Source organism: Aeromonas sp. 604176, assembly GCF_049170755.1.
In the GTDB taxonomy this organism is placed as follows: Bacteria; Pseudomonadota; Gammaproteobacteria; order Enterobacterales; family Aeromonadaceae; genus Aeromonas; species Aeromonas veronii_A.
The window spans coordinates 1-57,671 of the sequence record NZ_JAAKNE010000001.1; the positions used below are offsets into that span (position 1 = coordinate 1).

Here is a 57,671-nt window from a genome sequence, read left to right on the forward strand (position 1 = left end):
GCCCATCATGTGGAGCCACGGCACCGGCTCAGAGGTGATGCAGCGCATCGCCGCCCCCATGATCGGCGGCATGGTGAGCGCACTGGTGCTGACCCTCTTGGTGCTGCCCGCCGCCTACTACCTGTGGCGCAGCCGGCACCTGAGCACGACCGAGCACCACCCCGCCGGCTAACCCGGTGACAGCACCCTTTTTGACAACCAAGAATCTGAATCAACGACGAGGAAACACCATGAACTACAAGACGCTGACCCTGACCCTGCTGCTTGGCCTTGCCACCCACACCGGCCTGCAGGCCGAGGAGATGATGAACCATGCCGGCCACGACATGGGCCAGATGAGCCAGATGGAAGGCATGAACGAGATGGCGATGACCCAGGGGGTCATCAGCCGCATCGACGCGGCCAACGGCAAGGTTGGTATCAAGCACGAGGCGATCGACAACCTCAAGATGCCGGCGATGACCATGGTCTTTCGGGTGGCCGATCCGGCCCTGCTCCAGGATCTGAAGGTGGGGGATGCTGTGCGCTTTCACGCCGAGAACCCGGCCGGCAAGCTCACCGTGACCGCCATCCAGAAACAGTAAGCAGAGTCATTTCAATAAAAGACGGCGGGATCATCCCGCCGTTTTCTTTTACTGCGCTATCTACTGCACCATCCGCTACTGCACTATTCGCTACTGCACTATCCGCCGAGCGGCGTCCTCAGCCGTTCGGATAAGCCTGAGCGATATTCGCCTGAGCTATCCCGAGCAACTGAACAGACATGTCCTGCAATACATAGAGGTCGCGGCGACGGGTCCAGGGTTGATCGGATTGCTCGTCATACCAGACGGGCAGTTCGATCCCCTCCGGGGCATGGCTCGCCACCTTGCGGGTACGGCAGGTGATGATGCAGCGTTTGACGTGGTCGCGGTGACCGATGACGGCCGCCGTGCCGAGGGCGGCGGCCTCTCCCCCTGCATAATCCCTGACGATGGCCTCCACCACCCCGTCCGTGCTGAGGTAGACCAGCTTGCCCTCATCATCCCAGTAAGGCTCGATGGAGATGACATCCCGGGCCGGGATGTCGGGATAGCGGGCCGAGTCGAGGAAGCGGGCGATCTCCCACTGCACGTACATGGGCACCGGCTTTTGCCGATAGAGAGCAGCGCAGCAGGCGGCCAGCGCCTCGTTCATGGGGCCGGGCTCGGCCAGTTCATCCGGGTTGCCCGAGGCGTTGGGGCGGTTGCCGAAGGCAAAGGCGATGACGCAGTGGGCCTGGTCGATGGCGACCCGGGACGGGGTCATGTTGAAGCAGGCCTCCTCGATGAAGGGGGCCAGCTGGCGGGCCGTCTGCTCGTCGTGCAGCTCGGCGCTCAGCCGGTCGGTCAGGGTGGTGCGAAAATCCGCCGCACTCCCCTGGCTGTCATTGCTGCTGTTGCAGCCGGTGAGGGTGGCGACCAGGGGGGTACTCAACAGCCCCAGGGTGACTCTACGTCGACTCTCGTTCATTTAGATTCCTCTTTGGTAGCAAGCACTTAACGGGAACAAGCAGCAATTAACCCTTGACCCAATAAACGCTCATACCATACGGAAAAACGGGGGCGACAAAAGCCATACCGCGAGGCTCGTACCCAGAACGTGCAGCAATTCACACATTAATCAATAAACGAAAGCACTCTTTTGCGAATGAGCCAATAAAAGAAATTAACATCCACATTAATGAACCACTGATAGATACTCTATCTGTGGTTCATTCGCACAGATTTCATCCCTCAGATAACGCGCTCGTTCAGCTGCGGGTTGCCAGCAACTGCTCCACATCCTCGATCACCTTAAGGGCCGCCTGCGGGCCGCCGCTGGAGGTCCAGAGCGACCCGTCAACGGCGCCAAAGCGCTTGGCCTTGATCACCGGCAGTTGCTGGAACGCCGGGGTCTGCTCCGCCTGTCGCATGGCATCCACCGCATCACCGCTGGCGCTCAGAGTGCCGACCACCAGCCAGTCAGCATCCAGCAGGTTGAGGGACTCCAGACTGAGCGCCGGTGAGTGGGGTGCGCCAGTCCCCTGCTGCTTGCTTGGGCGTACCAGCCCCATCGACTCCACTACGCTGCTGGCAAAGGTGCCCTGATACATAAAGCTCGGCCCCTTGGGGTTCCAGCGCACTATGCTGATGCTCTCCCCCTGATGCTTGGCCAGCTTGCTGCGGGCCTGAGTCAACCGCTCGGCATACTGCAGCAAGAAAGTATCCCCTTGCTGGTCGCGGTTGAGGGTGTGAGCGGTGCGGCGAAAGCTATCCTGCCACGGTTCACCCCACTTGCTGGTCACCACGGTCGGCGCGATCTCCCCCAGCAAGGTCAGCAGCTCGGGACGGGTCTGGCCGGTCAGGATAAGGTCGGGCTCCAGCGCAATCAGCGACTCCAGATTGGGGCTGTCGAGATCGCCGATCACCTGGATACCCATGCCCGCCTCGTTCAGCAAATAGCGGGGCAAGGTGGGTTGACCACGGCCATTGACGGCGCCGATGGGGGTCAGCCCCAGGGTCAGGGTGCTGTCGAGTTCGAGCTCGCTCAGCACCACCACCCGCATTGGCTGGGCTGGCACCTGCACCTTCTGGCCAAACGCATCGGTCACTTCACGCATCTCCTGCGCCTGAACCTGCGGCGCGGCCAGCATCAGGATGGCTGCTGCCAGGGCGGCAAAACGCTTCATCATTTCACTCCTTCTCGTTACACGGCCCGGATAATCGGCCGCGTGAATACACTCGGTGGGCCCACAGAGCAGGCCCATATGACTCAACTCGCCGAACGCAGGGCACGGCCATGTTCGTGGCGACGGGGCACGATAATGGGCGCCCCGTCGCCGGGGGCATGCAGAATGTCGACGCTGGTCTGGTAGAGCCGGTCGATCAAGGACTTGGTCACCACCTCCCGGGCCGGGCCCATGGCGGCAATGGTCCCCTCGCCGATGGCGATCAGCTCGTCACAGTAGCGGGCCGCCATCGCCAGATCGTGGATCACCAGCAGCACGGTTTTGCCCTCGGCGGTGATGCGATGGATCGCCTCCATCACCTCGGTCTGGTGACCGATATCGAGGGCGCTGGTGGGCTCGTCGAGCAGCACCATGTCGCTGTCCTGCGCCAGGATCATCGCCAGCCACGCCCGCTGTGCCTGCCCGCCGGAGAGGGACGCAGCGCTCTGCTGCCAGATCCCCTCAAGCTGCATTCGCTCGCAGGCAATACGCACCATGCGGGCATCCTCCTCACCCCACTGATTGAACCAGCCCTGATGAGGGTGACGGCCATACTGCACCAGCTGCTCCACCAGAATGCCGGCAGGCAGGGTGGGCCGCTGGGGCAGATAGGCGAGCTCCCGCGCCAGCCCCTTCATGGGGTAGCTGGCAAGCGGCTTGCCTTTGAGCAGGATCTCGCCGCGTTGGGCTTTCATCTGGCCAGATAGCAGCTTGAGCAGGGTCGATTTGCCGCAGCCGTTGGGGCCGACGATCCCCACCAGCTTGCCCCTCGGCACGCTGAAGGAGATGTCCCGCAGGATGGGAGTCTGCTGATAGGCGAAGTGGAGGCGATTTACGGTGAGCGTCATCAGTCAGCCCTCTGGCGATCGTTAACGAGAAGAAACAGCAGCAACAGGCCACCGAGAATGCGGGTCATGATACCGGTCGCCACCTCGTGGGGGCTGGCCAGCCCCCGAACCAGGGTATCACTGGCAAGCAGCAGCAGGGCGCCGCTGAGTGCCGCCAGCCAGAGCGGCACCACCCGGTCTTTTACCAGCCAGGAGGCAAGAATGGGGGCTGCCATGGCGATAAAGACCACGGGGCCGCCGATGGCGGTGCCGAGCGCCGCCACCAGAATGGCCTGGGCCAGAATGCCCAATTGCACCCGATCGCCGTTGACGCCAAGCCCTCTGGCCATCTCGGGGCCAAAGCGCAGCACCGCCAGCGAGCGGGAGAGATAGACGATCCACGGGCAGAGCAGCAGCAACAGGATGGCGATGGGGGTGATGGTGCTGTAACCCACGGCGATAAAGCTGCCCATATTCCACAAATAGAGGGAGCTCAGGTGCAGCAGGGCCTGAGTGGACATCACGAACTGGCCGAGCGCCTCGAACAGCTCGGAGAGGCCGATACCGATCACCACGAACAGATAGCCCTGCTCACCCGGTTTGCGGCAGAGGGCATAGAGCACCAGCGCCGCGAAGATGGCGCCGATGGGGGCCGCCCACCAGGGCCAGCTGCCCACGGTCAGATAGAGGGAGAAGATGATGATGGCCAGAGAGGCGCCGTTGTTGACCCCCACCATGTCGGGTGTGGCCAGCCGGTTGCGCACCAGCGTCTGCACCAGACAGCCTGAGAGCCCCATTGCGGCCCCCGCCACCACCACCCCAAGGATGCGCGGCAGCCGGATCTTGAACAGGGTGAGCTGCTCAAGCCGCGTCCCCTCCCCCATCAGGGTGTTGACCACCCCGGCAAAGCCGAGCTTGCCGCCGCCAACGCTCAGGGCCAGCAGAGCCAGGGCCAGCAACGCCACGGCCAGCAGAGCCAGCCCGCGCCAGCTTGGCAGATGGAGCAGCAAAGAGCGGTTGCCGGCCCGCAGGCAGAGCATATCGGTAGGTGTACGCATCAACCCCTCACTTGACGGTCAGCAGGGTACGAAAGCCCCCGCGATGAACAATGGCGATCAGCACAGGTGCGCCAATCAGGGCCAGAATAACCCCGTTGGGCAGCTCGAACGGCTGGATCAGCCAGCGCGCCAGAATGTCTGCCAACAGCAGAAACAGCATGCCGAACAGGGCGGAGAAACAGACCTGCACCGACAGCTTCACCGGCTCCACCAATCGGCCACAGTAGGCGGCCAGAAAGCCGACAAAGCCGATAGGGCCGGCGATGGCGATGGCACTGGCGGTAAACAGGGTGGCGGCCAGCAGCACGCCAATCCGCACCCGGTTGGGGCGGATCCCCAGCGCCTGGGCCTGACTGTCCCCCATCTGCATCAGGGTTAGCTGGCGACAGAGCAGCAGGGTGATGACAAACGCCGCCAACACGAAGGGCAGCACGGCAATGATGGCATCGAGATTGGCCGCCGACAGGGAGCCGAGGTTCCAGAAGCGGTACTGTTCCAGCACCATCTTGTTGGAGAGCAGCAGAAAGCTGGAGAGACCGCCGAAGGTGGCGGAGAGCGCCACCCCGACCAGAATGAGCTTCAGCGGGTTGGAGCGGCCAATCATCATGCCAAGCCCCAGCACAATCACGTTGCCGAGCAGCGCACCGAGTCCGGCCCAGAGCAGATAGCCGTAGGCGGACTCCACCCCGAACCAGGTGAGCCCCACCACCAGCGCAAAGACGGCCCCGGCGTTGACGCCGAGCAGGCCGGGCTCCGCCAGCGGATTGCGGGTCGCGCTCTGCAACAAGGAGGCAGCCAGAGATAAAGAGGCGCCGACCACCATGGCACAGAGGGTGCGCGGCAGTCGCAAGGTATTGAGCACCATGGCGAGCTTCTGGTCGCCAGCCCAGCGGGCATCCCCCATCAGGTAGCCGAGCACCTCGCGAGCACCATAGACACCCGCACCGGTGGCGAGCGAAAGAGAAAGCAGTACGAACAGGAGGAACAATCCCAGCCAGAACAGCGAGGTCTGGTCTCTAAACACCCTTTAACTCCTTATGATTGCAATGCCATCTTGTTGACACAAAAGCCGTCATCCGAGGTGATACCGTGGCAACAACGGAAGCCCGCCAGTGCGGGCTCCCGCTCAGCCATTACAGCTTGTAGGCCACACCGGCATAGACAGTGCGCCCGTCGAGGATCTGATCGGCCTCGGTGGCAACCCAGTCACGCTTGGTATTGGTCAGGTTGTTGAGCCCGAACTTCAGATCCAGTGCCCGAGTGGCGTTCCAGACTGCCCCGATATCCAGGGTGTGGAATCCGGCGGTGGTCTCATAGGTGGTGCCGCTCATGCGCGGAACCGGCAGGATCTGGCTGCCGGTGTAGTTCCAGCCGAGCTGGGTACTCAGGCTCTCGATGACCTGCCACTCCAGCTTGGCGTTGACGGTATGCTCCGGCGTCCGATAGAGATCCTTGCCGCTGGTCTTGTCCTCCCCGTCGATCAGGGTGACGTTGCTGGAGAGGGTCAGGGCATCGGTGATATCAAACCAGCCGCTCAGCTCCACCCCCTTGATGCGGGCCTTGCTGACGTTCTGATAGGTCATCACCGCCGGACGCCAGGTGGAGGTCCATGCCTCGCTCTGGATCTTGTCCTTGATATCGTTGTGGAAGGCGGTAACCCCGGCGCCCCAGAACGACCCATCATAGGCGGTGCCCAGCTCGTAGCTGACGGCGGTTTCCGGCTTCAGATCCGGGTTGCCCACCACAGCGCAGCGACCGCGACAGGCGGCTACGGCATAATCCGGGTTGGACTGGGCAATGGTCGGCGCCTTGAACGCCTTGCCAATGCCGCCCTTGACCACCCAGTTGTCCGTCAGGCTGTAGAGGGCATAACCGCGGGGGCTGAACTCGGTGCCATAGGTCTCGTGGTGATCGACCCGGCCACTCAGGGTCAACGCCAGATCGCCAAAGCCAAACTCATCCTGCAGATAGAGCGCGCTCTGATTGACGCTGACATCGTCCCCCTTGAGGTTGACGTTATGCTTGAGTTCGGTGATGCGGTACTCGGCACCACTCGTCAGCAGGTGGCTGCCCAGATTACCGCTCACCTGCCCATCGAAGGTGTGGTTGGTCTGGCTCACATCGCCGCTGCTCTTGCTCAGCGCCGTCATCAGCTCGGAGTCGTCAAACAGGTCAACCTGCTCGAACGCATAGCCGACCCGGCTGTCGAACTGCTCCCAACGGCCGACGTGAGTGGCATTGAGCCCCAGTCGCTCCATCTGCTGGATATTGCGCGGCGTCTGGCCGTAGTTGTTCCAGTGGGCCTCGCGATCGTCTTTGGCGTAGTTCATCCCTACATCCAGATCCTGACGATCATCGATCAACCATTTGACGTTGGAGAGGATCCCCAGCTTTTCACGCTGCTCGATGGCATCGGCCTTGGGGTTGATGCTCTGCTCGCTCAGCCAGGCGTCCCTGTGGTTCCCTTCCACCACCAGGTTGGCCAGCAGCTTGTTGTCGATCAGCGTCCCGCCCACATAGGCGCTCGCCTTGTTGATATCCCCGCCGTGACCGTCGGTGGGGTCGCTGAAGGTATAGGTGGCCGCCGCTTCGGTCTTCTCCCCGGGTTGGCGCAAGATGACATTGACCACCCCACCCAGCGCATCGGCACCGTAGAGGGAGGAGATAGGGCCACGGATCACTTCGATACGCTCGATGGCCGCCATGGGGATAGCGGAGAGATCGAAATCATTGCCATAACCGGAGGTAAGAGCATCGCGGGAGCTGATACGCCGGCCATTGACCAGCAACAGGGTGTAATCCCCCTCCAGCCCGCGCAACTTGATCTCGCTGCGGCCGTAGCTGGTAGCAGGGCTGATATTGACCCCCGGCAACTGTTTCAGAGCGCCGGTGAGGTCATTGACATTGAGTTTGTCGAGCTCGGCCCGAGTCACCACAGAGACGCTGGCCGGGGCGGTCAGCTCGCTGTGCCGGGTTTTACTCGCAGTCACCACCATGGTTTCATGAGCGGTGACAGGTGCAGTCCCTTGGGCCAGAACTGGCAGGGCAAAAAGGGACAACACCAGAGGATGCACTGCAAATCGTCGGGATGATGTACGCATCATCAACACTCCACATAAAACAACCAGGGCCAACACCACCGACATCCCTGTCTGACCTCGCCAGACCCGGTGCAAAGTGATGGAGTTCATTGGCATGAACAGTCGTCCATGCCCCATCACCCCGAACATCAGTGCATTACGGCAGGCCCTGCTTTGTGCTTTGCCACTCGCAGCCATCAAAAACAAAAGCGCCATACCGACTGACATCGGGACGGCGAAATACTAAATGCAAATCATTTTTATTTGCAAGAGTGAATCAGGTATTCTTTCGCATCCGCTTAATTATCCATCACATCGTGACGGGTCTGGTGATAGGCCTCTTCACTCTTGCCCCGGCGCCAGTACGGCACGGCGTAGAGCGACTGACGATCCACCTCGAGCACGGAACGAAAATGGCGGCGCAGCGGCAGCACCAGCGCCTCTTCCCCACCCAGCCAGAAGAAGCCGCCATCACGCACCAGCGGCAGAGCAATCACATGCTCCAGCAGGCCGCTAGACTCGGGCTCGCCGACAAACCAGTGACAGCTTACCCCGACCGGTAGCGTCAACGGCTGAGCATCGGCCTGATCCGGCACCAGAATCGCAATTTCCCCTCTGGCATCTGCAGGCATCACCTCACACATCGCCATGATGGCGGGCAAGGCGGTGAGATCCCCTACCAGGCAGTAGTGATCGGCCGGTTGCAGCATGGGGTTGGGACCACCCGGCCCGGAGAGGATCACCTTCTCTCCCGGCTTGGCATGGGTAGCAAAGGCGCTGGCGGGGCCACCGTCACCGTGCAGCACGAAGTCGATATCAATTTCCTGCTCATCACGGCGAAACGCGCGGATGGTGTAGGTGCGGATCACCGGCTTGTCAGCCGGGTCACTCCAGCGCGGGCCGCTCGGGGTCATTGCAGGCAGCACCGGCTCTACCTGATGGGGCTGGGCCAGCATCACCTTGATATGGGCCCCACCGCAGGTGAAGGGATAGTCAGCCAGTTCGCTGCCACCAAAGGTGATACGACGCAAATGGGGGGTGATCTGGGTAATGGCTTTGACAGTCAGCAGACGGGGACGATTGGGAGGCAGAGATGGGGACACAATGAGGCTCCTCGTTGAGTGTGTTGCCTATGCTACACACAAATGGGAATCACTATCAAATGCGATTATTTCTCGTCTACCCGGCTCAAACATCACTAATCACTACCATCAGCCCCCGAACAGAGAAACGGGCTTATGCACGCTAGTCCCATGATTGGACGAAGAAAGCAGCCGGACAACAACACTGTCACGCAGGGTTCCATTTGCCTATTTCGACCATAGTTTTTCGAGATCAAATTTTATTTCTCAATAAGTTTCCTATCCTTAGTGAAGCAGTTAATGTAAGCACAGGATGCCAAACAGGATTGTATGATGGATGACCAGATCCTGATTATTGATGATGACGAGCTCTCCCTCCCCGACGCGCAGCAAGCAGGCTGGAGGGTGATGATTGTTGACGATGAACCGGAAGTGCATCGCATCACCAAGATCACTTTAAACAAATTCGAGTTTGACAATCGTCCCATCGAGTTTCTGCATGCCTATTCGGCAGCAGAGGCAAAAAAATTGCTGGCCACCACCCCGGATGTTGCACTGCTGCTGCTGGACGTGGTGATGGAGGTCGATCACGCCGGTCTTGATGTCGTCAAATATGTCCGTGAAGAGCTGCAAAACAAGATGGTACGAATCGTGCTGCGTACCGGCCAACCCGGCCAAGCGCCGGAAGATGACGTGGTGACCAACTACGACATCAACGACTACAAGGATAAAACCGAGCTCACCTCCCAGAAGCTGCGCACCCTGCTGCGTGCCAGCCTGCGCTCCTATCGGGATATCCGCACCCTGGAAAGCAACCGGCAAGGGCTGGAAAAAGTCATCGAAGCCTCCAAGGGGATCTTTGAGAAACGGGCCCTGCGTCAGTTTGTCGAAGGCGCCCAAGAGCAGCTGAGCGCCCTGCTCCATCTGGGAGAGACCCAGATTTACGATGTAAAACAATATGCCTACGAAGTGAAGGATCAACTGCTGGAGCCCCTGCTGCCAGGTCATCCCCCGGTGCGGTTGACAGAGGCACCCGAGATACTGCGTCAGGCCATGACCCGGGGCTGCAATATCTACAACACCAACCAGATGGTGCTCTACTGCCAAAACCCGCGCCACCACCTGTTGTTTCATATCGAGACCACTCGCCAGCTCAGTCAGATCGATACCAGCCTGCTGACCCTGTTTACCGAAAACATCATAGTGGCGCTGGAAAATATCCGGCTCAACGAGGTGATCGCCGACAACCAGCGGGAGATCATCTATCGCATCGGCGAACTGGTCGAAACTCGCTCCAAGGAGTCAGGGTTACACGTCAAACGGGTCGCGCTCTACACCGAGCTTTTCTGCCATCTGCTGGGGATGAGCGAAGAGCAGAGCGAGCTGGTTAAACGGGCCTCACCACTGCACGACATTGGCAAGGTGGGTATTCCCGATGCCATTTTGCACAAACCGGGCAAGCTGACCCCGGAAGAGTGGGAGATCATGAAAACTCATGCCCAACTCGGTCAGGATATGCTCTCCGGCAGCGATCTGGCGTTGTTCCAGATTGGCGCCACCATAGCAGGCAATCACCATGAGAAGTGGAATGGCAGCGGTTATCCCCGCGGTTTGAAGGGGGCCGATATCCCACTGGAAGGACGGATCGTGGCACTGGCCGATGTGTTCGATGCCTTGGGTTCGGATCGCTGCTACAAGAAAGCGTGGCCGCTGGACAAGGTGCTGGCCCTGATTGAAGAGGAGAAGGGGCAGCATTTCGACCCCCAGCTGGTCGAGCTGATGATGGCCAATCTGGACAAGTTCCTCGAAATCCGCGAGCAGAACAAGGATGTCTATATCGGCGATCACTGATTGCTGCCAATCCCTTATCCTAAGGGTTCGAGCTAAAAAACCGCCCTGCTTATCGAGGGCGGTTTCTTCTCTCTGGTGTATCGTTTTTCCCGAGTCTGGGCTACTGCTCTGGCAAATTGAGATCCAGCTTGGCTGCCGGTTGGCCGTTTTGTTGATTTTCAGCCTGAGCTGCTGCTAGCGCACGTTTAAAAGCACGCCGTTTTTGCATCACCACAAAACCTGCGCCTCCCAGCAACACCAGTAGTACCCCACCCCCAACCAGAACCCAAAGTAGCCACCCCATTCCCTCTTCAGGCTGCTCTTCGGTAGACTCGGCGCTGGAGGCCTGAGCGGCTGCTGATGCCACCTCTGCGGGAGGCGGAGGGGGCGGAGGGGGCGGAAAGATATTGAAGGTTTTCACCGGCAACTCGATCTTCAGCTCGCGCCCCAGACGAGTGGTGCCATAAAGGGTCGCTTTCACCTCATGCTGACCGACCTCCTTGATGGCAGAGAGATCGATATCAAGCTTGGGCTCACTGGCCGTCTCGCTAAACTCGTAGAGGCCACCCACATTGCTGGTGACACTCCCCTTGATCGCGACAGAGGCCGGATCCAGTTCATCACGATCGATCAGCAGCGACAATTTGGCGCCCAGCTCTTCCGAAGGGGGTGTCAGGTTATAGCTGAACGGATAAGGATAGAGCAGCACATCCTGATAGCGGGCTCGGACAAACACCTGATTACCTGTGCTGAACATGGCGCGGTATTTGCCGGCGGGAATATCCTGTAGTGTCACTTCCGCCGTCATGATGCCGTCACCCGGCACTTCGTCCAGCCCCTTGCCATCATCGCGATAGTGGCCAAGTACTTGATCCAGCACGACCTCTTTCTTATCGGCATCGCTGAACGATTGCAGCTTGACGGTCATGCCAAGATCAGAGAGATAGTATTTATCTTTCGGCGGCTGACCATTGATCAGCAACCACGCCTTGAGCTTGACCACCTCCCCCTGATAGAGCTGCATCGGCAGGGCGGCGATATCGAGCCGGATATCGGAGAGAATGCGCACCCGGTTGTCGGGATCCACCTCGCCAATCGCCTGCCAGGGGCCCGGCATGGGATTGCGCAGGGTAATGAGATCATGCTCCGGCAGCGCCAGCCAACCCACATCTGCGGGTTTGACCTTGCCCACGTAAAGCTTGCTGCCATCGGGGCGAACCAGGATCACGGACGGGGTGCCCGGCTTGCGCTTGATAATGAAGGTGATCTCCTTCACGCCGTAATCGATGCGAAAGCGGTTATCAAGCAGCGGAATATCGGAAGGGGCAAATACCTCGGTCGCCGTCGCCCCCAGCGAGAGCAACAACAGCAGACCTGCACACCACTTGCTCATTGCCGCCACAAACAACTTCCTCCCTTCTTCTGTACCAGATCCAGTCTCGCTTCGTGCAGGGCCTGAACCTCGGCACTGGCACGCACCACCTTGAGGGCGGGTCGGTTGCTCTCCAACCGGCGAATGCTGGTGTCCTGATTGCTCTCGTTTTCGTTGCTCTCGGTAGCCAGATTGAGTTTGGTCTGGCCGCCGGTCATCAGCAGGTAGACGTCCGCCAGGATCTCCGCATCGAGCAAAGCCCCGTGCAGGGTACGGTGGGAGTTGTCGATACCGTAACGATCGCACAGCACATCCAGGTTGTTGCGCTTGCCGGGGAAGAGATCCCGCGCCATCGCCAGGGTATCTGTGATGGTGCAGATATCCGCCGTCTTGAAGTTGAGTCCGAGCTTGCTGAACTCATAGTCCATGAAGCTCACGTCAAACGGCGCGTTGTGGGCGATCAGTTCGGCGCCGCGGATGAACTCAAGGAATTCGTCGGCAATCTGGCTGAACGACGGTTTGTCACGCAGAAACTCGTCGGTGATACCGTGCACCTGGATCGCTTCCGGGTCGACCAGACGATCAGGCTTGATATAGACGTGATAGTGGTTACCGGTCAGCTTGCGGTTGATCACCTCCACACAGCCGATTTCGATAATGCGGTGCCCCAGATAGACAGGGCCGCCCGCCGTATTCATACCTGTGGTTTCGGTATCCAGAATGATCTGGCGATTCAGTTGGGGTGTGTTCATGATCCAATCTATGTCAAACTTCGGCTTTACTTACTCGCTAGTTTACCCCAAGCCTCATGTTAAAACAGATTGATTGCTCATGTTAAAACAGATTGATGTCTATACCGACGGCTCCTGCCTCGGCAATCCGGGCCCGGGTGGTTACGGGGCCGTCATGGTCTACGGCAAGCACCGCAAAGAGATTTCCGCCGGATTCAAGTTGACCACCAATAACCGGATGGAGCTGATGGCCGCCATCATGGGGCTGCGCACCCTCAACGAACCGTGCAAGGTACGCCTCACCACCGACAGCCAGTATGTCCGCCAGGGGATCACCCAGTGGATCATCGGCTGGAAGAAGAAAGGGTGGATGACCGCCAACCGGCAACCGGTCAAGAACGTCGATCTCTGGAAGGAGCTGGATGCGGAAGTGGGTCGCCACCAGATTGAGTGGCTCTGGGTGAAGGGTCACTCCGGCCATCCGGAGAACGAACGGTGCGACGAGCTGGCCAGAGATGCCGCCTGTGGCAAGGATCTGGCCGAAGATACCGGCTACCAGCCCTGACGGGCCATTCCCGGTGTGGCGAGGGACTTTGGCAGTTGCCAGCGCCGCCGCACCGGGATCAATGGAAAGCGCCGTTTACGGGCCGCAATCACGTATACCGACGCAAATGCCCTGCAATAATCCCGCCCGATACTCTCCCGCCACCAGCTGTGCCAGCTCTGTTTACCCATAAACGAGTAACCGAAACGCTCGTCAAACATCACTTCACACCCCAATAGATGCAGCCAGTCCGTCACCCGCCCAGGGGTAAACATCCGAGCAGACCAGGGCAACTTGCGCCGTAAAAAAGGGATACAGTGGCCAACTCCCACCAGACTCACCGGATTGTAACCACTGATGATGAGCCAGCCATCATCGGTCAGCACCCTTTCGGCTTCACGCAATACCTGATGGGGATCGGCGGAGAAATCGAGGCAGTGAGCCAGCAGACAGGCATCGACGCTGCCGGTTCGCACCGGCAGCTCGAGGGGATCGCCATAGATGTCCAGCAGTCGTCCCTCAGGCGCGACACCCACCTGATGACGAATGGATGAACATTTGCAGGAGAGCTCGGCGCTCAGGGCTCCGACCTTGAGCAAGTGATACCCGAACAAGTTGGGGCACCAGCTGTCGAGCCGCTCCTGGATCTCGGCCGCCACCCAGTCACCCATAGGCAGCGCTGACCAGCTGGTCGGGATCTCGATTTGTTGTTCGGTACGTGCCACCTGCATAATAGGGTTCAACTCGCGGTTTCGAACGCCATCCTGTTATATAAGATACCCTCCCTAAAGAGAAGCAGACTCATGTATCCAGTGATCACAGTTCCAGCCTTTAATGACAATTACATCTGGTTGATTAGACACGAAAATCACTGTCTGGTTGTCGATCCGGGCGATGCCGCCCCCGTGCTGGAGCGGCTCTCGGCACTGGATCTCGTGCTTGATGCCATCTTGCTCACCCACCACCATCATGACCATGTGGGAGGCGTCAGCACATTGCTCGAGCACTTCCCCCACGCGAGACTGTATGGCCCCAAACTTGACCCCATGCCGGATCATCATGGCCAGTGGCTCGAAGATGGTGATCAGATCAACTGGCACGGCCTCGCCCTCGAGGTAATCCATGTGCCCGGGCACACCCGTGGCCATATCGCTTACTATGGTAACGGCATGCTCTTTTGTGGCGATACCCTCTTCTCGGCCGGTTGTGGCCGCCTGTTTGAAGGGACGCCGGAGCAGATGTACCACTCGCTGCAACGACTCGCCGCCCTGCCCGATGAGACCCTCATTTATTGTGCCCACGAGTACACCCTCTCCAACCTGCGCTTTGCCTATGCAGTTGAACCGGACAATCCGGCGATCCGTGATCAGATCGGACTGATCAGCAAACTGCGGCAACAAGGGCTGCCAAGCCTGCCCACCCGGCTGGAGGATGAACGCAAGTTTAATGTTTTTCTGCGCTGCGAGCTCGATTCAGTGAAATTTTCTGCTGAAAAGCACGGGCTAAAATGCGTGGAAAATCCGGTAGATACCTTCACCATCTTGCGTCAGTGGAAGGACGTTTTTTGAACAAACCTTGATCAGGGGGCCATTGCCCCTTATGATGCGGGCTGTTTTTCCCAAAAATGACCGGAACGAGATGAAGGTACGAACGGCCTTATTGGCAGCGCTGTTGCTCAGCGGCTGCCAAAACCTGAGCCATCAGGATGACCGGGCGCTAACGGCAATCGAGCCGATCAAGTCCCACCAGGTCAAGAAAAAAGCGCATAAAAAACACTCTTCCCATTTCCTGTTTGGCGATGAACAACTGGATGAAATGGAAGAGACGGACAATCTGTGGGTGCGTATCAGCGATGATATGCAACTGGAAACTCCGGACAACCCGCGCATCCGCCAGCAACGTGAGTGGCTGTTGCGCAATGATAAGCATCTGGCGACCATTGCCAGCCGGGCTGAACCCTACCTCTATCTGATGGTAGAGGAGATTGAACGGCGTGAGCTGCCAATGGAGCTTATTACTGTCCCGATGATCGAGAGCATGTTTGATCCTCATGCCCGATCCCGCAGCAATGCCGTCGGACTCTGGCAGTTTGTGCCAGCGACAGGCAGAAACTTCGGTCTGCGCCACGACAACTGGTATGATGGACGGCGCGATGTGCTGGCCTCCACCAATGCGGCGCTCGACTATCTGGAGTACCTGAACCGCTTCTTTGACGGTGACTGGCTGCAAACGCTGGCCGCCTACAATGCCGGTGAAGGCCGGGTGCGCAACGCCATCCAGCGTAATCAGCGCGCAGGCAAGCCGACCGACTACTGGTCGCTCGATCTGCCGCGCGAAACCCGGATGTATGTGCCCAAGATCCTCGCCATGGCTGACATGATCAGCAATGCGGACAAGTACAATATCCAGTTGCCGGTGCTCGCCAACGAGCCGAAGCTGCGTGTGGTTGAGACTGGCAGCCAGATCGATCTGAATGTGGCCGCCCAACTGGCCGGTCTGCGCACGTCACAGCTCAAGGAGGTCAATCCGGCCCTGAGCCGTGGCGTGATGTCGCCCCGTGGCCCTTACCGCCTGCTGGTACCGGTGGAGTATGCCGATACCCTGGAGCTGGCACTGGCCGATCTGCCCAAGAGCGAGCGTATTCGTACCCGCTCCTATCAGGTCACCAGTGGCGATACTCTGTCGCGCATCGCCCAGAATCACGGCGTCAGCGTGAGCGAGCTGAAACTGGCCAACAATCTGCGCAGCAACAACCTGCGTCGCGGTCAACAACTGGTGATCCCGACCCATGGTCAGGTCAGCAGCAAGGCCAGCTCCGCCAGCAAACCGCAGCAGCTGGCAAGCCGTGGCAGCAGCCAGAAGGCCAAGGTCAGTTACAAGGTGCGCTCGGGTGACAACCTGTGGAGCATCAGCCAGGCGCACGGCGTCTCCCACGAAGAGCTCGCCAAGTGGAACGGTCTGAATGCCAAGTCGGCGCTCAAGCCAGGCATGAAGCTGGTGGTCTATCCCAAGCAAGGGAAGAAGAGCGACAAATCGATGGTGTATCAGGTTCGCCGTGGCGACTCCATCTCCTCCATCGCGGCTCGCTTCCAGGTGGCTATCAACGATGTGATGCGTTGGAACCAGCTGGATAAAGGGGATTACCTCAAACCCGGTCAGGAGCTGACCCTGTTTGTGAAGAACAACAGCTAAGCCTCACCGCGTGAACCCGATAAAAAACGGGGCCAGTCATCTGACTGGCCCCGTTTTTTATTACTGCGGCTAACCGCTGCTGTGTCTAAGCCGCCGACTAAAACAATGGCTTGGCGCCGCCTGCGGATGCATCACCGCTCTGCAGGCAAAACTATCACAGCTATTCCCAGAGCCTTGTCGGCACCACCATCAGCACGGTGCGCTGACCGATCGCCACATTGGCATTGGGGAAGACCACCGCCTCACGCGGCTTCTCGACCGTGTAGCGCAGCTCGCCATCCTCGGCCAGCACGAACCCTTGGGGGAATTCGGTGAAGTTGTCGACATCGCTGGCGAACAGGAAGCGAAAGTCCGCCGATTTTTTGGTGATCACCCGATCGATGGCAAACAGGGTGAAATCATCCGCCCGCCACGGCTCCAGTGCCACCTCATCCTGAGTGACCAGCTCCTGCAGCGCCTGCCGGGTTTCGATAAAGCGGGTCATGTCGTTCTCGCCAAACGGGCGCACCTTGCCCAGCTCCACCGTAAAGGCGTGGGCACCATGCTGGCGGGAGCTGTAGTAGCTGAAGGTCGTGGTCGGGCTGGCGGAGAGCAGAATAGTGCGCACCCCGCAGGCGCCGAGGAACTGCACCTGCTCGCGGCAGTGAGGCCGCTCGTGGGGGAAGGGGTAGACGGCAAACTTCTCGTGGCGCGAACCGCGAATGGCGGTGTGCAGATCGTAGTGGTAACGGGGACGAGCCGGATCGGCAAAGAAGCGGCTCACATACTGCTCGAGACGCATGGCACGGATCCGCTCCCGATTGCAGAGCCCCTCCCCCTTGCTGTGAGCACCGGAGAAGAGCCGGTTCATGTTCTCCTCCACCTCCCGCAGCCCCAGATTCATCGCCGCCGGATTGCCAAACAGGAACAGCACCCGATGGCGGGCGCTCAGCTCGCCAGAGAGCAGACGACTCAGCAGCTGGTTGCAGATCTCGATGGGAGCGGTCTCGTTGCCGTGAATACCGCAGGAGAGGACGATATCCTTGCGTCCTCCCGGCTGATCGCCCGCGCCACGGGCAGGCTCCAGACAGAGCACGCCCGTATCCCAGACGCTGACCCGCGCACCATCGGGCAGGGCAAATTCAAAGGGCTCAAGCTGCCACTCATGGCTGCGGGTCAAGGCCAAAAAATCGTGCTGGGGAATCATCCGTCTCACCCTCTCGCTCTGGAATACTATGGCCGGATTATACGCAAGGCATCGTGGCTTAAAATCATTTTTTAAACAAATTCAAACATTAACGATACAAGTGTGATAACAATCGAACGATGACAGCAATGACAGTAGCGATGTGGAATAAAGAGGAGAGGAAAAAGGATCAACAAATAACAGGGGGAAAACGGGGGGAGATAAAACAGACAATAACAGACCTGGCAGTTGGTCCCCACAGGGGCAGAACAGCAAACGACTCAGCAGAAAAACAAGGCATCCATGCCCGGTAGATCAACCACGCCAGAACGGCTTGGTGGTCTCTTGATAACGGTCAGCTTCGTTCAGGCCGATGTCTTTGAGCAGGTACTCGGGCAGCTCGGAGAGCTGGCGACGGCTGCGGCTGCGTTCCAGCCAGGTCAGAACGGTCATTTTAACGCGAGCAACCAGATTCAATTGGCTGGAATGCTGGTAACCGGTTTCGGTATAAGCCATGTTGGCCATGATGTGGCTCCTCTGAATATTTGTTTACGCACTGGGCTTTATTTGATGCGCAAAGCTTAGTCAGGGAACAGGGCCGACTCAATTGACGAATTTTGATACGTTACATTAGTAAATCTAATGTCTAAAAACGGCAGGATTTAATTTTAACGCTTTGATTTTAAACAAATAATTATTTTAACAGTTGGCCAGCAGAGTCGCACAGCATATTGTGCTGCATGGCACCCATCTATATATGCATTTTACTGCTTTACATATGCAGGGATGGACAAGGTGTGAACAGCTGGCAACAGCGGAGCTACACGTGATTGTTAATTTAATGATCTTGTGGTGATCTTTATTTAACACTCTGAAACATAAATAAAACCATTACCACATCCCCATTCAGAGGCGCACATTGCCCCCTCCTCAAAGTGCCTCTTGGCACTCCAACCGCATGCTGGTATGTTTATTTATACAGTAGTTTTGCTACCCGCAGCAATGTCATACCTGATGTCGTCAACAGCGGGTCAGACCACAGGATCATCGATGGATACCTTTACCCCTACCGCCGCCCTGCGTCAACAGATGGCCGCCATTGAAACCTCTCTCAACCAGCTGGCCGATCTGCTTGGCCAGCTCGAGCTGCAGGAGGCTCATGTCTATCCCCTCCCCCCGGTTGCACAGGGGGAAGAGCACGACCCGATCGAGCAAATTGAGGTGGGCTATCTCAACGGTGAAGCCGCGCTGGCGGCCACCCTCGCCGCCTATCGGGACCACAGCGCCCGCCCCGGCTGCTCCACCAAGGCGACTCATCGGCTGCCCGGCTGGTTGCGCTTTCCTGCCGCCGCCGCTCCGCTGATCCAGCCTCTGGTTGAGGAGATCAATCAGCGCAAGCTCGATTTCAAGGGGCTGGTGCAACAGGCGGGGGGACGGGACGAGAAGTTCGAGCTGGTACATACCGCCCTGCCCGGCGTGATCACTCTGCAGGTCTACCGCAAACTGACCCTGTTGGCGGGGGAGCTGCAATCCCTTGGCTTTACCTGGGCTGACAAGCAGACCATCAATCGCCTCAGTCGCGAGCAGGTGCTTGAGATGCTGGAGCGCAGCCGCCGCTACATACCGGCCCTCTCCAACAACGAGGAGTGGAGCAAGATGGTGGATCAGGAGGTGTACGACATTCGCCGTCTGCCCGCCGATGCCGAGCTGCGGATCCGCCGCCCGGTCAAGACTCACCCGATGATCAACCTGCTCTGGCTGGAGCGCACCCCGCGCAAGCAGCAGATCAAGGCGAGCCTGCCTCTGCTGCTCTGCTCCGATACCCCGCCTGCAGTCACCCATCTGGGCAACTATCCTCCCAAGAGCCGGCAGGCGCGGCGAGATCGCAAAATTGGCGGCGAGCCCATCATCGAGCGGCTGCACCTCTATCTCTATCAGGGGTGACTGGATCTGGGATAGCTGGATCTGGGATAACCGGGCCGCCTTTCCGCGATAAACGAGTATCCAGCATCTGTATCCCAAATAAGAAAAGGGAGAACATCTCTGGATGTTCTCCCTTTTCTGTATCGATAGGAGGTATGAAAGGTGGCGTCGCCAATCAGCCCATCAGCAGGGCCCGCAGGCTCTCCACATCCAGCCCGCGCACCTCGGACTGGCCGCTCAGCAACCCATCGGCCAGCGCCCGTTTCTCGTCGTGCAGGGCGACAATCTTCTCCTCCACCGTCTGCTCGCACACCAGCCGGTACACGGTCACCGGCTGGGTCTGCCCCATCCGGTGCGCCCGATCGCTCGCCTGATCTTCCACTGCCGGGTTCCACCAGGGATCGAGGTGCAGCACGGTATCGGCCTGGGTGAGGTTGAGACCCGTGCCCCCCGCCTTGAGGCTGATGAGGAACAGCGGCACCTCCTCGTGGCGAAAACGCAGGATGGAGTCCTGCCGCGCCTTGGCCGAACAGCCCCCATCCAGATAGCAGTAATCCCAGGATTTCTGCTCGATGCGGGCCCGCAACAGACTCAGCAGATCGACGAACTGGCTGAACACCAGCACCCGATGACCACCATCGATCGCCTCCTCCAGCAGGGCCATCGCCTCATCAAGCTTGCTGCTGGTTTGCGACCACTCGGGCATCACCAGCTCCGGTGAGCAGCAGAGACGGCGCAGCCGGGTCAGGCCACTCAGCACGTGCATCAGGGCGCGACCATCTGCGCTTTGCACCTGCTGCACCACTTCCCGCCGGGTCGCCTCGTAGAGCTGACGCTCTTCGGGGGAGAGGCTGATGTGGTGGATGATCTCGGTCTTGTCCGGCAGCTCGGTCAGCACCTGCTGCTTGAGACGGCGCAGGATAAAGGGGCTGATCACCGCCCGCAGCAAGGCCATGTGCTGGGGATCCTTGACCGCCTTGCCAAAGCGACGCTTGAACTCACCAAGGCTGCCGAGCAGCCCCGGGTTGATAAAGGTGAAGAGGCTCCACAGCTCCCCCAGATGGTTCTCGATGGGGGTGCCGGAGAGGGCGAGGCGAAAATCGCCGTCGAGCTGGAACAACAGCTTGGCGCGCTGGGTACCGGCGTTTTTGATCTGCTGCGCCTCATCGAGCACCATGGAGGACCAGCGGCGCGCCTTGAGCGCCTCCGCCAGGCTGCCGAGCATGCCGTAGTTGATGAGGATCACCTGCCCCGCTTTGGCCTCACGAATGATCCCCTCCCGCTCGGCCGGGTTCTCGAACACCACCACATCCAGCTCGGGGGCGAAACGGACCACCTCCTCCTGCCAGTTGGTGACCACTGACTTGGGCACCACCACCAGCGCAGGGCCAAGGTGCTGGCGCATCCGCAGCACGATAAGCGCCTGCAGCGTCTTGCCCAGACCCATGTCATCGGCCAGACAGGCACCAAAACCGTGATGGGCAAGGGTCGCCATCCAGCGAACCCCCTCCTTCTGGTAATCCCGCAGCGCGGTGAGCAGCTCCGGCGGGCAGGATACCTCCTGCTGCCACTCCTGCTGCAGGGATTGCCATGCCGCATCCCCCTCGGTGGTGATGACCGAGAGCAGACGGGTCAGCGGGTAAGCCAGCTTGTGGTTGATCCGCTGCTCGTCGTCGAGCATGGCCCCCAGCATGGAGAGCCGCTCCACCAGCTTGTCGCTCAGCATCAGGCTGGTCTTCTCGTCGAGCTGGACGGTGCGCTGACCCGGGGTCAGCTGACGCAGGATCAGGCGCAAATCGAGGATCTGATGCTCATCGAGGGCCAGCGCCCCTTCGACCTGGAACCAGTCCTGCCGCCGCTCGATGCGCAGGCTCAGTGCCGCTTCATCCAGGCTCTTGAGGCGGGCGCTGTCCTGATGCCAGTGAATGACCACACCGGCATCCACCAGCTCGGGCAGGGCATTGACCAATGCCAGTGCCTGCTCTCCTTCAAGGCGCCACTCGCTGCCGGGCAGATCGATGGGAAGCTGATTGCGCAGTAGCTGGGCCTGCACCTTCTCGGCCCCGAGATCCCGCTGCCAATAGTGGTTACCCTTGATCCCTTGACGGATGATGCTCTCCCCCTTGCCCAGAGGCTGGGGAGGCAACTCGTCAAAACGGGTCACCAGCTTGACCGCCAGCTGGCCATCCTGCCAATCGAGCTGCACCGAAGGAATGCCCGGCCAGGGGGCCAGTTCGGCATTGCCGTGCAATCCCTCAACCTGGCTGTGCCAAGGCAGATCGGCGATCCCGTCCAGAGTGCGCTGCAACTCGCTCATCCCCTCGGCGGGCAGCAGCGGGATGGATTCGAGCGCTGGCAAGCGGTCGAGCAGCGGCTGCGGGGTGAGGATCAGCTGCCACAGATCCTGCGCCAGCGGCATGATATGGGCCCCGCGGGCGGCTGCATCTGGGATCAGCAAGGCACTCATCCCCTCTTCGGTCGCGATAATCTGCAGCAGCGGCGCCGTGATGGCGAGCTGCAGCTTCTGTCCCTTGGCGTTGAACAGGCGGGGGTGATCGGCCAGCGGCGCCCAAACATCCCGGGGCAAGCGTCCCATCACCCGCGGCAGGGTGCGCACCACTGCCCAGTCGTGCTCATCGAGCAGCGCCGCATACTGGGTGGAGAGCAGGGTGGGATCGACCCGGCGGCCCGCCGTCCACTCCCCCTTGGTGCTGAGTTTCTGGATCTTGCACTCCAGCTCGGGGCCATCGGCGTGAAGCAGCCACACCAGCCGCTCCTGTGGCTTGCGCACACCGCTGGCACGTCCCAGCCCCTGCAGCCAGTTGAGCCAGCTGGCGGAGGCAGCCCCCTTCTCCTCGCCGCCTTCCTCTTCTGGCTCTTCGTCTTCGGCCTCGCTGTTACGCAGCTGGCAGAGTGGCGCCCCTTTGGCCCCCTCTCCCAGCAGCAGGCGCAGCAGATCCTGACAAAACGCCATCAGGCGATGATGGGGTTCGGCATCGAGCAGGTGGGAGAGATCCCACTTGTGCAACATGGCCACCTGCGGGCTCTGGGCACCGTGACGGGCCAGCGCGCAGAGATCGAGCCAGAGATAGCCCCAGTGGAGCTCCTCCACCGGCAACTGCAGGGTATCGAACAGGCCGACCGCCTGACCGTGGCGATCGCCCGCCCACTGGCTGAGCAGATCGGCCAGCAGCGGAAATTGTCCGCCAAGGCTGCGCTGCCACTTCTTGCGCTGCTCGCTGGCAATGACGGGGTCTGCCTGCTGCAACCAGCCGAGCCAGAGCAAAGCACTGAAGGCACGCGGCCACTGCCCCTCATGACCCTCGGCCTGCCACTGGCCCAGAGCCGTGAGCAACCGCTCACCCAGAGGGCCACACTCCCCCTGCGAGGCAACCGCCTGCAGGGCAGGCCACAACAGGCTGGAATCGGTGCTTTCGCCATCCCCACAGAGCCAGCGCCACTCCGCCTCAAACGCCTTTCCTTGCGCCTGCACCTCGGGGGCACAGCGGGTCAGCGCATTCGCCAGTGGCCAGCGCTCTTCATAAGGGGCATCGAGCAGCAGCTGCAGCGAGAAGTGCTCCAACAGCAGTTGCTGCCAGGCGGGGCTGGAACCCGCCAGCAGCAGATGCGCATCTGCGGTATCGAGCAGTGTGAGCAGATCACCGGGAGAGAAGAAAGCCGGGATCTCGCCCGCCTTGCCCCTGCAAAGCTCGCGCACCAGCCCGTGAACCAGATCCTGGCCGGTCACCGAGGAGACCCGGCCCCAGTCAGGGGCAGCACAAAGCCCAGCCCGCACCCCCAGGATCAGCGCCAGCGTCCCCTCTGCAGTCAGGCTCCACTGCTGCTCCCCGCGCAATCTGACAAGGCCGGCGTCATGGAGCCGGGTCAGGTGGCTGGCGAGCTCATGGCCCGCCCCCAGCGTATCTTGTAACAGACGGGTACTGGCGACACGCTGCAGTTGCAAGGCACTGAGCAGCAGATAACTATCCGAAGAGAGGGTGGACGCAGACATCAAGACTCACGGGCAAGTGCAAAAGCGGAATTTTAACGGTAAAGCGCCAGCGGCTCGACCCTTTACCGTGAAATAACTCAAAAAAAAACGGCCATCCATGATGACCGTCGAAAGTAACGAAGGAAATAGCCGGATCATCCGGTTACCTCCCACAGCGGGAAAATCGGGAGCGCTAGCCCCTAATTCGTGGAGCCAATGCTAGAGGTTGGCGCCCGAAAAAGCTTTGAAGCGGATCACAGTTGAAAAGGATTTCTGAAAACGGTTTCAATTTTTGACGACCTAAAGAGATGATCTTGCACCAAATGAACCATCTCCAACCCGGCCTTCCTCGTCGCGGCATGGATCCCATATACCCATTTCCATTCAGGGCTCGAGGGGGCTGTTGGCCCTGACCGCCGGAATGCGCGGGGCATTATCGGCGATTGGCAGCTGAACGACTCCCCCCTTGTCCGGAGCATTGGCAGACTGATCTGGCCAGCACGCTCGGTACTCGGCCAGCTACGAGGGCAAACGTGGCGACTCACCGGTTGCAAGAAACGGGGCTTCATCCGACCGGCTTGCCCGGGCTGTCATTGATCGATAGGATGTGCCCCATTCCAAGAGGGCAGGAGCAACATGATTTTGCGACAACGCGTGGCGACAAGACTCCTGCTGCTGGTCTGCATTCTGCTGCTCAATTGTGCACTCCAGCCGCTGACCAGGCTGGCTCAGCTGGAGATAGCCGCTGGCTGCCATATGCTGACCGTCCCATCCTCCGCCATCGATGTCGATGTCGATGTCGATGAGGATGGCCGCGCAGCAACGCCGCAACCCGGCAGTTGCCCGCTCAACGGCAAGTGGCTCAGTGCCGCCAGCGTGCAATGCGCCGAACAGCTCTTCTTTGCCATCGCATTCCTGATCGCCCTGCTGGCACCACTGTCCCGTTGCTCGCCCCCCCTCCCCCCACCCAGAAATATCTCTCCGCCAGAACGGCGGCTTCATCTCACCCTTTGTGTCTGGCGAGAATGAGTCAGTCGCGGCTTAAACCACCCTGACTTTCATTTTCAAGAGACAACACCATGTCAAACATCTTCAAGACTGCCCTCTTGCTGGGCAGCCTGCTGTGGCAATCCATCGGATTGGCCAGCGATACCGGCTGGCTCACCAGCCCCCGCAACGATCACGCACAAATCCGGCTGCAAGCAGATAGCCGGGATCCGGCACAGCCCCGGGTGCTGCTCAGTCTGACACTCGAGTCCGGCTGGAAAACCTATTGGCAAAACCCGGGTGAAGGGGGAATTGCCCCTGAAATTCTCTGGGATGACCCCAAACTCACTCAACAATGGCACTGGCCAGTGCCAGAGCGATTCGCGGTCAGCGGCATGTCGACCCAGGGGTATCAGCAGGCCGTAACCTTTCCCATAAGCCTTGGCCATGGCAACCGCAAGGCGCTGACCGGCACGTTACGCCTTTCAACCTGCAGTAACGTCTGCATCCTGACCGACTACCCTTTTGCCCTTGCTCTGGATGGTACGGCACCGGACGGATTCGACCTTGCCTATGCACAGGCGATGAGCAAGCTGCCTCAAGCCATGCCCAAGAGCGTCAACCTCCAGGCCGGCTACCAGCAAAACCGGCTACAGCTGAGCGCTAAGCAGCAAGAGGGGTGGCGGGCTCCGCAGATTTTCCTCCAGCAGCTGGAGGGGGTCGAGTTTGGCGAGCCCAGCCTGGAGGTGCAGGGCAATACCCTGATTGCCCGCATTCCGGTCAGCGATGGCTGGCAAGGGGATGCACCGGATATCCGTCATCAGCAACTGGGCGTGGTACTGGTCAACGGTGACGAAGCCTGGCAGAGCCAGGTCACCATAGGTGATCCCCTGCCACTACCCGCTGGTGGCCACTCGCTGCGCTGGATCCTGGGGGCAGCACTGCTTGGGGGGCTTATTCTCAACCTGATGCCCTGTGTGTTGCCGGTGCTGGCCCTCAAGCTGGGATCAGTACTGCAGCTGGAGACCCGTGAGCGTCGCCCGGTTCGCTTGCAGTTCCTGGCGGCAAGCGCTGGTATCCTGGTCTCCTTTTGGGCGCTGGCACTGATGAGCACCCTACTGCGCGCCACCCAGGGGGCCGTCGGCTGGGGTATCCAGTTCCAGAGCGTCTGGTTTATCGGCTTCATGGTCGTGGTGACCTTGCTGTTCTGTGCCAACCTGCTGGGGCAGTTCGAGATCAGGTTATCGAGCAATGTCAACACCCGCCTGGCAACCGCGGGTGGCAACGGCATGGCCGGTCACTTTCTGCAGGGCTGCTTTGCCACTCTGCTGGCAACACCCTGCTCCGCCCCTTTCCTTGGCACCGCAGTCGCCTTTGCGCTCGGGGCACCATCCGGTCAACTCTGGCTTGTCTTTACCGCACTGGGGATTGGCATGAGCCTGCCATGGCTGCTCATCGCCGCCCTGCCCCGTCTCGCGCTTTGGCTGCCAAAACCGGGACGCTGGATGGGGCGCCTGCGCATCCTGCTCGGCCTGATGATGCTGGGCTCCAGCCTCTGGCTGCTCAGCCTGCTTGGCAACCATATCGGCCATAACAGGGTTGTGATCCTGATGGCACTGATACTGGCAGCCCTGCTGCTGGCGGTCGTATGGCGCCACGGTATTCGCGGTGTAACCCTGGGGCTGGCGCTGGGCTGCTTGCTGGTCGCCGCCCTGCTGCTCGGCGGCGCCTTCACCATGGAGGACAAACCACAACAGGATACCGTCCACTGGCAGCCACTCTCGGAGCAGGCCATCCAGGACGCCCTGGCACAACACAAGCGGGTCTTCGTCGATGTGACCGCCGACTGGTGCATCACCTGCAAAGCCAACAAATTCAACGTGCTGCTGCGCGATGATGTGCAACGAGCCCTGAGTGCCCCCGATGTGGTGGCCTTGCGCGGGGATTGGAGCCGCCCCTCAGACAGCATCGCCGGCTTCTTGCGCCAACGCGGCAGTGTGGCCATTCCTTTCAACCAAATCTATGGCCCCGGGCTACCGGGTGGCGAGATCCTCTCTCCCCTGCTGGATCGTGCAACTCTGCTGGCCACTCTGGAGCACGCTGCGAACGCCCCTGTTCAAGGAGAAACAAGATGAGATATATCCTGCTCATACAGACCCTGCCGGGAGAGCGGGGCATACCCGCAGCGCAAGGGGGAAATTATCGGCAATCGGCTGATCTCCCTCATATAGCGCTCGGGGGCAACGTCAAAAACGCACTGGTCATCAAGGGGCAATCATGACAGCAACATCATCCCGGCTCCTCCGTCTGCGCCGCTGGAGCAAGGAGGCCCTCTGGCTGCTGCTGTTGGCGGTGATTATTTCGACGGCGCTGGACCTCTGGCGCAGTCCGGCGCTGCCAGAGGGAAGCCCGCTGCCTCAACTGCTGTTGCAAGATGGCACTCTGGCCGACCTGCAGACAATGAGTCGGGACAGACCACTGCTGATCTATTACTGGGCCAGCTGGTGCGCAGTCTGCCGTGTTACCACACCGACAGTGGAGCAGCTATGGCGAGACGGCGAAAACGTGCTGACAGTGGCGCTGCGCTCCGGCGACCAAGCCAGGTTGCAGCAGGGGATGGCCAGGAAGGGGTTGACCTTCCCGACCCACAATGATGAGCATGGCAACCTTGCCGCCCGCTGGCAGGTGAGCGTCACCCCCAGCTTCCTCATCATCAAGCAGGGTAAATTGGTGAGCTCCACCACTGGCTGGAGCTCGGGCCCGGGACTGAAACTGCGGTTGGCCTGGGCCAGCCTCGGCTAACTCGGCCCGCCAGGGAGCACTATTGCGGCCCCTCTTCCCGCTGAAGAGGGGCTTATCGCCAGCCATCCGATGCCTATTTATCAGTGATGGGTGGCCCCCTCGCGGGTTAATGGCTCAAATCGGAAGTGGTAATCCATCGGCGATCGCGTGGGCGGTGAACCGTGATGGATACCATTCATGGGTTGACGCTGAACAAGGCAAAGCCCAGCAAGCGGGAGATAATATGTCCAAAACCAGATAGGGAGCCCGGTCATAGAAGATCAGCAACCGAGTTTAATGTTCCCGACAACGCTTGGGCTTCACGGCGTTCACTACGCATAAAAAGCGCGGGGGGCCTGATGGCCCCCCGCAAACACACCGGATGAGAAAATGCCTTACTTGGCGGCGCTATCCTTCACGCACTTCTGGACAAAGCTGTTCTTGGCCGCGCCAGCCAGCTTCTTGTCGGCCGCCGCCTTCTCGCACTTGGCCGCCGGATCCATCGCCACGCCCGTCTTCACGCACTTCTGGATAAAGCTGTTCTTGGCCGCACCGGCCAGCTTCTTGTCGGCCGCCGCCTTCTCGCACTCGCCGGTCGCAGCACCCGCGGCATCTTTCACGCACTTGCCGACAAAGCTGGTCTTGGCGGCGCCGTTAAGCTTTTTGGCCGCTGCCTGCGCCTCGCACTGCAACTGGGCTGTGTCGTTGGCAAAGACCGGATTGGCCAGCAGCACGCTGCCGCAGAGCAGGCCGAACAGGATGGTACGCTTCATGGGTGATCTCCTCTCTATCTGGTGATGTGTTTGCATGGTCATATTTGCATGACGATGTGTTGCAAATGGCTGTGATTGCAACAGCTGATTGTTGCCGCAGATCCCCCGCCTCGCCAGCTTGGGAGCGGATCACAGAGCAACCATCGCCCGCACTATAGCGCCGATTGGCAGAGCGGGATTGTCCCCAGCCAATCCTTCCTCAGCGGCAAGCCTACCTCCTACTTTCCCGCCACGCCCGCCAACCCCAATAAAATCAAGGGCCATGGGAATCCAGTTCCCGGTCAGGGCGATTTGTTGAGCCAGCGCAAAAAATCAGTCATTACTGACACTTACGTCACTTTTTGACTGGTGCGGCCAGATTCGATCGGCTTAACATAGCCACACGGTGCCTATTAATCAGTGATAGGCTGCGGCCCTCGCTGGTTAATAGAGCATATTGGAAGCTGTAATCCACGGGCGGTAGCGTGGGCTTTGAACAGTGATTGATGCATTTCGTAGGTTGGCGCTGAGCGTAGCGGAGTCCAATAAATGAGAGAAACGATTTTCAAAAATTCGATAGGAATCGTGGCAAGAAAAAATCAGAAACCGAATTCAGCTTTCTCGGCAACGTTTGGATTCCCTTTTTCATCACTAACCTAAAGTTAGCCAGAAATACGATACCGACATATAATAATTACATTTTGAGGATGTTATGAAAGCTATTTTACACATATCGGATTTGCATTTATCAAACAACCCTAAATATGGGCTTAGCATTAATGATTGCAGAACTGTATCAACAGCCCTAATTGCCGATATAAAATACCTGCAAGACCAGAATAATTTTACAGTAGACTCTATTTTTTTACTGGTGACTTAGTCTTTTCTGGTCAACAAACCGAGTTTGAGGCTCTTGAAGCAGAATTTCTATCAGTAATTAAGAAAGAGCTATCGATAAGTTCTGAGCAAGTTTATATTGCGCCTGGAAATCATGATATAGATAGGAGCAAAATAAGTATTCTTGAGAAAAATATAGCATCTTATTCAGACAAAGATCTTAGTGAGTTATTCAAGATAATAGGTTCTGGAAATCAAGATTGGCCCAGACTTGATGCCTATAATAATTTTATAGCGAAATATTATCATTCTGATGATAGCTTGTTGGATCACAAGCTTATAAAAATTCATAAAATCTCACAGAAATTATATATAGTTTGCCTAAACACAAGCTGGATGGCCATGGATGATGCTGACAAGCATCGACTAAGAGTGACTGGGGAACAAATCCACACCATTCAGAAACACACACGAGAACAAGATGTTAAAATAATCTTACTATGCCACCACCCAATTGACTGGCTCAACAGTGAAGATAGCAAATCCTTATCAACATTCATTGAGAAAAAAGTATCAATGATGTGCTACGGCCATATGCATGAGTTTAAACACCTAAGAGAATCATCTTTTACAGAAGGCATCTCAATAATGCTACAAGCCGGCACACTAGACATTAAAGAGAATAATTCAGGATATTCAATAATACTTTTAAATAATAAAAACAACATTGATGATGGTAGAATATTATACAGAAAGTTTGATAAAGCTAAACAACAATACACTCCTTGGCTAGAGCGTGGAAATAATGGAGAGTTCGACTTCTCTACGAACTCAATGATTACTTTTGACTCAGCAAAGTTCTCTGATTTATCTGGCACAATAGCTGAAGAATTAGATAAGCAACTTTTAATTAACACCGGATTACCTGATCATCAGAAAAAACGGTTAAGCCACTTATTTTCAGAACCCAATTTGCAAGAGATAGATGCTCTAGGTTGTAACAAAAGAGTAATTGAAAACACATCTGACATAGCGTCAGGAAATGACAACTGGGTAATATTTGGCTCAAGCGACACAGGAAAAACTGCCATACTAAAATATATGTTAATTAATGATTTAAATAGACAAAAAAACAGAGGTTACAATAATATATCATTCTACGTATCTGCTGGTGACATCAAGCTAAACTCCCATAACTCAATACTGAAGCACTTATGCCAATTTTATTTCTCACCTGATACAGGCACATCTTTTGAGGAAAAGATAAAGCGTTCTTTAGAGTTAGGGCAATGTACTATTTACATTGATAACATACACTTATGCTCACTTAAAGAGAGCAAGCACCTGTTTGATTTTATAAAAAAATTCAAATCTTGCAAATATATTTTTTCATGCTCTATCGATACTCTTAATGCAATCAGCCACTTTAGTAACGGGTTTACTGAGCATGATTTTTACTCAATATCTATCGGTGGGTTAAGGCGAGCCAACATTCGTCAGATGGTATCTAAATGGGAAAGTCTTAAAGAAACCAAAAGAGAACTAGATGTATATAATAATATTACAAAAACAATATTCAACTCCCAATTACCACACAATTATTTTATATACTCAACTCTTCTAGCTATTTACGATGTAGACAATACAACTCATGGCATATTAACGGAGTCAGATGTAATTGAAAATTTTATAGAAATCCTCCTTAGAAAGCACTTTATGATACCAACCAACAACAAGCCTCAATATAAAGAGTTATTACATTTCCTTGGTTATATTAGCAGTAAGTTTTTTGAACTTAACTCTGTTGCATTACCTTACAATGACATATTATATTTTGCATTAGAGTTCAATAAGAAAACATTATATAGTTACAATGCCATTGATTATATTGATCCTCTAACCGGCTGTGGCATTTTAATAAAATGTAGAGAAAATCATGACTATATACGATTTTCACAGCCGAGTTTTCTTCATTTTTCATTGTCATACTTTATGAAACACGATGAAAGCATTAAAAACAAAATATTATCTGAAACCTATTATTTAGACCACAACAAAGTTGTCGAGTATTTTGCAGCGCAAACATCATCAAATGCAGATATATTATTACTAATAAAATCTAGGGTCGATGAAATAAAACGCCAAGTATCTATAGAAATAAAAAACCAGCATAATATCGATATCAATAGCAAAGACATAGATAAAGAAAACAGCTTGTCAATTCTAGATTTAGCTACTTCATTAGATGACTTTGAACAAAGGGTGCTAATGTTAAAAGCTGATCAGGTAGAAAATGATAAGGAACTGGACTCTATGAGTCCATTAAAAATAGAGAATGAATTTGATCGTAGTACTTATCTAAGAAAGGAAGAGGAAAAAAAACCTTTAGATAATTCTGTATTGCCTCAAGTTCTTTCTTTATATTCTCGTGTTTTTAGAAACATTGAATTGAATATGAATAGAGAACAGACTCTTGAGTTATTTAAAGATATCCTGAATGGATATATGTTCTATTTACGAGTATTCACTATAAAGCTTGATGACTCATATGTCATTCCGATTGCAATCCCTGCGATAGAAAAACATATAAATGAAAATAAACTTTCAGAAAATGAGCGTAATGAAATTCTGACCATATTTAAGATGATTTTATCCTTAATAAGATCCACTACGCCTAATATTATTCAGAAAATGATGAGTGATAACATATCATCTAAAAAACCTAGGCTTGAAAATATTATTAAGGAGGTAAAGCAGTCGATAGATGACCCATTATCAAAAGCGTTGTTATGTTATTTGCTAATGGATATAAAATCATCAAACATAAAGCCATGCTCGATTGAACTATTAAAGGAAAATAATTCAAATGTTGTTGATTCATTATTTTTTAAGCTACATGAACAACTTTGTTTCAATTATGAGCTCAATGCTGAAACTCAGCGATACATTAAAGATACATTAGTTCAGGTAGGAACAGAACGAAAGCTAATGAAACTACAAAAAATAAAACCATTCTTTAATGGTTCTGTAACTATTGAATCAGACACAAAATAAATTAACTACATATATATTGAAATATATCTAATTGCCCTCCCTTAACTTAGACTGAAAATCCCCCGTCACCGGGGGATTTTTTATTTCTATCGGTTATCTCAGCTCAGCGGCTTAGCCCACCAAAAACGCTCTTAACCGGGCAAACTCCGCTGGCAAATTAACGGAGAGCAGCGGCAGCTCAGCGTGTTTGGCGAGCGGGCCGGGCAGCGGCACATCGAGATTCAGGATCTCGTCCACCGACTCCTTGAACTTGGCGGGATGGGCGGTGCAAAGGAACACCCCCACTTCGTCCTCGGCCAGCAGTTCCCCCAGCAGATCCCAGGCGATGGCGCCGTGGGGTTCGCACAGATAATCCAGCTGATGCAGCCGTTTAAGGGCGTCGCGGGTCTGGGCGTCGTCACGCATGCCGGAGCCCAGAGTCTCCAGCGCCCAGCCCTTGCGACGGCAGAGCTCTTCTACCCGCGGCCAGTTGTTGGGGCGGCTGACATCCATGGCGTTCGACAGGGTTGCAACCGTCTGGTGCGGCTCCCACTGACCGGTTTTGAGGTAGCGCGGCACGGTATCGTTGGCGTTGGTGGCAGCGATAAAGCGCTTCACCGGCAGCCCCAGCGCCTTGGCGATCAAGCCCGCAGTGAGGTTGCCAAAGTTGCCGGACGGCACGCTGATCACCGCCTTGGCACGGTCGGCTTTGGGCAACTGGGCCACCGCTTCGAAGTAGTAGCAAACCTGCGCCAGCAGACGGCTGATATTGATGGAGTTGGCGGAGTTGAGGCCAATGGCCTTTTTCAGCGCCTCGTCGTCAAAGGCCTGTTTTACCAGCGCCTGACAGGCGTCGAAGTCGCCGTCGATGGCGATGGTGCGGATATTGCCGCCGAGGGTGCAGAAGAGCTTCTCCTGCAAGGGGCTGATCTTGCCCTTGGGATAGAGGATCACCACCTCGATCCCCTCCAGCCCGAAGAAGGCGTGGGCCACGGCGGCGCCGGTGTCGCCGGAGGTGGCGGTGAGGATAGTAATCTTGTCGTTGGTTCTAAAGGCCGCGAGGCACTGGGCCATAAAGCGGCCGCCGAAATCCTTGAACGCCAGGGTCGGGCCGTGGAACAGCTCAAGGGCATAAGTGCCATCTTTCAATTTCACTAGCGGCGCCGGGAAGGTGAAGGCGGCGTTGACAAGCTCGCTTACCTTGGCGGCGGGTACTTCGTCCCCCAGCAGGTGGCTCAGGATTCGGGCAGAGCGTTCGGCCAGCGGCAGCTCCAGCAGGGCATCCACATCGGCGAGCGGTTCGAGTTGTTCGGGGAAGAAGAGCCCCTGTTCGCGACCCAAGCCCTGACGCACCGCCTGCGCGAAGCTCACCTGTTCGCTGTTGTCCTTGATGTTGTAGAGATTCATAGCTCGCTTCCTGTTACCCGTGCCCCGGCCATGTCCAGTTTGCAGACCCGGGCAAATCCATCTTCGTTCTGCACAAAATGTGCTTCCATCCAATCCTTCATCCGCTCGGCCTGCGCCAGCTCTTTCATCACCACAAACACGGTGGGGCCGGAGCCGGAGATGCCGGTGGCCAACGCCCCGTTCTGGGCCGCCTGTGCCCGCACCTCGGCAAAGCCTTCGATCAGCGCCGCGCGGTAGGGCTCGGCAATCACGTCTTTCAAGACGCTCGCGGCCAGCCCCTCCTGCCCGGTGTAGCTGGCGTGAACAAAGGCAGCCAGGCGGCGGCCATAGGTGAGGCAATCCTGACGGCGATATTGGGCCGGCAGAATGGCGCGGGCGGCTGCGGTGGAGACCACAGTGCCCGGGTAACAGACCACCCAGTACCACTGATCGAACACCGGAATGCCCTGACTGATAACGCCGTGCTCTTCCAGCACCAGCTGCATGCCGCCGAGATAGCAGGGGGCCACGTTGTCGTAGTGAACGGAGCCAGAGATGCGCCCCTCCATCTCACCCATCAGCAGCAGCATGTCGTGCTCGTTGAGCGGCGCGCCGTGAAAAGCGTTGAGCCCTTCCAGCGCCGCCACCACGCTACATGCGCTGGAACCCAGACCCGAGCCCACCGGCAGGTTCTTCTCCAGCACCATTTCAAGCGGCTTGAGACCAAGGCCGCGCTTCTCCAGCGCCTCGCCATAGGCAACCCAGCAATAAAACAGGATATTCTTTTTCGGATCGTCCGGCAGCTTGTGGGCGTAGCGGCCCACGGCGGAGAGGGCGAACGGCACGTCAGCCGCTTTTACCTGCACCCGATCGCCGAGCAGAGAGCCATCCACGGGGGCAAGCGCCGCCCCCAGTACATCGAATCCCACGCTCAGGTTGGCGCTGGAGGCGGGCGCATAGGCGACCACGCTACTGCTCTGGTACATGTCTGAACTCATGCTTACAACTCCTGCTTCCAGTTCTGGGTGCGCAGCACGTCGGCAAAGACGCCAGCGGCAGTCACTTCGGTACCGGCGCCATAGCCACGCAGCACCAGCGGGATTGGCTGGTAGTAGGTAGAGAAGAAGGCGAGCGCGTTCTCCCCGTCTTTGACCTTGAACAGCGGCTCGTCGCCACCGACCGCCTTGATGGCCACCTTGCACTTGCCACCCTCGATAGAGCCCACATAGCGCAGCACCTTGCCTTCACGCTGGGCCGCGGCGAACTGGTCGCGGAACCAGCCGTCCGCTTCGGGCAGACGGGCTATAAAGGCTTCTACATCGCCGCTCACATCAAAGCCGGGTGGCAGCGCCTGCTCGACTTCCACATCGGAGAGCTCCAGCGCCATGCCAGCCTCACGAGCCAGAATGAGCAGCTTGCGCGCCACATCCATGCCGTTGAGATCGTCGCGGGGATCCGGCTCGGTAAAGCCGTTGCTGCGAGCAATCTTGGTGGCTTCAGAGAAGGCCATCCCCTCGTCCAGCTTGCCGAAGATAAAGGAGAGGGAGCCGGACAGAATGCCGTCGAAGGCACGCAGCTTGTCACCGGCCTTGATGAGGTTCTGCAGGTTCTCGATAACCGGCAGACCAGCCCCCACGTTGGTTTCATAGAGGAACTTGCGGCGAGTCTGGCGGGCGGTGCGGCGCAGCGCCTTGTAGTAATCGAGCGAACCGGTGTTGGCCTTCTTGTTCGGGGTGACCACATGGAAACCGGCGGCGAGGAAGTCGGCATACTGGACGGCTACTGCCTCGGAGGAGGTGCAGTCAACGATCACCGGGTTGATGATGTGGCTATCTTCCACCAGCTTTTTCACCCCTTCCAGCGAGAAGCTGTCGCGGGCTTCCACCAGCTGTTCACGCCAGTTGGCGAGGTTCAGACCATCCTTGTTGACCGCCATCTGGCGGCTGTTGGCGATGCCGACCACGCGAAGGCCAGTGCCCTGCTCGGCCAGTACCGGCTGCTGGCGGGCAATCTGATCCACCAGCGCGGCGCCGACGCCACCGACCCCGACCACAAAGAGATCGATAAACTGCTGACTGCCAAAGAAGTTCTGGTGACACGCCTTGATGGCTTCCGCCACCTTGCGATCCCGCACCACCGCCGAGATGGAGCGCTCGCTCGACCCCTGTGCAATGGCGACGATGTTGATGGAGGCTTGCGCCAGCGAGGTGAAGAAGCGGGCTGCCATCCCCTTGCTGGTGCGCATGCCGTCACCAATGAGGGAGATGATCGCCAGATCGCTGATGATATCCAGCGGCTCCAGCAGCTGGTTTTTGAATTCCAGCTCGAACTCGCGCTCCAGCACCTTGCGGGTCTTCTCACTGTCGTAGCTGTGGATACAGAAGCTGACGCTGTACTCGGAAGAGGACTGGGTGATCAGCACGATACTGACCCCGGCGCGGGAGACGGCGGAGAAGATGCGACCGGCCATGCCGACCATCCCCTTCATGCCGGGGCCGGAGACGTTGAACATGCACATGCCGGAGAGATCCGAGATGGCCTTCACTTTCAGGTCATCGTCACCGCTCTCGGGGCCGATCAGGGTACCCGGCCCTTGCGGGTTGAAGCTGTTCTTGATGAGGCAGGGAATATGGAACTGGGCCACCGGCGCGATGGTTTTCGGGTGCAGCACCTTGGCGCCGAAGTAGGAGAGCTCCATCGCCTCCTTGTAGGAGAGGGTTTTCAGCAGATAGGCATCCGGCACCAGACGGGGATCGCAGCTGTAGCAACCTTCGACGTCAGTCCAGATCTCGCAGCACTCGGCATCGACGCAGGCAGCCAGCACGGCGGCGCTGTAGTCGGACCCGTTACGGCCCAGCAGCACGGTCTCGCCCTTGTCGCTGCCACCGGTAAAGCCCGGCATCAGATAGAGACATGACTCTTTACCAGAGGGGCCCTGCCCCTCTACAACCGAGCGCAGCCCCTTGGCGGCAAAGCGCAGGCGGGAGGCTTCGATATCGACGTGGGCTTCCAGATAACCGCCGTCGGTGACCAGCAGCTCTTCCGGCACGATCAGCTCCAGATCCAGACCGCGCACCCGCAGCAGCTCGTGCATAAAGGCGATGGAGAGGTTCTCGCCACGACTCAGAATGCGCGCCTGCACGTTGTCCGGGCAGAGGCCCAGCAGACGGATGCCCTGCATCAGGCGCTCCACCTGATCCAGTTCGCTGGTGAGACGGGCCAGCAGCGCCTTGTCATCGAGCGCCGGATAGGCCGCCTTCAACCCGGCCAGCAGGCGGGAGAAGATGCCATTGACTTCAAACAGGGTGGAACTGGCATCCATGCCGCGGCTGGTCTGCTCCACCAGCGCCACCAGATGATTGGTCACCTTGGCAGGAGCAGAGAGCACCAGGGCTACCTGAGATTGGCCGTGGGTGTTGACCGCGATATCGGCCACCCGTAAAAAACGTTCTGCATCGGCCAGTGAAGACCCGCCAAATTTCAACACTCTCATCGCTTTCTCTCCCTGTAAATCTATGAAATTCAATCTAAAAACCAATCCAACAAAAAGGCCCGTACTGGGTGGGTACGGGCCTTTTTTGATTTCTGTGCTTGTTCGTCAGCGCATCAACCGGCCCCAGTGCCACCTGTGGTGGTACCGGTAATAATGGTGGTGGTGATGACGTTGGTGAATAACTGCATGACGAACACTCGTTGACGAAGCTGGCTTTTAGCAATACCGCGGCGGGCGATGGGCTGTCAACTTAAACCTCTTCGCTACTCACGCCCAAAGCGGCGCGCAAGGTCTTTGCAGAGCAGGTGGAGCATGTTCAAATCCCGCTGCGGCAGCATGGGAACCCGGTCCATCACCCATTGATGCAGTTTTTCATCCTGCGAAACTCCGAGTTCACCCAGCAATTCTGCTGTTTTGCTTTTCAGCACCCGAACCTGCCCGGCGTTATCAAAATTTTCTGCTACCGCAGTGGCGCCTTCGGCGTTCAGCTCATCCATCAGCTGACTCATCTCGTAGGCGTAGAGCATGATCGCCTGCCCCAGATTGAGAGAGGGGTAGCTCACCTTGAGGGGCAGATAGCTGATGAGATCGACCTCGGCCAGCTGCTCGTTGGAGAGCCCCGACTCCTCGCAGCCAAAGACGATGGCGACCTTGCCGAGTGAAGGCTTGCTGCGGATCTGCTCGCGGATCTCCCCCGGCGTGAGGTAGTGCTGGTAACGACCGCGCTCACGGGCAGTGGTGGCGATCACCAGATCCATGTCCGCCAGCGCCTCGGGCAGGGTGTCGAACGCTTCGGCCTGAGTCAGGATCTCCTGGGCACCGTGGGCCACCCAGCTCGCCTCCTCCTCTTCGTGTACCCGGCTCGCCACCAGTCGCATGGCATCGAATCCCATGGTTTTCATGGCGCGGGCAGCCGCCCCCACGTTCGCAGGTCGGGCAGGTGCCACCAGGACAAAATAGAGCTTCATCGGGTTTCCTCACAGGCCGGACGGCCTCTCAAACAGACAGCAAACAGTCGCTAAACCATCACCAAAACAGGGGCGCAATCTACCGTTTATCCCCGAAAATTGCCACTTGAACAGACGTTTGAATGTTGCGATAGTGGCCAGACGTGTGAACAAATTACACCCAATCCTTCGCGCTATCGGCCCGACAGATCACAAGGAAGAGAGAGATGCAGCAGCCATTGGAACAGGCCGTCGCCGAGACTATCTTGCAACGCTTCGAGTCGTTTTACAGCCGGTTTCTCGAGATAACCCAGGGCAGCAAGAGCCGCTTCGAGAACAGTGACTGGCTGGGGGTGCAGCTCGCCGGGCGCGAGCGTATTCGCCTCTATGACCACCATGTGGGGGCCACCGCCAGCTCCATCCGCCAGATGATGGGGGAGCACCACGCCACCCAGGAGCTGCTCAAGCGGGTCAAAAGCGCTTTCAGCGATCTGCTGCCCCGTTGTGACAACTTCGAGGTGGCGGAGTCCTTCTTCAACTCCGTCTATCGGCGGATCTTTCGCCATCGCAATATCCGCGACGAGAACCTCTATATCCACCCCTTTGTCAGCCGTGGCGAAAAACCGGACCTGAGCGCCCTGCTGCGGGTCTATCGCACCGATCTCGCCCACCTGCCGCAGACCTTGAGCCAGCTTTTGGGGGATTACAGCTTCACCCTCCCCTACGAGGACAAGCAGCGGGATATTGTCGACATCCACCGCCATCTTGCGGAGAACGGCCCGCAAATCATCCATGACGAGCCCTTTGCCATCGAGCTGCTCAAAGAGGTGTTCTACCGCAACAAGGGGGCCTATCTGGTGGGGCTGATCCGGGCCCGGGATCAGGTGTTCCCCTTTATCCTGCCCCTGCTCAGCACCGGCCACAGCATCTATGTGGACACGGTGATCTTCGAGCCGGATCTCGCCTCCATCGTGTTTGGCTTCGCCCGCGCCTACTTTATGGTCTATGCCCGCGAACCGGCGCTGTTCGTCGCCTTCCTGCGCCAGATCATGCCCCACAAGCCCGATTACGAGATCTACAACGCCATCGGCTGCCAGAAGCACGGCAAGACCGAGCTCTATCGCCACTACCGCCACCATCTGGCCCAGAGTCGGGATCAGTTCATCATCGCGCCGGGCATCAAGGGGATGGTGATGAGCGTGTTTACCCTCCCCTCCTACGATGTGGTGTTCAAGGTGATAAAAGACGAGTTCACTCCCCCGAAGGATGTGAGCCACGAGCAGGTGAAGGCAAAGTACCGGCTGGTTAAACAGCACGACCGGGTTGGCCGCATGGCCGATACCCAGGAGTTCACCAACTTCGAGTTTCCGCTGGATCGCATCTCGCCGGAGCTCCTTGCCGAGCTCAAGACGGTGGCACCCTCGGCCCTCACCATCAGCGACGACAAGCTGGTGATCAAGCACCTCTATACCGAGCGCAAGATGATCCCCCTCAACCTCTATCTGGACAAGGCGGACGAGCAGCAGACCCGCCTCGCGCTGGAGGAGTACGGCAACGCCATCAAGCAGCTGGCGGCGGCCAACATCTTCCCGGGGGACATGCTGTTCAAGAACTTCGGCGTCACCCGCCACGGCCGGGTGGTTTTCTACGACTACGACGAGATCTGCTACATGACGGAGTGCAACTTCCGCCAGATCCCGCCGCCGCGCTACCCCGAGGATGAGTGGAGCGCCGAACCCTGGTACTCGGTGGCCCCCAACGACATCTTCCCCGAGGAGTTCGCCACCTTCCTGCTGCAAAAGCCGCAGGTGCGGGAGATCATGCTGCAGCTGCACAAGGAGATGTTCGACGCCAACTACTGGAAGATGCTGCAGAGCAACATCAAGGTGGGGGTGTTCGAAGATGTCTACCCCTACCGGCGCAAGAAACGCTTCAAGTACCAGCGCGGCGGCTGATCCCGCAGAGCCCGCGCACATCGCAGCAACGAAAACGGGGTGGCCAAGCCACCCCATTTTGCTATCCGCTTTGCGCCTTAACTGCCGCGACGGCGGATCACCCCCTCCTGCATGGTGCTCGCCACAAGCACCCCGTCGCGGGTGAAGAACTGGCCGCGCACCAGACCGCGACCGCTGCTGGCGCTCGGGCTGTCTACCACGTAGAGCAGCCAGTCGTCGAAGCGGAAATCCCGGTGGAACCACATGGAGTGATCGATGGTGGCCACCTGCATATCCGGCTCCCAGTACGACACCCCGTGGGGCTGCAGCGAGGTGAGCAGGAAGTTGAAGTCGGAGGCGTAGGCCAGCAGGTATTTGTGCACCCGCAGATCGTCCGGCATCTGGCCGTTGGCCTTGAACCAGACGTGGCGCACCGGATCCTGCACCGTCGGCCGAATAGGGTCGACCAGGGTCACCGGACGCATCTCGATGGGCTGCTCACAGAGGATCTTGTCCCGCAGGGAGGCCGGGATCAGGTTCTCGTAGGGGCGCACCAGCTCCAGCTCGCTCTTGAGCTCCTCCGGCGGAGTGATGCCGGTCGGCATCTGCGCCTGATGCTCGAAGCCATCGGCCGGCACTTGAAACGAGGCGTTGAGATAGAAGATGGGCTTGCCGCCCTGAATCGCCTTGACCCGGCGGGTGGAGACGGTCTGGCCGTCACGGATATTCTCCACGTCATAGACGATGGGACGGGTCACATCCCCCGGACGCAGGAAGTAGGAGTGAAAACTGTGAACCTGACGGCCGGTCTCGACCGTCTGCTTGGCGGCTGACAAGGCCTGCCCCATTACCTGTCCGCCAAACACGGCCCGCAGACCGAGATCCTGGCTCTGGCCCCGAAACAGGCCCTCCTCGATTTTTTCCAGCGCCAGCAACGCCAGCAGCTCATCAAGTACCTTGCTCATCGTTCACTCCTCTATCAGAGCCGCACAGGCTAACAAGAGCTGATCCGGGGCGCAATCTTTTGGCTGGCAATCAAGGATTTCCGGATAGAAGAAAGGAGGCTCGATAGCCTCCTGTCTTCTATTCAACCAGACACGATAATTGTCAGTTATTTGAGAAAAAGGCCTTGGTTATACCCATTTCTAATCCCCTCACTTCAGCCAGCCCTTTAAGACGACCAATACATGAGTATCCTGGATTTGTTTTCTTCTTCAGGTCATCAATCATCTGATGACCATGATCTGGCCGCATGGGGATAAGTCTATTATCACCATCTTTCAGTCGCCGTTGCTCTTCACGTACAATTTCCAATACCACATTATACATGTCGACATCACCATCAAGGTGAGCCGCTTCGTGGAATGTCTTCGGATTATCTTCCCGCTTGGTTGAACGCAAATGGGTGAAGTAAATACGATTCCCATAACGCTTGATCATATCAACCAGATCATTATCCCCACGCACACCATAAGAGCCGGTACACATGGTAATACCATTGGCCTGACTGGGAATTCGGTTAACCAGCCATGCGATATCCTCAATGGTAGAGACGATACGCGGCAACCCCAGGATCGGGCGGGGAGGATCATCCGGATGGACAGCCAAACGGACGCCTGACTCTTCACACACAGGTACGATTTCATCGAGAAAATAGGCCATGTGCTCCCGCAAACGGTCTTTGTCGATATCCTTGTATTTATCCAACTGCGCCTGAAATGCCTCCAGGGTATAACCCTCTTCAGCACCAGGTAAGCCGGCAATGATATTCCGGGTCAGAGTCTCTATTTGCTCCTGGCTCATTTCATTAAAGTAGCTGAATGCCTGTTGCTGCTCTTCCGGTGAATATTCCTGCAAGGCACCCGGGCGCTTGAGGATGTAGAGCTCAAAGGCGGCAAACGCAATATGGTCAAAACGCAGGGCTCGGGAGCCGTCCGGCATCTCGTATTCCAGATCGGTTCGGGTCCAGTCCAGCACTGGCATGAAGTTATAACAGATAGTATCAATACCACAGGCGGCCAGATTACGGATCGACTCTTTATAGTTGTCTATCCATTGCTGATACTGGCCAGAATGTGTCTTGATCTCTTCATGTACAGGTACACTTTCAACTACCGACCAGGTTAAGCCTTTTTCTTCAATTAATGCTTTGCGAGCGAGTATCTCGTCTTTATTCCAGATCTGACCATTTGGTATATGATGCAGGGCAGTCACAATGCCAGTTGCCCCCGCCTGTTTGATATCATTCAAGGTTACCGGGTCATTAGGCCCATACCAGCGCCATGTTTGTTCCATATACTCACCTATAATTTTATATGTGGCAACTCGATTTACTTTTAATAAAAAGCTAGATACACCATCAAAAAACTCAAACATTCATTTACTATGAAATGTCATATCTTTTTGATGGAAATACTGGATAAGAGCTGAATAGATACCCATCAAAGTTTGGGTCATCACTATCAGAAAGCTCCATCAATCTGTTTTTTACGTTCTCAAGATGCTGCCACATTGCTTTTTTAGCTGCTTCCGGATCTTTTTTTATCATAGCCGATAGGATTGCTTGATGATCGACAAACCACTCTTGTCGATATGTCAAATCGGTAATTCTTGCATGCAGTTTTTTCCACATGGAATTGGTTTCACGAATATCCCACGACTGTTTAAACAACTCAACTAACACACTATTTTGAGTGGCCTCGGCAATAGCTAGATGAAATATATGATCACCTTCCTCCCCTTCACCTGAAATCAAATCTTGCCGCTCTATCTCCAACGCTTTGCGCATTTTAGATATGTCATGAGGTGTAGCCTGCAAAGCAGCAAACTCAGCGATATTACTTTCTAATAATTGTCTTGCTTGTAACATCTCAAATGGACCAGCGATACTTTGAGGCACATTTAGAGATTCATTATTTTTTGGCTGCGGCAACTGGATAACATAGACACCAGAACCTTTACGGACCTCAACCAAATTTTCCAACTCCAACATGATCAATGCTTCTCTAACCACCGTTCTACCAACGCCAAGTTGCTCAGCAATGTCACGTTCTGGTGGTAGACGATCACCAACCTGGTATTGTTCATCCAACAATTGATTACGGAGAAACTGCCCAACCTCTTGATATGGTCGTTTGATTTCAATAGTCATCAGAATAAAGCCCAGCAATAATAGATGTGATAGTAGCTATCATAGCAACCGTAACAAACTGGTCAACCAATTGTTCGAGTAAGGGATGGCTGGAACGTACCCATCCCCACTCATGATCATTTTTCGTTTTTAATTCGCTCCACCATCACATCTAATTCAGGATCGTTTTTCTGTATTTCAGCATATATTGGCTGAACAGCCTGCACGAAAGGTGCTTTATCCACATTGCTAAAAATTACCCCAGCTTTTTCTGCAACAGCTCGTTCCTTTTCCTCTGACTGTATCCATAGTTTTTTCATCAACTCAGAAGAGTTAGCAGCAGCCTTATATAAAACTTGTTGCTGCTCTGGAGTCAATTTATCTAGTGTCTTTGTCGAAACAACCAGCACATCAGGTACCATTGTGTGTTCATCAAGGCTGAAAAATTTTGCAACTTCACTGTGACGGCTCAAGCTAAATGATGGGATGTTGTTTTCTGCCGCATCAACAACACCTTGCTGCAATGCAGTGTACAACTCACCATACGCCAAGGGGGTTGGATTTCCGCCCAAGGCCTTTACCATAGCAATGGCTGATGGACTAGGCTGAACCCTTATCTTCATGCCCTTCAGGTCGCTTGGCGAAGTGATCGGTTTCTTGGCATATAGGCTACGAGCACCAGCATCATAATATGTCAAGCCAACGAAACCTGATGCCTTTGTAGAATTCAGTATTTCACGACCAATATCTCCCTCTTCGACCTTGAATAGATGCTCTTTATCTCGAAACAGATATGGCAGATTAAATACCGAATAAGCAGCCCCGAAAGACTCAAGCTCAGCTGCATTGCTCTTGACCATGTCAAGGGCACCATTTTGCATCAGCTCCATCGATTCACGTTGCGACCCTAACTGAGCATCTGGATAAATTCGGATCACCACCTCTCCGCTGGTTTTTTCGCGAACCTCTTTTGCCATATCAGACATTGCCTTGTGCACAGCATGATCACGGTTATGGTTGTGACTCAATTTCAAAGTGGTCACAGCCATAGCTTGTGATGGCCCAAACAAGAGCAGAGCTCCAATCACAGTACCGAGCAACGTTTTAGCAGCATTCATAGGTGACTCTCCGATTAGCCAGAGAGCAAACCTGTGTTTGCTCGCATCTCTGACTGGTTGACCAAATAGTGGGTTTCAGGTTTATCGGAAGCGATGATGTCCCCTTACCTCGTGCCAAGTCAAAGGGAAAAGCCAAATTGGTCGACCAAGATCACAATACCAGCGAACAATTTGGTCGACCTGTTCATATGTGACCGCTATCACTAGTACGTAAATAGTCGCTTCCCTATACTGACACCGACTTAATGGAATCTCTGGTCAACCAATTCTGGAGATCCCCCCCCAAAAAGGACTGATAAGTAATGAAAAAATTTATCTTTCATCTAAATCAGACGCTCGCAATATTTACAATTTGCTTGTCTGTCTTTTTAGTTGTGTGTGTCGTGTGGCAAGTGTTGTCACGCTACATCTTTGCCACCCCTAGTACCATAACAGATGAGCTATCTCGCTATTTGTTCATGTGGGTCGCAATGATAGGGGCGGCCTATACCACAGGACAAAAAAGACATCTAGCAATTGACTTGCTCGTCATGAAGCTAAGTGGTAAACGAAAGATTTTGGCAGAGCTCTTCATTCAAATAGCGATCACTGCCTTTGCGGTTATTGTACTTATCTATGGCGGTTCAGTTCTAACTATCCAAACCTTAGCCGCAGGCCAGTTAACACCAGCTCTCGGTATCGAAATGGGGTATGTATATTTCTGCCTCCCCATCACCGGCATCTTGATGGTGATTTACTCAATACACTTCATGCTTTTACTTGTGACAAAAAAGCAAAATAGTTTCGATGTTGTTCCCGAACAATGTTAATCAGGATTAAGGTGTAATTTATGGACTGGCAAGTCATTCTCACTTTGTTTGGAAGTTTTGGAATATTATTGTTTATTGGTCTTCCGGTTTCATTTGCAATCGGATTGTCTTCATTACTTACCATCGCAATGGCATTACCACTTGATACGGCAATCACAGTCGTTGCGCAACGAATGGCTGTGGGAATGGATAACTTTGCTCTATTAGCGATCCCATTCTTTATTTTAGCTGGTAATATCATGAATCAGGGAGGTATCGCTGCACGACTAATCAACCTAGCGAAAGTTCTTGGGGGTCGCTTACCAGGTTCACTGGCACATGTGAACATAATGGCCAATATGCTTTTTGGTGCTATTTCAGGTTCTGCTGTTGCTTCTGCTGCCGCCGTTGGTGGCACTATGGCACCGATGCAGAAAAAAGAGGGATATGACCCTGCATTTTCTGCAGCCGCCAATATAAGCTCTTGTCCAAGCGGTTTACTGATTCCTCCCAGTAACACCCTAATTGTTTTTTCTTTAGTATCTGGGGGGACTTCTATTGCAGCATTATTCTTGGCTGGCTATATCCCAGGGATATTAATGGGATTGAGCCTAATGATCGTTGCAGGTATTATCGCCAAACGTAGAGGCTATCCAGTTTCCCCAAAACCAAGTTGTTCCCAAATATGGGATACTACAGTTAAAGCACTGCCTTCGTTACTACTCGTCATACTTATTATGGGTGGAATTATTGGTGGAATATTTACTGCGACAGAAGCATCCGCCATCGCAGTTATATACACGTTAGTCTTGGCTGTATTAATATACCGAGAGGTATCATTCAAACAGTTACCAAAAATAGTGCTCGAATCTGCGATTACAACCTCGATTGTACTATTGCTAGTCGGTGCATCCATGGGAATGTCTTGGGCAATGGCTAATGCTGACATCCCCTATATGATTTCGGATGCGTTATTGGCAGTTTCTGATAACCCCTTGGTACTTTTATTGATAATAAATATCATCTTGCTGATTGTGGGAATTTTTATGGATATGACTCCCGCAGTCCTCATCTTTACACCAATATTTCTACCTATTGCGCTAGATCTAGGAATTGATCCCGTCCACTTTGGCGTAATGATGACCTTTAATCTGGCGATAGGGATCTGTACCCCTCCAGTCGGAAGTGCACTTTTCGTAGGCTGCTCGGTTGCAAATATATCTATTGACCGAGTAATCAAACCATTACTGCCTTTTTACGCGGCCATGTTCATCTCACTGATGTTGGTCACATATATCCCGCAACTTAGCTTGTGGCTCCCTCAGATCTTGCTTGGCTACTGAGCAACAAGGATAACATACCAATGAATATTGCTAGCTGTGAGCTTCATACAAAAAAATTAAACACTATGTATCTACGTGGTGAACTAAAAAGCCGGATCGTCCACCTTGGCTTCGGCGCATTCCATCGAGCACATCAGGCACTGATCACGCACGAAATGCTGGCTAAACATGGCGGAGACTGGGGGATCTGCGAGGTCAACCTGTTCGGTGGAGAGGAGCTGATCCGATCGCTCAGAGCACAAGACCACCTCTACACCGTGCTGGAGAAGGGTGCCGAGAGCGTACAGCCCAAAGTGATTGGTTCTGTGGTGGAGTCACTGCACCCCACCTTTGACGGCATGTCCGCCATCCTCGAGAAGATGGCAGAACCGCAAGTCGCCATTGTATCCATGACGATCACTGAAAAAGGTTATTGTGCAGACCCTGCCACCGGGCAGTTCAACCCTCAGAATCCGTTGATCCAGCACGACTTGCAGCACCCTGATGCCCCCACTTCCGCCATCGGCTGCATCGTTGCCGCCCTGCGCCTGCGCAAAGAGCGTTGCCTCCCCCCCTTTACAGTCATGTCTTGCGACAACGTGCAGGAAAATGGTCATGTTGCACGTCAGTCCATTCTGGGATTTGCCGAACTGCTCGATGGAGAGCTGGCATCCTGGATCCGTGAGCAGGTCACCTTCCCTTGCACCATGGTCGACCGCATCGTACCTGCAGCCACCCCGGAGACGCTGGCCGAGATTGAGCAGGCAATTGGTGTGGCTGACCCCTGTGGTATTGCCTGCGAGCCATTCCGGCAATGGGTGATTGAAGATAATTTCGTCAATGGCCGACCAAACTGGGATCTGGCCGGTGCCGAATTTGTCAGCAATGTCGTGCCCTTTGAAGAGATGAAATTGCGCATGCTGAACGGCAGCCACTCATTTCTCGCCTATCTCGGCTACCTCGGCGGCTATGCCCATATCGCAGACACCATGACCAATCCGGCCTACCGCCAGGCAGCACTTGATCTGATGCTCAATGAACAGGCGCCAACCCTGAACATGCCTGTTGGAACTAATCTCGAGGGCTATGCCCAACAACTGATCACCCGTTTCACCAACCCCTCGCTCAAACACCAGACCTGGCAAATCGCCATGGATGGCAGTCAAAAGCTGCCACAACGCATGGTCGACTCCGTCCTCTTCCATCTGAAGAACGGCAGTGATTACCGGCATCTGGCATTGGGCATCGCCGGATGGATGCGTTATGTCAGCGGTGAGGGAGAAAACGGTGAGGTGATCGATGTCAGGGATCCCCTGCTACCCCGCTTCCAGGCGATCTATGCAGAGCACGGCCTCAGTTGCAACGTGGTCAAACCGTTGCTGGCCATTGAGGCCATCTTTGGCCCGGAACTGCCGCAACAGGGTGCTTTTGTCGATGCGGTCACTCGGGCCTATCAAGGACTGCTTGACCACGGCGCCCGTCACTGCGTCGCTGCGCTCTAATCACCATATCTGGCAACGACCGGGCCAAGGGAGAAATGAATATGAAGTCTTTCCTGTGTAAGGATTTTCTGTTGAACAGCGATGCGGCACGTCATCTCTACCATGACTATGCCGCTGATATGCCTATCTATGACTACCACTGCCATCTCAATCCACAAGAGATAGCGGAAGATCGCCGATTCGATGATCTGGGCCAGATCTGGCTGGAGGGGGACCATTACAAATGGCGAGCCATGCGCAGCGCCGGTATCCCTGAGGCTCTGATCACCGGCAAAAACAGCAGCAGTCGTGACAAGTTCAATGCGTGGGCACAGACAGTCCCGCAAACGCTGGGTAACCCTCTCTATCACTGGACCCATCTAGAACTGCGCCGCCCCTTCGGTCTGGAGGGTATCACCCTGGCGCCAAACACCGCCGACAAGGTATGGGATCACTGCAACGAACTGCTCGCCACCCCGGCCTTCTCCGCCCGCGGGTTGATGCAGCAGATGAATGTCCGCATGGTCGGTACCACAGATGATCCGGTGGATTCACTTATCTATCATCGCCAGATTGCCGAGGACCCCGGTTTTGCTATCGAGGTGCTCCCCAGCTGGCGCCCCGACAAGGTATTCAAGATCGAGCAAGCCGGTTTTGCTGACTACATTGGGACATTGGGTGCCGCCGCCGATGTCGACATTACTACCTTTGCCGACTTGCTGACTGCGCTGGAACGGCGCCTTGAACACTTCGCCCGACATGGTTGCCGGGCAGCGGATCACGGTATCGAAGTGGTGCGTTATGCACCAGTTCCCTCCGATGCGACCCTGACTCAACTGCTCCAGCGCCGACTGGCCGGAGAGGTGCTGGACGAATCGCAGATTGCAGCCTTCTCCACTGCCGTTCAGGTATGGCTCGGCCGTCAATACGCCAAGCGAGGCTGGGTGATGCAGTTGCATCTGGGCGCTCAACGTAATAACAACAGCCGCATGTTCACTCTGCTTGGCGCAGACTGTGGCTTTGATTCTATCGGAGACAAGCCGTTTGCCTGGGAGCTTGCTCATCTGCTGGATGAGATGGATCAAACCGATGAGCTGCCCAAGACCATCCTCTATTGCCTTAACCCTCGTGATAACGAGGTGCTGGCAACCATGGCGGGCAACTTCCAGGGGGGAGGCATTGCAGGCAAGATCCAGTTCGGCTCAGGCTGGTGGTTCAACGATCAGAAAGATGGTATGCAGCGCCAGCTGGAGCAGCTCTCTCAACTAGGCCTGCTCAGCCAGTTTGTCGGCATGTTGACCGACTCCCGCAGCTTCCTCTCCTACACTCGCCACGAATATTTCCGCCGCATTTTGTGCGACATGGTGGGGCGCTGGATTGAGCAGGGCGAAATCCCCAATGACCTGCAGCTGTCCGGGAAAATGATCCAGGATATCTGCTATCACAATGCAACCCGCTACTTTCAGCTGCCAGGAGCCCGGGGATGAAACGGATTGCCCTGCTCGGGGAGTGCATGATTGAACTCAATGGCACACCTTTTGGCGACATGCAGCAGGCATTTGGGGGCGATACCCTCAATACCGCCATCTATCTCGCGCGAGCCTCCCAACCCACCGATATTCAGGTGAGCTACCTGACCGCCATGGGCCAAGACCCGCTCAGCCAGCAAATCATTGCGCGTTGGCAACAGGCCGGGATCGACACCAGTACGGTGCTCATCGATCAACAGCGTCATCCCGGCCTCTATCTAATCCAGCTTGATGAGCACGGCGAGCGCACCTTCCTCTACTGGCGCAACGATTCGGCTGCCCGTTACCTGATGCAGCATCCGCAGTTGCCACAGCTCAAGCAGGCCGTCAGCGACGTGGATGCGCTCTATCTCAGCGGTATTTCGCTGGCGATCCTGCCCGCGGCAGATCGGCAGGCGCTGCTGCTGTGGCTGGCTGAACTGCACCGGGCGGACGTGGCGATCATCTTTGACAGCAACTATCGCCCCGCCCTGTGGCAGAGTCCGGCCGACGCCCGGGCCTGTTACCAGCAACTGCTGGCCATCACCGCGCTGGCCCTGGTCACCGACGACGATGAGCAGGCCCTGTGGGGGGACGAGGATGTGACCCGGACCCTGCAGCGCCTCAAGGCGGCCGGGGTGCAGCAGGCGGTGGTCAAACAGGGGGCGGCTGGCTGCTGTTACCAGGCCCTGCAAACCGGGGAACCTGCCATCACTATCCCTACCCAAGCGGTCAGCAAGGTGGTGGATACCACCTCGGCCGGTGACTCCTTCAATGCCGGTTTTCTGGCTGGCTACCTGCAAGGACGGGCGATCGACGAGTGTGCCCGCATGGGCCACCGACTGGCGGGGATCGTCATCCAGCACAAGGGGGCAATTATTGCGGAAAGTGCCACCCGCAGTGTCACCGACAGCTTCATCAAACCAGCATCACACTAAACGAGGTCAACTGAATGTCATCCATTACTGAACAACTGCAGGCGCTGAAAGTGATCCCGGTGATCGCCATCGAGCAGGCTGAAGATATCATTCCACTGGGGGCAGCCTTGGCCAATAACGGGCTGCCGGTTGCCGAGATCACCTTCCGCTCCGCCGCGGCTGTCGAAGCTATCCGTTTGCTGCGCAAGGCATATCCAGAGATGCTGATTGGCGCAGGCACCGTGCTCAACCGCGAGCAGGTGAGCGCAGCCAAAGAGGCGGGCGCTACCTTTATCGTCTCCCCCGGTTTTAACCCCAATACGGTCAAGGCCTGTCAGGAGCTCGACATCCCCATCATCCCTGGGGTCAATAACCCCAGCACCATTGAAGCGGCGCTGGAGATGGGGCTGACGACCCTGAAGTTCTTCCCGGCCGAAGCATCGGGTGGTAGCGCGATGATCAAGGCGCTGCTGGCACCTTATACCCAGATCACGCTGATGCCCACTGGCGGGATCTCGACTCACAATATCAATGAATACCTGGCGATCCCGCGGGTCATTGCGTGTGGTGGTTCCTGGATGGTCGACAAGAAACTGATCGCAGAGAAACAGTGGGAAGAGATCGGCCGACTCACTCGTGAAGCGGTGGCACAGGTCCAATAATATTGCCGCCAGGCAACGCGCTGACAAAAAAGGCCCGCACCTGTTGGTGCGGGCCTTTGCTTGGCCGACTGCGCGCTCTTTGACGGCACACAGTTCGCAACGGGTTGTCGGCTTACTTGCTGCCGGTACCGGAGTTGCGGGTAGAAGCTTGCGGCTTGCGACGGGCGGTGGTGGCGCGAGCGCGCGGCTCTTTGCCCTGCATCTCTTTGTGACGCTGTACGGCGCGACGGATCTGGGCGGCCTGCTTGTGACGGCTGGTTTTGCCATCCTGCTGCAGATCGACCTTGGATTCGGTCTCCGGCGGCAGGTTGACCAGACCGCGCAGATAGTTCACTTCCGGCAGTTTCAGCTCTTGCCAGCCGCCGCGCGGAATGCCGCGGTCCAGCTTGACGTCGCCGTAGCGGATCCGCATCAGGCGGCTCACCTGCACTTCCTGGGATTCCCACAGGCGGCGCACTTCACGGTTGCGACCTTCGGTCAGGGTGACGTTGAACCACTGGTTCAGACCCTCACCGCCAGCAGGTTTGATCTTGTTGAACTTGGCTGTGCCATCTTCCAGCTGCACGCCCTTGCGCAGACGCTGCAGCATGGCTTCGGTGATTTCGCCAAAGACACGAACCGCATATTCCCGCTCCACTTCGTGGCTCGGGTGCATCAGTCGGTTGGCCAGCTCACCGTCGGTGGTGAACAGCAACAGACCTGAGGTGTTGACGTCGAGGCGGCCGACCGCGATCCAGCGGGCACCTTCCATCTTGGGCAGACGATCAAACACGGTGGGACGACCTTCCGGATCGTGACGGGTACACATCTCCCCTTCCGGCTTGTGGTAAGCCAATACGCGGCAGATCACTTCCTCTGCGGCGCGGGTCTTGACCTGGTGACCATCCACCCGGATCACGGCGTTCACTTCGACGCGATCCCCCAGTGTGGCGACCTTGCCATCCACACTGACCCGACCTGCGGTGATCAGGGCCTCCATCTCACGACGGGAGCCGTGACCCGCGCGGGCCAACACTTTTTGCAGTTTTTCACTCATCGGGGTTACCTGATTGTTGATCGCTGCCCACTGGTAAAAGGGGCAACGGGGTTAACTGTAACAAACGCCGGTTGGAGCGCTCACCACAGTTGAAAAATGTATATCTCGGTGAAATAGGCACACTTGGGCGCCATTCACCGGGCATCGCTCTCCCCGTCCACCGCAGAGGGCAACAGGGGTTGCAGCTCCGGATCCAGCTCGGGGAGCTGCTCCAGACTCTGCAGATTAAAGTAATCCAGAAACTCTCTGGTGGTGGCGAGCAGCTCGGGGCGACCTGCCACCTCTTTGTGGCCTATGCTGCGCACCCAGCCACGCTCTTTCAGGGTATTCACTATCTGGCTCGACACCGCCACCCCGCGGATCGCTTCTATCTCGGCCCGGGTGATGGGTTGGCGATAGGCAATCAGGGTCAGCGTCTCCATCACGGCGCGCGAATAACGCGGCGCCCGCTCGCTCCAGAGCCGCGAGAGCTCCTCGGCATACTCCTGACGCGCCTGAAAGCGCCAGCCGGAGGCGACCTCTTTGAGTTCGACGCCTCGCGAGCTGTAATCTTGCCTGATCTCGGCCAACAGTAGCTGAACATAGCGACTGGTCACCGGATAATCGGCCAGCACGCTGCTTTTCAGTTCGCTGACATTGAGCGGACGACCGGCCACAAACAGCGCCGCTTCGATCAAGGTCTTGAGTCGTTCAGTGGGCAGCGCCACGGTTGCCCTCCTCGCTCTGCTCGGCCAATGCGAAATGGATTGGGCCGAGTGGTTCAGCCTGCAGGATCCAGATCAGTTGCTCCTTGCACAGCTCCAGCAGGGCCAGAAACGTCACCAGTACCCCCATGCGCCCCTCTTCGGCGCGCAGCACCTGCTCAAGGCGCAGGGTCTGCCCCAGCGTGAGCATGGCGAGGATCTCCGCCATGCGCACCCGGGTCGGGATCTGTTCGCGGCGGATTTGGTGATGTTCGAAATGAGTCGCGCGTTTTACCACACTTTGCATGTAAAGGGCGAGCTCAACCAGCGAAACATCAGGCGCCAGTGGCTTGAGGGCGCCAAAATCGGGGGGCAAGGCGGCTGCGATATAAATCTCCCGCTCCACCCGTGGCAGCTCATTGACCCTCTCTGCACCTACCTTGTAGCGCTCGTACTCCTGCAGGCGGCGAATAAGGGTCACCCGCGGGTCTTCTCCCTCATCTTCATCCTCCAGCTCCGGTGCCTTGGGCAGCAGCAGGCGGGATTTGATCTCCGCCAGCCAGGCTGCCATCAGCAGATATTCGGCTGCCAGCTCAAGGTTGAGCCCCTGCATCAGCTCCACGTACTCCATGTACTGGGCAGTGATCTGAAGGATTGGCAGGTTGAGGATATCAAGCTGCTGGCGCCGGATCAGATAGAGCAGCAGATCGAGCGGCCCCTCGAAGGTATCGAGGAACACCTCCAGCGCATCGGGCGGGATGAACAGGTCCTGGGGCAGCTCGTGATAGGGCTGCCCCAGGACTTTAGCGATGGGTAATGCGGCGCCAGCCCCCGTCTCGGCGGAAGGAACAGTCACCGGTTCAGCGACATCACTCAAACGGGGTCGGGTCTCCGGCACCGCGACGACGCAATACCGGCTCGTCGTCAGAGAAATCCACCACAGTGGTGGGCTGCTCGCCCAGATAACCGCCGTTGACCACCAAATCGATCTGCTTGCCCAGCTTGTCGAAGATCTCTTCCGGATCGAACTCGGCCATCTCTGACTCCGGCAGGATCAATGTGGTGGAGAGCAGCGGCTCGCCGAGGGCCTCCAGCAGCGCCTGGGCAATCTTGTTGTCCGGTACCCGGATGCCGATGCTCTTCTTCTTCTCGTTCATCAGGCGGCGCGGCACCTCCTTGGTGGCCTTGAAGATGAAGGTGTAGGCACCCGGGGTGTTGTTCTTGATCAGGCGAAATGCGCTGTTGTCGACCTTGGCGTAGGTGGAGATCTCGGAGAGATCGCGGCACACCAGGGTGAAGTCGTGGTTGGCGTCGAGGCGACGGATGCGGCAGATGCGCTCCAGCGCGCCCTTGTCACCCATCTGGCAACCCAGCGCATAACCGGAGTCGGTCGGATAGACGATCACACCGCCGTTCTGGATGATCTGTACCGCCTGACCGATCAGTCGGGCCTGGGGGTTTTCCGGATGTACGTAAAAATGCTGACTCATAGCTTGTTCTCGCAATGGGGGCAGCAATACCTGCCCGCTCGTATGGTCACGGGTCAATAACCCATGACACTACCTTAACCTGTTTGTGGCCGCTTCGCTGGCGCCGTTACCGGCTTGCCAGCAGCTCGGCATGCTGCTCGGTGGTGAGCCCAAAGTGACTTGGATAGGCCAGCCACACTATGGGAATCCCCTCTTGCCCGGTTTGTTCCCTATTTCGCTGGCGCCGTTACCGGCTCGCCAGCAGCTCGGCATGTTGCTCGGTGGTGAGCCCAAAGTGACTTGGATAGGCCAACCAGACGGGCATCCCCTCTTTGGGCAGCCAGAGGTGGCGGCCCAGCTCGGTCCAGTTGGAGGGGAAGTGAAAATCCGATCCCACCGAGATATAGAGGTCGTGATCCTTGGCCCACTGGCCCAGATTGGCCCGCTCCTGCGGGCTCTGCTGAGGCAGCGAGACCTCCATGGCATCGCCACCTGCCGCTTTGAAGGCCACCAGCAGCCGCTTGATCCACTTGGCGGTGAGATCGTAACGGCTCGGATGAGCCAGCACCGCCAGCCCGCCAGCGGCGTGAATGGCAGCGATGGCTTCGCTCATCTCGGGCCACTCGGCCGGAGCATAGCCTTTATTGCCACGGCTCAGGTACTTTTTGAATACCTTCTGCATGTTGTCGGCCACCCCGCGCGCCACCAGCACCCGGGCAAAGTGGGCACGGGTCACGGCGGCGTCACCGGCCAACTGTTTGGCCTCTTCATAGGTGCCGGGGATGAGGCACTTCTCCAGACGACGCCCGATTTCCAGCGCACGCGCCTCACGGCGCGCCAGCTGACCGGCCAGAAAGTCGGTCAACTGCGGATTTTTTTCATCCACCCCCAGCGCCACGATATGAATTTCGTGATGCTCCCAGCCGGTGGAGATCTCGACCCCGCTCACCAGTCGCAGCGGCAGTAGCTCAGCTTCGATGGTGCGACGCACCTCATCAAGCCCGGCGAGGGTGTCGTGGTCAGTAACTGCTAACACCTCGACCTGTTTTTCGGCGGCGCGGCGCACCAGTTCGGCTGGGCTCAGCACCCCGTCGGAGGCAGTGGTATGGCAGTGAAGATCGAATCTCATCAGGTTATTCCGCTCTCGTGGTCAGGTCACCATTCATGGCAAATCGGTGAAAGAAGGCTAAAAAGCGACTTGACTTGGCCGCGGCTTTATCGTTTTCTGTAGGCACTTCATTGCAAACATCTTTTTACAGGACTTTATCATGCAAACGACTTCCATCCTGACCATCTGGTGGTGGCACACTCCCTGACATGCGGGCGTGTGGTCGTTGCTGTACCTGTAATCTGACAGCAAATTAAGAACCCAAAGAAAAAGCCCGCTGACCCCAGCGGGCTTTTTTATTATCCGGCAAATGGACCTGTGATGAAACCGAGAATTCAGACAAGCAAGCTGACCTGGCGATGGCGCCCCTGAACCAGCCACCCCGGACCAATTAAATTTTCAAGGAATTCAACGTCATGAACATCGGTAAAACACATCACACGCAAGGGAACGCACTATGACAGCCACACATCGCCTTCCTCTGGGTGAATTCGATACCCTCAAGCTCAACGCCCCCTATGTGGCCGATCCGCTGGCGCTCTATACCCGCCTCTGTCAGGGCCGCCCCAACAACCTGCTGCTGGAATCGGTGGAGATCGACTCCAAAGCGGGCAAACAGAGCCTGCTGCTGGTAGACGCCTGCCTGCGCATCGAGTGCCGTGGCCGCACCGTGCGGGTGCGCAGCCTGAACGACAACGGCGCCCAGTTGCAGAGCCTGCTGGCAGAGCGGCTGCCTGCGGTGGTTGCCCGCTCACTGGTAGATGGCGAGCTGCAACTCGATTTCCCGGCCTCCGATCGGGAGCAGGACGAAGATTCCCGCCTCAAGGGGAGCAGCGTGCTGGACGTGTTGCGCACCCTGCAGCGGGAGCTTGATTGCCAGTTGGGTAAAGAAGCCCTCTTTATGGCGGGCAGCTTCGCCTACGACCTGATCGCCTCTTTTGAAGATCTGCCCGAAGTGCCACAGGGGAGCAATGACTGCCCCGACTACTGCTTCTATGTGGCCGAAACCCTGATCACCATCGACCATATCGAACGCACCACTCAACTGCTGGCCTGCATCTTTGGCGGCGACAGCGACGAAAGCCAGGTTGAAGACAGATACACCCGCCTGACCGAACGGCTCACCGACTTCAAACAGATATGCCAGCAACCCCTCTGCGCCGAGCTGACCACCCAACCCCTGACCGGCGGCATGAGCGTGGACAAGAGCGACAAGCAGTTCTGCGCCGAGGTGGAGAAGCTCAAGGGCTTTATCCGCCGTGGCGACATCTTCCAGGTGGTGCCGTCCCGCTGCTTCTCCCTGCCCTGCCCGAGCCCCCTGGCCGCCTATCGCCGCCTCAAGCAGACCAATCCCAGCCCCTACATGTTCTACGTACAGGATGAGGGCTTCACCCTGTTTGGCGCCTCGCCGGAGAGCGCGGTGAAATTCTGCGCCGCCAGCCGCGATGTGGAGATGTACCCCATCGCCGGTACCCGCCGCCGCGGCTTCAACCCGGATGGCAGCATCAACCGGGATCTCGATGGCCGTATCGAGCTGGAGCTGCGTCAGGACGAAAAAGAGGTGGCCGAGCACCTGATGCTGGTGGATCTGGGGCGCAACGACATCGCCCGCATCTCGGAGCCCGGCACCCGCTACGTCAAGGAGCTGCTCAAAGTGGATCGCTACAGCCACGTGATGCACCTGGTCTCCAAGGTGGTCGGCACCTTGCGTTCCGACCTTGACGCCCTGCACGCCTATCAGGCCTGCATGAACATGGGCACCCTCACCGGCGCACCGAAGATCCGCGCCAGCGAGCTTATTCGCATGGTGGAAGGCAAGCGCCGCGGCAGCTACGGCGGTGCGGTTGGCTACATCAACGGCGCAGGCGAGATGGATACCTGCATCGTCATCCGCTCGGCATTTGTCAAAGATGGCGTGGCCCACGTACAGGCCGGCGCCGGGGTAGTTTATGACTCCAAGCCGCAAGCCGAAGCGGACGAAACCCGCGCCAAGGCTGCCGCCGTGCTGGCCGCCATCGCCGCCAGCCATGGCACCTCCCTGCAAGCCCTGAGCGCCCAGCAGGAGCAACATAAGGACGTGAGCCAATGAGTACCGGATCAACTGCCACTAACATCTTCCTGCTCGATAACTTCGATTCATTTACCTACAACCTCGTCGACCAGTTCCGCTCCCTCGGCTATCCGGTGCGGATCTACCGCAACAGCCTGCCGGCCAGCCGCATCATGAGCGAGATTGCCGCCTGTGAAGGGGACGCCGTGCTGGTGCTCTCGCCGGGCCCGGGTGCTCCCCACGAAGCGGGTTGCCTGATTGATCTCATCAAACTGGCCCGCGGTCAGGTACCTATCCTCGGCATCTGTCTCGGCCATCAGGCCCTGTGCGAAGCCTACGGCGGCACCGTCGGTGCGGCGGGCGAGATCGTCCACGGCAAGCGTTCGCTGATTGAGCACAACGGCCACGGCGCCTTCGCCGGTCTGCCGAGCCCGCTGCCGGTGGCCCGCTACCACTCGCTGGTCGCCACCTATGTACCGGAAGAGCTGACGGTGATTGCCCACTATCAGGGGATGCCCATGGCCATCGAGCAGCAGGATGAGCGGGTGCTGGGTTTCCAGTTCCACCCGGAATCCATCATGACCTCGGAAGGGGCCCGTCTGCTGACTCAGGCGCTCGCCCATATCACCCGTCCAGAAAGCAGTGTGCGGTAAGGAGACCAACATGCATCAACATCTCAACACCCTCTATCAGGGTCAGTCTCTGAGCCGTGAAAGTACCCGCGAC

At 56.9% G+C, this 57,671-nt stretch carries 47 protein-coding genes and 1 pseudogene (1 of these 48 running past the window's edge); 21 read left to right on the forward strand and 27 right to left on the reverse strand.

Going from position 1 to position 57,671, the window contains the following annotated elements; genetic code table 11:
- Together G5358_RS00005 and G5358_RS00010 are read left to right on the forward strand one after the other, a co-directional pair.
- Window positions 1-172: efflux RND transporter permease subunit (locus G5358_RS00005; protein ID WP_421323375.1), on the forward strand; the 172-nt coding region annotated here is incomplete at its 5' end.
- 58 nt (window positions 173-230) lie between these two features.
- The gene (locus G5358_RS00010) at window positions 231-584 is read left to right on the forward strand and encodes a copper-binding protein (RefSeq protein WP_045527612.1); all 354 of its coding nucleotides are present in this window, start codon (window positions 231-233) and stop codon (window positions 582-584) included.
- A gap of 118 nt (window positions 585-702) precedes the next feature.
- Here G5358_RS00010 and G5358_RS00015 read toward each other — a convergent pair whose 3' ends face one another.
- The 7 genes from G5358_RS00015 to G5358_RS00045 all read right to left on the reverse strand — a co-directional run bounded on the left by G5358_RS00015 (window position 703) and on the right by G5358_RS00045 (window position 8,796).
- Window positions 703-1,491, reverse strand: coding sequence for a hypothetical protein (locus G5358_RS00015; protein ID WP_421323348.1), 789 nt, complete (start codon window positions 1,489-1,491; stop codon window positions 703-705).
- A 280-nt stretch (window positions 1,492-1,771) separates the two neighbouring features.
- Window positions 1,772-2,689 (reverse strand): ABC transporter substrate-binding protein, encoded by a 918-nt coding sequence (locus tag G5358_RS00020; RefSeq protein ID WP_421323376.1) that lies wholly within the window; start codon window positions 2,687-2,689, stop codon window positions 1,772-1,774.
- A gap of 83 nt (window positions 2,690-2,772) precedes the next feature.
- Complete coding sequence (locus G5358_RS00025; RefSeq protein ID WP_100645522.1) at window positions 2,773-3,576, reverse strand: ABC transporter ATP-binding protein; 804 nt, start codon at window positions 3,574-3,576, stop codon at window positions 2,773-2,775.
- Window positions 3,576-4,613 carry a FecCD family ABC transporter permease gene (locus tag G5358_RS00030; RefSeq protein ID WP_100645521.1) on the reverse strand — a complete coding sequence of 346 codons (1,038 nt, stop codon included), beginning with the start codon at window positions 4,611-4,613 and terminating at the stop codon, window positions 3,576-3,578. The genes G5358_RS00025 and G5358_RS00030 overlap by 1 nt, the downstream gene beginning before the upstream one ends.
- Before the next feature lie 7 nt (window positions 4,614-4,620).
- Window positions 4,621-5,637: a FecCD family ABC transporter permease gene (locus G5358_RS00035; protein WP_421221399.1), complete on the reverse strand. Its 1,017-nt coding sequence runs from the start codon at window positions 5,635-5,637 to the stop codon at window positions 4,621-4,623.
- A 109-nt stretch (window positions 5,638-5,746) separates the two neighbouring features.
- Window positions 5,747-7,714, reverse strand: a complete 1,968-nt coding sequence (locus G5358_RS00040) for a TonB-dependent receptor domain-containing protein (protein WP_421323377.1) — start codon at window positions 7,712-7,714, stop codon at window positions 5,747-5,749.
- Window positions 7,715-7,992: 278 nt separating this feature from the next.
- Window positions 7,993-8,796, reverse strand: coding sequence for a siderophore-interacting protein (locus G5358_RS00045; RefSeq protein WP_421323349.1), 804 nt, complete (start codon window positions 8,794-8,796; stop codon window positions 7,993-7,995).
- Window positions 8,797-9,108: 312 nt separating this feature from the next.
- Here G5358_RS00045 and G5358_RS00050 point away from each other — a divergent pair, with 312 nt between their 5' ends.
- The gene (locus tag G5358_RS00050; RefSeq protein ID WP_216954328.1) at window positions 9,109-10,626 is read left to right on the forward strand and encodes an HD domain-containing phosphohydrolase; all 1,518 of its coding nucleotides are present in this window, start codon (window positions 9,109-9,111) and stop codon (window positions 10,624-10,626) included.
- Window positions 10,627-10,726: 100 nt separating this feature from the next.
- Here the strand turns inward: G5358_RS00050 and G5358_RS00055 are convergent, their stop codons facing one another.
- Together G5358_RS00055 and dnaQ are read right to left on the reverse strand one after the other, a co-directional pair.
- Complete coding sequence (locus G5358_RS00055) at window positions 10,727-11,998, reverse strand: TIGR03503 family protein (protein ID WP_421323350.1); 1,272 nt, start codon at window positions 11,996-11,998, stop codon at window positions 10,727-10,729.
- Window positions 11,995-12,729, reverse strand: coding sequence for a DNA polymerase III subunit epsilon (gene dnaQ / locus G5358_RS00060; RefSeq protein ID WP_047439188.1), 735 nt, complete (start codon window positions 12,727-12,729; stop codon window positions 11,995-11,997). The genes G5358_RS00055 and dnaQ overlap by 4 nt, the downstream gene beginning before the upstream one ends.
- Before the next feature lie 79 nt (window positions 12,730-12,808).
- Here dnaQ and rnhA point away from each other — a divergent pair, with 79 nt between their 5' ends.
- A complete protein-coding gene (gene rnhA / locus G5358_RS00065) occupies window positions 12,809-13,273 on the forward strand; it encodes a ribonuclease HI (RefSeq protein ID WP_005337815.1) in 465 nt (154 codons plus the stop codon).
- Here the strand turns inward: rnhA and G5358_RS00070 are convergent.
- Window positions 13,261-13,983, reverse strand: a complete 723-nt coding sequence (locus G5358_RS00070; RefSeq protein ID WP_421323351.1) for a methyltransferase domain-containing protein — start codon at window positions 13,981-13,983, stop codon at window positions 13,261-13,263. The two genes, rnhA and G5358_RS00070, sit on opposite strands and share 13 nt — an antisense overlap.
- 72 nt (window positions 13,984-14,055) lie before the next feature.
- Between G5358_RS00070 and gloB the strand changes: the two genes are divergently transcribed.
- Together gloB and G5358_RS00080 are read left to right on the forward strand one after the other, a co-directional pair.
- Window positions 14,056-14,820 (forward strand): hydroxyacylglutathione hydrolase, encoded by a 765-nt coding sequence (gene gloB, locus G5358_RS00075; protein WP_421323352.1) that lies wholly within the window; start codon window positions 14,056-14,058, stop codon window positions 14,818-14,820.
- Between the two features lie 70 nt (window positions 14,821-14,890).
- Complete coding sequence (locus G5358_RS00080) at window positions 14,891-16,444, forward strand: lytic transglycosylase (RefSeq protein WP_227342315.1); 1,554 nt, start codon at window positions 14,891-14,893, stop codon at window positions 16,442-16,444.
- Window positions 16,445-16,604: 160 nt separating this feature from the next.
- Here the strand turns inward: G5358_RS00080 and astE are convergent, their stop codons facing one another.
- A complete protein-coding gene (astE, locus tag G5358_RS00085; protein WP_416014142.1) occupies window positions 16,605-17,630 on the reverse strand; it encodes a succinylglutamate desuccinylase in 1,026 nt (341 codons plus the stop codon).
- Between the two features lie 294 nt (window positions 17,631-17,924).
- A complete protein-coding gene (locus G5358_RS00090; RefSeq protein WP_158112369.1) occupies window positions 17,925-18,134 on the reverse strand; it encodes a DUF1127 domain-containing protein in 210 nt (69 codons plus the stop codon).
- Between the two features lie 525 nt (window positions 18,135-18,659).
- Between G5358_RS00090 and G5358_RS00095 the strand changes: the two genes are divergently transcribed.
- Complete coding sequence (locus tag G5358_RS00095; protein ID WP_421323353.1) at window positions 18,660-19,553, forward strand: DNA replication terminus site-binding protein; 894 nt, start codon at window positions 18,660-18,662, stop codon at window positions 19,551-19,553.
- A gap of 154 nt (window positions 19,554-19,707) precedes the next feature.
- Here G5358_RS00095 and G5358_RS00100 read toward each other — a convergent pair whose 3' ends face one another.
- The gene (locus G5358_RS00100) at window positions 19,708-23,544 is read right to left on the reverse strand and encodes an SNF2-related protein (protein ID WP_421323354.1); all 3,837 of its coding nucleotides are present in this window, start codon (window positions 23,542-23,544) and stop codon (window positions 19,708-19,710) included.
- 615 nt (window positions 23,545-24,159) lie between these two features.
- On the opposite strand from G5358_RS00100, the gene G5358_RS00105 reads away from it, so the two are divergent.
- The 3 genes from G5358_RS00105 (at window position 24,160) to G5358_RS00115 (ending at window position 27,312) form a co-directional block, all read left to right on the forward strand.
- The gene (locus tag G5358_RS00105) at window positions 24,160-24,552 is read left to right on the forward strand and encodes a hypothetical protein (protein WP_421323355.1); all 393 of its coding nucleotides are present in this window, start codon (window positions 24,160-24,162) and stop codon (window positions 24,550-24,552) included.
- A gap of 50 nt (window positions 24,553-24,602) precedes the next feature.
- Window positions 24,603-26,645 carry a protein-disulfide reductase DsbD family protein gene (locus tag G5358_RS00110; protein WP_421323356.1) on the forward strand — a complete coding sequence of 681 codons (2,043 nt, stop codon included), beginning with the start codon at window positions 24,603-24,605 and terminating at the stop codon, window positions 26,643-26,645.
- Between the two features lie 142 nt (window positions 26,646-26,787).
- On the forward strand, window positions 26,788-27,312 hold the full coding sequence (locus G5358_RS00115; RefSeq protein ID WP_216953213.1) for a protein disulfide oxidoreductase: 525 nt from the start codon (window positions 26,788-26,790) through the stop codon (window positions 27,310-27,312).
- Window positions 27,313-27,686: 374 nt separating this feature from the next.
- Here G5358_RS00115 and G5358_RS00120 read toward each other — a convergent pair whose 3' ends face one another.
- Complete coding sequence (locus tag G5358_RS00120) at window positions 27,687-28,064, reverse strand: hypothetical protein (protein WP_368216280.1); 378 nt, start codon at window positions 28,062-28,064, stop codon at window positions 27,687-27,689.
- A gap of 849 nt (window positions 28,065-28,913) precedes the next feature.
- Between G5358_RS00120 and G5358_RS00125 the strand changes: the two are divergent.
- Window positions 28,914-31,934 (forward strand): annotated as a pseudogene (locus tag G5358_RS00125) (metallophosphoesterase); the annotation flags it as partial.
- A 111-nt stretch (window positions 31,935-32,045) separates the two neighbouring features.
- Here G5358_RS00125 and thrC read toward each other — a convergent pair.
- The 4 genes from thrC to G5358_RS00145 all read right to left on the reverse strand — a co-directional run bounded on the left by thrC (window position 32,046) and on the right by G5358_RS00145 (window position 37,760).
- Window positions 32,046-33,320 carry a threonine synthase gene (thrC, locus tag G5358_RS00130; protein ID WP_421323357.1) on the reverse strand — a complete coding sequence of 425 codons (1,275 nt, stop codon included), beginning with the start codon at window positions 33,318-33,320 and terminating at the stop codon, window positions 32,046-32,048.
- A complete protein-coding gene (thrB, locus tag G5358_RS00135; protein WP_421323358.1) occupies window positions 33,317-34,297 on the reverse strand; it encodes a homoserine kinase in 981 nt (326 codons plus the stop codon). Before thrB ends, thrC begins: the two co-directional genes overlap by 4 nt.
- Window positions 34,298-34,299: 2 nt before the next feature.
- The gene (thrA, locus tag G5358_RS00140; protein ID WP_421323359.1) at window positions 34,300-36,792 is read right to left on the reverse strand and encodes a bifunctional aspartate kinase/homoserine dehydrogenase I; all 2,493 of its coding nucleotides are present in this window, start codon (window positions 36,790-36,792) and stop codon (window positions 34,300-34,302) included.
- A 263-nt stretch (window positions 36,793-37,055) separates the two neighbouring features.
- On the reverse strand, window positions 37,056-37,760 hold the full coding sequence (locus tag G5358_RS00145; protein ID WP_421323360.1) for a tRNA/rRNA methyltransferase: 705 nt from the start codon (window positions 37,758-37,760) through the stop codon (window positions 37,056-37,058).
- Between the two features lie 206 nt (window positions 37,761-37,966).
- Here G5358_RS00145 and aceK point away from each other — a divergent pair, with 206 nt between their 5' ends.
- Entirely contained in the window at window positions 37,967-39,694 is a 1,728-nt protein-coding gene (gene aceK / locus G5358_RS00150; RefSeq protein ID WP_139463162.1) for a bifunctional isocitrate dehydrogenase kinase/phosphatase, read from the forward strand.
- Window positions 39,695-39,771: 77 nt separating this feature from the next.
- On the opposite strand, the gene tesB is transcribed toward aceK, so the two are convergent.
- The 4 genes from tesB to G5358_RS00170 form a co-directional block, all read right to left on the reverse strand.
- Window positions 39,772-40,638 (reverse strand): acyl-CoA thioesterase II, encoded by an 867-nt coding sequence (tesB, locus tag G5358_RS00155; protein WP_005338122.1) that lies wholly within the window; start codon window positions 40,636-40,638, stop codon window positions 39,772-39,774.
- Window positions 40,639-40,780: 142 nt separating this feature from the next.
- A complete protein-coding gene (gene uxuA, locus G5358_RS00160) occupies window positions 40,781-42,049 on the reverse strand; it encodes a mannonate dehydratase (protein WP_254204254.1) in 1,269 nt (422 codons plus the stop codon).
- 7 nt (window positions 42,050-42,056) lie between these two features.
- Complete coding sequence (locus G5358_RS00165) at window positions 42,057-42,824, reverse strand: FCD domain-containing protein (RefSeq protein WP_216953206.1); 768 nt, start codon at window positions 42,822-42,824, stop codon at window positions 42,057-42,059.
- A 116-nt stretch (window positions 42,825-42,940) separates the two neighbouring features.
- Window positions 42,941-43,921: a TRAP transporter substrate-binding protein gene (locus G5358_RS00170; protein WP_216953205.1), complete on the reverse strand. Its 981-nt coding sequence runs from the start codon at window positions 43,919-43,921 to the stop codon at window positions 42,941-42,943.
- A gap of 302 nt (window positions 43,922-44,223) precedes the next feature.
- On the opposite strand from G5358_RS00170, the gene G5358_RS00175 reads away from it, so the two are divergent.
- The 6 genes from G5358_RS00175 to G5358_RS00200 all read left to right on the forward strand — a co-directional run bounded on the left by G5358_RS00175 (window position 44,224) and on the right by G5358_RS00200 (window position 50,599).
- Entirely contained in the window at window positions 44,224-44,730 is a 507-nt protein-coding gene (locus G5358_RS00175) for a TRAP transporter small permease (protein ID WP_216953204.1), read from the forward strand.
- A 20-nt stretch (window positions 44,731-44,750) separates the two neighbouring features.
- Window positions 44,751-46,052, forward strand: a complete 1,302-nt coding sequence (locus tag G5358_RS00180) for a TRAP transporter large permease (RefSeq protein WP_216953203.1) — start codon at window positions 44,751-44,753, stop codon at window positions 46,050-46,052.
- A 65-nt stretch (window positions 46,053-46,117) separates the two neighbouring features.
- Window positions 46,118-47,533, forward strand: a complete 1,416-nt coding sequence (locus G5358_RS00185; RefSeq protein WP_216954324.1) for a fructuronate reductase — start codon at window positions 46,118-46,120, stop codon at window positions 47,531-47,533.
- 41 nt (window positions 47,534-47,574) lie between these two features.
- Complete coding sequence (uxaC, locus tag G5358_RS00190) at window positions 47,575-48,999, forward strand: glucuronate isomerase (protein WP_216953202.1); 1,425 nt, start codon at window positions 47,575-47,577, stop codon at window positions 48,997-48,999.
- Window positions 48,996-49,958, forward strand: a complete 963-nt coding sequence (locus G5358_RS00195) for a sugar kinase (protein WP_421171765.1) — start codon at window positions 48,996-48,998, stop codon at window positions 49,956-49,958. Before uxaC ends, G5358_RS00195 begins: the two co-directional genes overlap by 4 nt.
- 14 nt (window positions 49,959-49,972) lie before the next feature.
- A complete protein-coding gene (locus G5358_RS00200) occupies window positions 49,973-50,599 on the forward strand; it encodes a bifunctional 4-hydroxy-2-oxoglutarate aldolase/2-dehydro-3-deoxy-phosphogluconate aldolase (protein WP_216953200.1) in 627 nt (208 codons plus the stop codon).
- 112 nt (window positions 50,600-50,711) lie between these two features.
- Here the strand turns inward: G5358_RS00200 and rluB are convergent, their stop codons facing one another.
- From rluB to rnm, 5 genes are all read right to left on the reverse strand, one after another.
- Window positions 50,712-51,635, reverse strand: coding sequence for a 23S rRNA pseudouridine(2605) synthase RluB (rluB, locus tag G5358_RS00205; protein WP_005347347.1), 924 nt, complete (start codon window positions 51,633-51,635; stop codon window positions 50,712-50,714).
- 134 nt (window positions 51,636-51,769) lie between these two features.
- Window positions 51,770-52,342: an SMC-Scp complex subunit ScpB gene (gene scpB, locus G5358_RS00210; protein WP_005350230.1), complete on the reverse strand. Its 573-nt coding sequence runs from the start codon at window positions 52,340-52,342 to the stop codon at window positions 51,770-51,772.
- Window positions 52,326-53,195, reverse strand: a complete 870-nt coding sequence (locus G5358_RS00215; protein WP_236364992.1) for a segregation and condensation protein A — start codon at window positions 53,193-53,195, stop codon at window positions 52,326-52,328. The genes scpB and G5358_RS00215 overlap by 17 nt, the downstream gene beginning before the upstream one ends.
- Complete coding sequence (locus tag G5358_RS00220; protein WP_021231208.1) at window positions 53,188-53,808, reverse strand: L-threonylcarbamoyladenylate synthase; 621 nt, start codon at window positions 53,806-53,808, stop codon at window positions 53,188-53,190. The genes G5358_RS00215 and G5358_RS00220 overlap by 8 nt, the downstream gene beginning before the upstream one ends.
- A 226-nt stretch (window positions 53,809-54,034) precedes the next feature.
- Window positions 54,035-54,916 carry an RNase RNM gene (gene rnm / locus G5358_RS00225; protein ID WP_421323361.1) on the reverse strand — a complete coding sequence of 294 codons (882 nt, stop codon included), beginning with the start codon at window positions 54,914-54,916 and terminating at the stop codon, window positions 54,035-54,037.
- Between the two features lie 436 nt (window positions 54,917-55,352).
- Here rnm and G5358_RS00230 point away from each other — a divergent pair, with 436 nt between their 5' ends.
- The 3 genes in view from G5358_RS00230 to trpD are tightly spaced (at most 10 nt apart) and all read left to right on the forward strand, a layout consistent with a single transcriptional unit that may run on beyond the window.
- The gene (locus G5358_RS00230; RefSeq protein ID WP_236297535.1) at window positions 55,353-56,984 is read left to right on the forward strand and encodes an anthranilate synthase component 1; all 1,632 of its coding nucleotides are present in this window, start codon (window positions 55,353-55,355) and stop codon (window positions 56,982-56,984) included.
- A complete protein-coding gene (locus tag G5358_RS00235; protein WP_013723977.1) occupies window positions 56,981-57,598 on the forward strand; it encodes an aminodeoxychorismate/anthranilate synthase component II in 618 nt (205 codons plus the stop codon). The genes G5358_RS00230 and G5358_RS00235 overlap by 4 nt, the downstream gene beginning before the upstream one ends.
- 10 nt (window positions 57,599-57,608) lie before the next feature.
- On the forward strand, window positions 57,609-57,671 hold the 5' end (the start) of the coding sequence (gene trpD, locus G5358_RS00240; RefSeq protein ID WP_268012311.1) for an anthranilate phosphoribosyltransferase. 966 nt of this gene lie beyond the right edge of the window; 63 of the gene's 1,029 nt are visible here — the first part of the coding sequence; the start codon lies at window positions 57,609-57,611; its stop codon lies beyond the right edge, outside the window.

What these genes read in the sequence shown, in the direction of transcription:
- G5358_RS00180 (WP_216953203.1), top strand. Translation starts at nt 44,751, where the DNA reads ATGGACTGGCAAGTCATTCTCACTTTGTTTGGAAGTTTTGGAATATTA.
- G5358_RS00170 (WP_216953205.1), bottom strand. Translation starts at nt 43,921, where the DNA reads ATGAATGCTGCTAAAACGTTGCTCGGTACTGTGATTGGAGCTCTGCTC.
- G5358_RS00220 (WP_021231208.1), bottom strand. Translation starts at nt 53,808, where the DNA reads ATGAGTCAGCATTTTTACGTACATCCGGAAAACCCCCAGGCCCGACTG.
- gloB (WP_421323352.1), top strand. Translation starts at nt 14,056, where the DNA reads ATGTATCCAGTGATCACAGTTCCAGCCTTTAATGACAATTACATCTGG.
- thrA (WP_421323359.1), bottom strand. Translation starts at nt 36,792, where the DNA reads ATGAGAGTGTTGAAATTTGGCGGGTCTTCACTGGCCGATGCAGAACGT.
- G5358_RS00040 (WP_421323377.1), bottom strand. Translation starts at nt 7,714, where the DNA reads ATGCGTACATCATCCCGACGATTTGCAGTGCATCCTCTGGTGTTGTCC.
- G5358_RS00105 (WP_421323355.1), top strand. Translation starts at nt 24,160, where the DNA reads ATGATTTTGCGACAACGCGTGGCGACAAGACTCCTGCTGCTGGTCTGC.
- G5358_RS00175 (WP_216953204.1), top strand. Translation starts at nt 44,224, where the DNA reads ATGAAAAAATTTATCTTTCATCTAAATCAGACGCTCGCAATATTTACA.
- tesB (WP_005338122.1), bottom strand. Translation starts at nt 40,638, where the DNA reads ATGAGCAAGGTACTTGATGAGCTGCTGGCGTTGCTGGCGCTGGAAAAA.
- rluB (WP_005347347.1), bottom strand. Translation starts at nt 51,635, where the DNA reads ATGAGTGAAAAACTGCAAAAAGTGTTGGCCCGCGCGGGTCACGGCTCC.
- G5358_RS00030 (WP_100645521.1), bottom strand. Translation starts at nt 4,613, where the DNA reads ATGCGTACACCTACCGATATGCTCTGCCTGCGGGCCGGCAACCGCTCT.
- G5358_RS00200 (WP_216953200.1), top strand. Translation starts at nt 49,973, where the DNA reads ATGTCATCCATTACTGAACAACTGCAGGCGCTGAAAGTGATCCCGGTG.
- G5358_RS00120 (WP_368216280.1), bottom strand. Translation starts at nt 28,064, where the DNA reads ATGAAGCGTACCATCCTGTTCGGCCTGCTCTGCGGCAGCGTGCTGCTG.
- G5358_RS00015 (WP_421323348.1), bottom strand. Translation starts at nt 1,491, where the DNA reads ATGAACGAGAGTCGACGTAGAGTCACCCTGGGGCTGTTGAGTACCCCC.
- G5358_RS00165 (WP_216953206.1), bottom strand. Translation starts at nt 42,824, where the DNA reads ATGACTATTGAAATCAAACGACCATATCAAGAGGTTGGGCAGTTTCTC.
- G5358_RS00195 (WP_421171765.1), top strand. Translation starts at nt 48,996, where the DNA reads ATGAAACGGATTGCCCTGCTCGGGGAGTGCATGATTGAACTCAATGGC.
- G5358_RS00025 (WP_100645522.1), bottom strand. Translation starts at nt 3,576, where the DNA reads ATGACGCTCACCGTAAATCGCCTCCACTTCGCCTATCAGCAGACTCCC.
- G5358_RS00100 (WP_421323354.1), bottom strand. Translation starts at nt 23,544, where the DNA reads ATGTCTGCGTCCACCCTCTCTTCGGATAGTTATCTGCTGCTCAGTGCC.
- G5358_RS00010 (WP_045527612.1), top strand. Translation starts at nt 231, where the DNA reads ATGAACTACAAGACGCTGACCCTGACCCTGCTGCTTGGCCTTGCCACC.
- G5358_RS00230 (WP_236297535.1), top strand. Translation starts at nt 55,353, where the DNA reads ATGACAGCCACACATCGCCTTCCTCTGGGTGAATTCGATACCCTCAAG.
- G5358_RS00235 (WP_013723977.1), top strand. Translation starts at nt 56,981, where the DNA reads ATGAGTACCGGATCAACTGCCACTAACATCTTCCTGCTCGATAACTTC.
- thrB (WP_421323358.1), bottom strand. Translation starts at nt 34,297, where the DNA reads ATGAGTTCAGACATGTACCAGAGCAGTAGCGTGGTCGCCTATGCGCCC.
- G5358_RS00070 (WP_421323351.1), bottom strand. Translation starts at nt 13,983, where the DNA reads ATGCAGGTGGCACGTACCGAACAACAAATCGAGATCCCGACCAGCTGG.
- G5358_RS00090 (WP_158112369.1), bottom strand. Translation starts at nt 18,134, where the DNA reads ATGGCCAACATGGCTTATACCGAAACCGGTTACCAGCATTCCAGCCAA.
- G5358_RS00145 (WP_421323360.1), bottom strand. Translation starts at nt 37,760, where the DNA reads ATGAAGCTCTATTTTGTCCTGGTGGCACCTGCCCGACCTGCGAACGTG.
- aceK (WP_139463162.1), top strand. Translation starts at nt 37,967, where the DNA reads ATGCAGCAGCCATTGGAACAGGCCGTCGCCGAGACTATCTTGCAACGC.
- dnaQ (WP_047439188.1), bottom strand. Translation starts at nt 12,729, where the DNA reads ATGAACACACCCCAACTGAATCGCCAGATCATTCTGGATACCGAAACC.
- astE (WP_416014142.1), bottom strand. Translation starts at nt 17,630, where the DNA reads ATGATTCCCCAGCACGATTTTTTGGCCTTGACCCGCAGCCATGAGTGG.
- G5358_RS00110 (WP_421323356.1), top strand. Translation starts at nt 24,603, where the DNA reads ATGTCAAACATCTTCAAGACTGCCCTCTTGCTGGGCAGCCTGCTGTGG.
- G5358_RS00185 (WP_216954324.1), top strand. Translation starts at nt 46,118, where the DNA reads ATGTATCTACGTGGTGAACTAAAAAGCCGGATCGTCCACCTTGGCTTC.
- thrC (WP_421323357.1), bottom strand. Translation starts at nt 33,320, where the DNA reads ATGAATCTCTACAACATCAAGGACAACAGCGAACAGGTGAGCTTCGCG.
- rnhA (WP_005337815.1), top strand. Translation starts at nt 12,809, where the DNA reads ATGTTAAAACAGATTGATGTCTATACCGACGGCTCCTGCCTCGGCAAT.
- uxaC (WP_216953202.1), top strand. Translation starts at nt 47,575, where the DNA reads ATGAAGTCTTTCCTGTGTAAGGATTTTCTGTTGAACAGCGATGCGGCA.
- G5358_RS00020 (WP_421323376.1), bottom strand. Translation starts at nt 2,689, where the DNA reads ATGAAGCGTTTTGCCGCCCTGGCAGCAGCCATCCTGATGCTGGCCGCG.
- uxuA (WP_254204254.1), bottom strand. Translation starts at nt 42,049, where the DNA reads ATGTTTGAGTTTTTTGATGGTGTATCTAGCTTTTTATTAAAAGTAAAT.
- rnm (WP_421323361.1), bottom strand. Translation starts at nt 54,916, where the DNA reads ATGAGATTCGATCTTCACTGCCATACCACTGCCTCCGACGGGGTGCTG.
- G5358_RS00050 (WP_216954328.1), top strand. Translation starts at nt 9,109, where the DNA reads ATGGATGACCAGATCCTGATTATTGATGATGACGAGCTCTCCCTCCCC.
- G5358_RS00080 (WP_227342315.1), top strand. Translation starts at nt 14,891, where the DNA reads ATGAAGGTACGAACGGCCTTATTGGCAGCGCTGTTGCTCAGCGGCTGC.
- G5358_RS00115 (WP_216953213.1), top strand. Translation starts at nt 26,788, where the DNA reads ATGACAGCAACATCATCCCGGCTCCTCCGTCTGCGCCGCTGGAGCAAG.
- G5358_RS00095 (WP_421323353.1), top strand. Translation starts at nt 18,660, where the DNA reads ATGGATACCTTTACCCCTACCGCCGCCCTGCGTCAACAGATGGCCGCC.
- G5358_RS00055 (WP_421323350.1), bottom strand. Translation starts at nt 11,998, where the DNA reads ATGAGCAAGTGGTGTGCAGGTCTGCTGTTGTTGCTCTCGCTGGGGGCG.